Consider the following 56,094-nt stretch of genomic DNA (forward strand, 5'->3'; position numbering starts at 1 on the left):
ACCTGAACCGCCGTATACGGAACCGTACGTACGGTGGTGTGAGAGGACGGCAGATGTGAATCTGCCTCCTACTCGATGCTGTAATTTATCCCTCAAACGGCTCAGAGCACGGGTGCCGCTTGGGGGCTGCGGGCGGACTCGACCTGCAGGTAGCTGTCGAGTTTGGCTTGCTGCGACGCCGTGGTGAACAGGCCCAGCTTGCTGCGTCGCCAGAGAATATCCTCGGCCTGCACGGCCCATTCTTCTTGGCACAAATAATCGACTTCACGGGTGTAGAGGCTGCCGCCGAGGTGCTCACCTAGATCGTCGAGGCTGCTCACGCCCTTGAGCATTATCCAGCTGCGGCTGCCGTAGCTGCTGGCCCAGCGCCGCGCCAGCGAGGTGGGCAGCCAGTCAAAACGGGCGCACAGCGCTTCGATCAAACCGCTTTGGCTGTCCAGTTGTTCGGCTCCAGGCAGCAGGCTGCTGGCCGTCCAGCGTGGGCCCATCTTCGGGAAGAAGGGCGCCAGTTGCGCCAGTGCCGACTCAGCCAGCTTGCGGTAGGTGGTGAGCTTGCCGCCGAACACTGACAGCAGCGGCGCTTCGCCAGGGTGGCCGGAGAGTGACAAGGTGTAGTCGCGGGTGACCGCCGACGGGTCATCTGATTCGTCGTCACACAATGGGCGCACGCCAGCATAGGTGTGCAGGATGTCGTCGTGGGTTAACTGCTTTTTGAAGTGGGCGTTGACCACGTTCAACAGGTAATCGGTTTCTTCTGTGCTGATCGCCACCTTGGCTGGGTCGCCTTGGTATTCGCGGTCCGTGGTGCCGATCAGGGTGAAGCGCTCCTGATACGGAATGGCGAAGACAATACGGCGGTCTTCGTTCTGCAGGATGTACGCCTGCTCGCCCTCGAACAGGCGCGGCACGACGATATGGCTGCCCTGGATCAGGCGAATGCCGTACGGCGATTCCTGCTTGAGGTCTTCACGGATAAAGCGCGCCACCCAAGGGCCGGCGGCGTTGACCAGTGCGCGTGCGCGAATCGAAAACAGGCTGCCGTCGCTGCGCTCCAGGTGGATATGCCACAGGCCTTTGCTGCGTCGGGCGCTAACGCAACGGGTACGGCTATGCACATGCGCGCCTTTTTCGCGGGCGGCCATGGCATTGAGTACCACCAGGCGGGCATCGTCGACCCAGCAGTCGGAATATTCAAAACCGCGGCTAATCTCAGCTTTCAGTGGGCTGCCCGCGCCGAAGCGCAAGCTACGTGATCCTGCCAGTTGCTCGCGTTTGCCCAGGTGGTCGTAGAGGAACAGCCCTGCACGGATCATCCAGGCCGGCCGCAAGTGGGGGCGATGCGGCAGGATAAAGCGCATGGGTTTGACGATGTGTGGCGCCATGTTCAGCAGTACTTCGCGCTCGGCCAATGCTTCGCGTACCAGGCGAAACTCGTAGTGTTCAAGGTAGCGCAGGCCGCCATGGATCAGCTTGCTGCTGGCCGATGAGGTGTGCTGCGCCAGGTCGTCTTTTTCACAAAGGAACACGGACAAACCGCGCCCAGCTGCATCGGCGGCGATCCCGACACCATTGATGCCTCCGCCGATCACGGCAAGGTCATAGACTTCAGCGAGTGGCGTGTGGCTGGCGAGACGAGTAGGCATAAGGGCACCGAAAGTCAGTATTGAACTTTTAATGTTCACTTTCGAAAATATGCTAGTCGAATATGCACAGCTTCGCCACCCCGCAATGCGCTTTCGCGCCCAGTGGTCGTCGATGTTCAACGTAGGAGTGTTGGCTTACACCAGGTCGAGCTGCACCTTGTGTTCGGCCAGCAGACGGTTGACTGCAATAGAGGGGGCTGCATCGGTGAACAGCCGATCGACCAGCGCGATTGAGCCTAAACGCACCACAGCATTACGGCCGAACTTGCTCGAGTCGACGGCTAAAAACACCTGGCGGGCGTTACTGATGATGGCCTGGGAGACCCTCACCTCCTGATAGTCGAAGTCGAGCAGGCTACCGTCTTCATCGATGCCGCTGATGCCGACCAGAGCGAAGTCGACCTTGAATTGCTGGATAAAATCCACCGCCGCCTGGCCCACTACACCACCATCGCTGCGCACCGTGCCGCCGGCCAGTAGCACTTCGAAGTCGGCTTTGGTGCTGAGCTGAGCCGCCACGTGCAGGTTGTTGGTGATGATTTTCAGGCCTTTGTGCCCCAGCAACTCACGGGCAATCGCCTCTGTGGTGGTGCCGATGTTGATAAACAGCGAGGCGTGGTCGGGGATCTGCGCGGCGACGGCGGCGGCGATGCGCTGCTTCTCATCGCGCATCAGACCGGCCCGCATGCTGTAAGCGGTGTTCTGGATGCTTGAGCTTTCACTCGCAGCGCCGCCGTGGGTGCGGCGCAGTAAACCCTGCTCGGCGAGCTGGTTGATGTCGCGACGAATGGTTTGCGGCGTCACAGCAAAGGCCTGAGCCAACTCGTCAATGCTGACATAGCCGCGCTCGCGGGCAAGCTCGAGAATATCGTGTTGGCGGGGCGGCAGGGTCATAAGGGCTCCTTGAGAGTGCGCGGCATTATAGACTGGCTCGGGTGAATGTTATGGCCACCATCCATGGCGGCCACCCTACGGGTCGTCGCTGCGCGACGTTAAAAATGATTCCTGATCATTTTTAACGGCCATGCATCCACAGCGGTTACCTTGCAGGCCTTTGCTGTGCGACGTTAATAACTGCCATAGACCGCTTTTTCGGCTAAGGTACGCCAAATTTTTCAGATTGTTTTCACATTCGAACATGACCCCAGCCATTGATCTGCTGAAAAAAGCCAAAGCGGTGCATCAGGTGCACAGTTACCACCACGACCCCAAGGCCGCTTCCTACGGGTTGGAAGCGGCGGAAAAGCTCAATCTGCCACCTGCTCAGGTGTTCAAAACCTTGCTGGCCGCCAGTGAGAAGGGTGAGTTGTTGGTCGCGGTGGTGCCCGTAGTGGGCACGCTAGACTTGAAAGCGCTGGCTCAGGCTGCAGGCGTTAAGAAAGCCGATATGGCAGACCCGGTTGCGGCGCAACGGGCCACCGGTTACTTGCTCGGCGGTATCAGCCCGCTGGGGCAGAAGAAGCGGCTGCGTACCTTTATCGACGAGTCTGCTCAACAGCTGCCCAGCCTCTACGTCAGTGCCGGGCGGCGCGGGCTGGAAGTGCAGCTCGAGCCCGCTGTGCTGGCGCAACTGACGCAGGCGCAGTTTGCGCCCATTGGCCGCGCCTAGCATCCCGCTCTACCACCTAATAAGAACAAGGAAACTCGCATGTCTCATTACCTGCTTGCTATCGACCAAGGCACTACCAGCAGTCGTGCCATTGTGTTCAGTGCCCAGGGGCTACCCGTGGCGCGCGCGCAGCAGGAGTTCAAACAGTATTTTCCTCAGGATGGCTGGGTTGAACATGACGGTGAAGAGCTGTGGCTGAGCACCCTCAAGGTTTGCCGTGAGGCGCTTAAGCAGTGCGGTTTGCGTGCCAGTGATGTGGCGGCGATCGGTATCACCAATCAGCGTGAAACCACGTTGGTGTGGGATGCGCAGACCGGTACGCCGATCCACCCGGCGATTGTCTGGCAGGATCGACGCACCGCTGATTACTGCGCTGAGCTTAAGGACGCCGGCCATGAAGCGGCGGTGGCGGCCAAAACCGGCCTGTTGATCGACCCGTATTTCTCCGCCACCAAGCTGCGCTGGATCCTGCACAAAGTCCCCGGTGCCCGTGAGCGGGCCGAGCGCGGTGAGCTGCGTTTCGGCACCGTGGATTCTTTCCTGCTGTGGCGTTTGACCGGTGGTAAGTCGCACAAGACCGATGCCAGCAACGCCTCGCGCACCTTGCTGTTCAACATCCATACCCAACAGTGGGATGAAGAGCTGCTCAAGCTGTTTGAAATTCCCGCCAGTCTGTTGCCTGAAGTGCTCGACTGCGCCGCTGATTTCGGCACTACCGACGCCAGCCTGCTCGGCGCCTCTATTCCGGTGTTAGGCATGGCCGGTGATCAGCAGGCCGCGTTGATCGGTCAGGCCTGCTTTGAGCCAGGCATGGTGAAAAGCACCTATGGCACGGGTTGTTTCATGATCCAGAACACCGGCAGCACGCCGGTAACCTCGAAGAATCGCCTGCTCACCACGGTTGGCTATCGCTTGAATGGCCAGGTCACCTATGCAGTGGAGGGCAGTATCTTCGTCGCCGGTGCCGCCGTGCAGTGGCTGCGTGATGGCATCAAGCTAATCAGTCACGCCCGCGATACTGAAGCGCTGGCCGAGCAGACTGGCGATGCCTGCGGGGTGTACCTGGTGCCAGCCTTTACCGGCCTCGGTGCGCCGTACTGGGACCCGAAAGCCCGTGGCGCGATATTCGGCCTGACCCGCGATACTGGGATTAAGGAGATCGTCACTGCTGGGCTGCAATCGGTGTGCTACCAGACCCGGGACCTGCTCGAAGCCATGCGCCAGGACGGCGCTGTAGAGCCCAGCGCACTGCGGGTGGATGGCGGCATGGTGGAGAACAATTGGGTTATGCAGTTCTTGGCCGACATCCTGGGTGTGCCAGTTGAGCGCCCTGAAGTCACTGAAACCACCGCGCTGGGCGTCGCCTATTTGGCCGGCCTGCAGGCCGGGATCTATACGGACCTGGCAAGCATCGCCCGACACTGGCACCGTCAGCAGCGTTTCGAGCCGCGCATGGCCGATAGCCATCGCAGCAAGCTGTATGACGGTTGGCTGGATGCAGTGACCCGGGTGCGCAGCGAGAGCTAACTCCCCTTATGCAGGCCCGGTTCGCCGCCGGGCCTGTGTCGAAACGATTGACCCCTTGGTTGTGCTGTACGGCCCATTTCATGTCCGGCTGTAGCGGCGTTCGCGTGGCTGTTTGCGGCATGCTTGGGCATGACTAAATGATGGGGGTGGTTTTATGCAGCTCGACTTTTACCAGATTGATGCCTTCGCCCAGCGCGCCTTCAGTGGCAACCCGGCGATGGTCTATCGCTTAGACAGTTGGCTTGATGATGCCCTGATGCAGCAGATTGCCGCCGAGCATAACCTGGCGGAAACCGCGTTTGTGGTGAAGGAGGGCGCGGCCTGGCATATCCGCTGGTTTACCCCGTCTGCTGAAGTGCCGCTGTGCGGTCATGCCACCCTGGCGGCGGCCCATGTGCTATTTGAGCAATATGACGAGCCGGGTGAGGTGATCAACTTCACCTGCTTGTCCGGCGCGCTGCGAGTCAGTCGCGCAGGCGCCAGGCTGGTGCTGGATTTCCCTGTGCGTCGGGCCCAGTCCTGTGAGCTGCGCGCAGAGGTGGAACAGGCCCTGGGTCTACCCGTGCAGCGTGTGCTGGCGTTGCATGAAGGGCCGGGTATTCAGGAACTCCTGGCGATATTGCCCAGTGAGGCGGCTGTGCGGGCCTGTCAGCCCGACATGGCCGTGCTGGCGAAATTGCCGGGGCTGGGCCTGTTGATCAGCGCGCCCGGTGAGCTGCACGATTTTGTCTCGCGCTACTTTGCGCCTGCCATCGGCATCAATGAAGACCCGGTCACCGGCTCGACCCACTGCATTCTCACGCCTTATTGGGCCGAGCAACTCGGCAAGAATGCCCTGAGTGCTTACCAATGTTCTGCGCGCGGTGGCGAGTTGCATTGTGAGCTGGCGGGGGAGCGGGTAAAGATTGCCGGCCAGGCGGTTATGGTCGCCAGTGGCCGGCTCTTGCTGCCGTGCGCTGATTAGCTGTCGCTGCTGTAGCGGCGTACACCCGATTCGCCCAGGCTGGCCTGCGTGGCAATACTGCCGGGCACCGCAAACGCCACCAGGTGATCAGCTTCCACGCGAATACCAACCTGCTGCCCAGGTTGGTGGTCGGCGTGGCTGGGGAAAATCGCTTCCAGCTGACTGCCTGTTGGCAGTTGCAGGCGATACAGGGTGGCTGCGCCGAGGAAGGTTTTGCCGACAATTAACGCTTTTTGCGTGCTATCTGGGTCGTAAATGATGTCATCCGGGCGCAGCAAAACATCCACGGCGCTACCGACGGGCCAGGTGTAGGCACGGTTACCACGAATTAACCCCAGTTCGGTTTGCACGGCTTCTGGGCTGAGCATCTGCCCGCGAATGAAATAGCCCTGGCCGATGAAGCTGGCGACAAAGGGGGTGAGCGGTTCGTGGTAAAGGTTGAACGGGGTGTCCCACTGCTCCAGTTTGCCTTCCTTGAATACGCCCACCTGATCGCTAACGGCAAAGGCCTCTTCCTGATCATGGGTGACCAGAATCGCGCTTGTGCCGCGGGCCTTGAGGATGTCGCGCACTTCATGGCTCAAGCGCCGACGCAATTCACCGTCAAGGTTGGAGAAGGGCTCGTCGAGCAGCAGTAGCTGCGGCTCCGGTGCCAGCGCACGGGCCAGGGCGACGCGCTGTTGCTGGCCGCCTGAGAGTTCATGTGGATAGCGTTTCGCCAGATGACTGAGCTTGACCATCTCCAGTAGCTCACCGGTAATGCGCTCACAGTTCGGCTGCTTACGGATGCCGAAGGTGATGTTCTCCGCCACGCTGAGGTGCGGGAACAAGGCGTAATCCTGGAAGACCATGCCTATCCGACGTTTTTCCGGCGCTAGGGTGTAGCCCGTTTTGGAGATGATTTGATCGGCCAGCTGGATCTCGCCTTCCAGCACGGGTTCAAAACCGGCAATAGCGCGCAGCGTGGTGGTCTTACCGCAGCCAGAAGGGCCGAGTAAGCAGCCGATATCCCCCGCATTCAGGTGCAGGTTAAGGTGCTGCACCACTTTATGATCAGGGTAGCCGCAGCTCAGTTCGCGCAGGGTTAGCAGGGCTGGATTCATGCGTGGTGGTACGCCGGCTCAACCAAAAATTCGAGCAGCGCTTTTTGCGCATGCAGGCGGTTCTCTGCCTGATCCCAGGCCGCTGAGCGTGGGTCATCGAGCAAATCTTCGCTGATTTCTTCGCCGCGGTGCGCTGGCAGGCAGTGCAGGAACAGCACGTCATCGGCCGCAGCATCGAGCAGGGCGCGTGTGACCTGGTAGGGTTTGAACTGGCGCATGCGTTCGGCGGCTTCTTCTTCCTGGCCCATGGAGGCCCAGACATCGGTGCTGACCAAGTGGGCGCCGACAACCGCCAGTGCAGGGTCACGCAGCACTTGTACGCGCTCGCCAGCCAGTGCCAACAAGCTGGCGCTCGGTTCGTAACCTGCAGGGCACGCTACGCGCAATTGGAAATCGAATTGCATGGCTGCTTCTATATAGGAGTTGCACATGTTGTTGCCGTCGCCGATCCACACCACAGTTTTGCCTTTGATGCTGCCGCGCTGCTCCTGGTAGGTTTGCATGTCGGCCAGCAACTGGCAGGGGTGTAGGTCATCGGACAGGCCGTTGATCACGGGTACCCGCGAGTTGGCCGCAAATTCGGTCAGGGTGCTGTGGGCAAAGGTGCGGATCATCACCGCATCGAGCATGCGCGACATGACAATAGCCGCGTCGCCAATCGGCTCACCGCGACCCAGTTGGGTGTCGCGCGGCGACAGAAAAATCGCCTGGCCGCCGAGCTGAATCATCCCGGCTTCGAACGACAGGCGGGTACGGGTCGAAGCCTTCTCAAAAATCATACCCAGCACGCGATTTTTCAGCGGCTCGAACAGCACGCCGCGGTTACGCAAGTCCTTGAGCTCCATGCCTCGGCGGATCAGCCCCACCAGCTCATCGGGGGTGCAATCCATCAGCGAGAGAAAGTGTCTTGCGCTCATCGTTAACTACCTTTTGACAGCGAGGCGCAGGTTCAAGGGCCGAGTGAAATAGAAGAAACGGCAGAACCTACGGCTTAGGGCCGCACCATGCGACGAAACGGGGAAGGCGCGATCTTATAAGTAAATGGCGAGCAGGCGCAAACCACTCGCGGTTACACCAGCGTTATTCGATTTGTAAGCCTGAACCCATAATCGTTGTGAGAGATGTCATAAAAACGACATCTGTGGTTGAACTCGAAATGCCTGGAAATTAGGATGCGCCCGCCTTTCCGAGGCAATGCATTGCCCCGCAACGGGGTGTCCATGGAACGTTTATGAAACGGAGTTTCATATGAAACATTTTGCATCTATCGCCGCTATCTCTGCTTTTGCCCTGCTGACCGGCTGTGCCAGCCAGAACGTCAGCCAACCAACTCTGCCGCTGGGCGGCGCAGTTGAAACAGGCCTGAAAGCAGACGTGAAAGTGGGTGAAACCATCTCGGGTGAGTCTTCGGTGAACATTCTGTTCAGCGTGATCAAGTTCGGTGGTGATACCCAGTTCGCCGACGGCGTAACCTACGGTGGTGGCGAAGGTGGTTTTGCGCTGGGTCTTGACCCGGTTGCTTCCGCCAAATCCGCAGCTGCATACAAAGCGGTCAAGGCTTCGGGTGCTGACGTGATCGTCGCCCCGCGTTACGAAGTTAATGTGCAGGACTACTTCGTATACAAAACCGTTAACGTCAAAGTGACTGGTAACAAAGGTACTGTCACTTCGATCCGTTAAGGTCTCGACGCTTTAGTGAATCGGTGGGCATGATGCCCGCCGATTCATAAGACAAAGCCTACTGGTGCCTTTCTTTGGCCGGCACCATAGTTCGATTCTGGCGACCTGTGCGGTCGTTTCGAATCAGAACAAGAGGCCAGGCCATGAGCAAGTCCCTCCACCACCGTGCATGTCATCTCTGCGAGGCCATTTGCGGCCTGACCATTGAAACTGAAACCCAGCTTGATGGCTCCACGCAGATCCGCTCGATCAAGGGCGACCCTCAAGACACCTTCAGTCGCGGTCATATCTGCCCCAAAGCGGTGGCCCTACAAGATATTCAGAGTGATCCCGACCGCCTGCGTCAGCCGATGCGTCGCGTGGGTAGCGAGTGGCAGGCAATTGACTGGGACGCAGCCTTCGAGCTGGTAGCCGAACGCTTCAGCGCGGTCCAGGCCGCATACGGGAAAAACGCTGTAGCGGTGTATCAGGGCAACCCGAGCGTGCATAACTACGGCCTGATGACCCACAGCAATTATTTCCTCGGCTTGTTGAAAACCCGCAACCGCTACTCCGCCACCTCGGTTGATCAACTGCCGCATCACCTGACCAGTCATTTGATGTATGGCCATGGCTTGCTGATTCCGATTCCGGACATCGACCACACCGATTTTATGCTGATCCTGGGCGGTAACCCGCTGGCCTCTAATGGCAGCATCATGACCGTGCCCGATGTGGAAAAACGCCTGAAAGCCATTCAGAAGCGGGGTGGCAAATTGGTTGTGGTCGATCCGCGACGCAGTGAAACTGCCGCGATTGCCGACCAGCACGTATTCGTGCGTCCTGGGCAGGATGCCGCGCTGTTGTTCGGCCTGCTCAATACCTTGTTTGAGGAAAACCTGGGGCGCAGTAGCCACTTGGCCGTCAGCGGATTAGAAGAGGTGCGTCAGGCCATTGCCGGCTTTAGCGCCGAAGCCATGAGCGCACGCTGCGGCGTGCCTGCGGCGACGATTCGCCAGTTAGCCCGCGACTTTGCCGCCGCTGAGTCGGCGGTGTGCTACGGCCGTATGGGCGTATCGACCCAAGCCTTTGGCACCTTGTGTCAGTGGCTGGTGCAGTTGATCAACCTTGTGACAGGCAACGTCGACCGGGTGGGCGGGGTGCTCTGTACTGAACCGGCTGTGGACCTGGTGGCCTCGACTTCGGGCGGGCATTTCAACCGCTGGCAGAGCCGGGTATCTGGTTTGCCGGAGTACGGCGGTGAATTACCGGTGTCTGCCCTCGCTGAGGAAATGCTTACCGCCGGCGAAGGGCAGGTCCGCGCACTGGTGACGGTGGCCGGTAATCCGGTGCTGTCCACGCCCAATGGTCGCCAGTTGGAGCAAGCGCTGGAGGGCTTGGAGTTTATGCTCAGCATCGACTTCTATATCAACGAAACCACCCGCTATGCCGATTTGATCCTGCCGCCGACCGGGCCGTTGGAGCACGACCACTACGACACCACCTTTAATATGTTCGCCGTGCGCAACGTCACTCGGTTTAACGAGGCTGTTCTGGCCAAACCCACCAATGCATTGCATGACTGGGAAATTTTCATTGGCCTGGCTAAGGCGTTTGCCGGCAAGAATGGCCTGGAGCTCAAGCCGACCCTGGCGCCTGAGCAGATGATCGACATGGGCCTGCGTATGGGGGCTTACGGTGACCAGTCAGCCCATAAACTGTCCCTGGCGAGATTGCGTGAGCATCCGCATGGCCTCGACCTGGGTGCACTCAAGCCAAACCTGGGCGCACGGCTGAAAACCGGCAATCAGCAGGTGCAGGCCGCGCCGGCGGTGATCATGGCCGACCTGCTACGTTTTGCCGCGCAGCCGGTGGCCAAGACTGATGAGTTGCTGTTGATAGGCCGTCGTCATGTGCGCAGCAATAACTCCTGGATGCACAACTACCACCGGTTGGTGAAAGGTAAGCCGCGCCATCAGCTGTTGATGCACCCCGCGGACTTGCAACAGCGCGGGCTAAGCGATGGCCAGCGGGTGCGGGTGCGCTCGCGGGTTGGAGAGATTGAGGTCGAAGTCGCCGCCAGCGACGAAATGATGGCCGGCGTGGTCAGCCTGCCACATGGCTGGGGACATGCGCGGCCTGGCGTGCAGATGGCAATTGCCAGCGCACAACTGGGCGCCAGTGCCAACGACCTGACCGATGAACGGCAGCTCGACAGCCTGTCCGGTAATGCCGCGCTCAACGGCGTACCGGTGCAGGTGGAAGCCGCCTGATAGGGTTTAGTCGGCCATGGGCGCGGTAGGGAAGGCCGAGCATTGCGCTCGGCTTTTCGCTACAATGCGCCACCGCGCCGACCCGAGAGTCGGAAAGTTAAGTCCTGAGGTGCCCAATGGATATCATCGAAACCATCAAAGAGCAGATCGCCGCCAACACCGTTCTGCTGTACATGAAAGGCTCGCCGAACGCTCCGCAGTGCGGCTTTTCCTCCAAGGCTGCACAGGCTGTAATGGCGTGTGGTGAAAAATTCGCCTACGTCGACATCCTGCAAAACCCGGAAATTCGCGCCAACCTGCCGAAATACGCTAACTGGCCAACTTTCCCGCAACTGTGGGTCGGCGGTGAGCTGGTCGGCGGTAGCGACATCATGGCGGAAATGTTCGACAAGGGTGAGCTGCAGACCCTGATCAAAGATGCTGTGCAAAAAGCCGACGCGTAAGCAGGCATTGCATAAACAACAAACCCCGCACTTGGCGGGGTTTTTTGTTTATTGCGCGGATGTTTATTCGTCCATTTGCGACTGCAGGTAGTTCTGCAGGCCTACCGACTGGATCAGGCTGAGTTGAGTTTCTAGCCAGTCGATGTGCTCTTCTTCGGAGCAGAGGATGTCTTCCAGTAATTCGCGGCTGGCGTAGTCGCCGATGCTTTCGCAGTAGGCAATCGCCGCTTTCAGGTCGACGTGTGCCTTGTGTTCGATCTTCAGGTCACACTCGAGCATTTCCTGAGTATTCTCGCCGATCAGGATTTTGCCGAGGTCTTGCAGATTAGGCAGGCCTTCGAGGAAGAGGATGCGCTTGATCAGCTTGTCCGCATGCTTCATCTCGTCGATAGACTCGTGGTACTCATGCTCGCCGAGTTTCTTCAGGCCCCAGTCCTCATACATGCGTGCATGCAGGAAGTACTGATTGATCGCGACCAGCTCGTTGCCGAGGATCTTGTTCAGATGCTGAATGACTTTCTTGTCGCCTTTCATGTCTGCGTCTGCCTTGCAGGGGAGTTAGCGCTTGATTCTGGGCTGAGGGTTTTAGGCTGTCAAACCTAAGTGCCTGAATTCAAAGTTAAATCCAATCTGAGTAAGAATGCTTAAGTTCTGCATCTTGCTGCTAAGGCATTGAATTACAGCCATAAAAAAACCGGACGCAAGGTCCGGTTCTTTTTCACGCGGTCGATCAGGCGGCGCTAAAGCTGGCTGGGTAGGCCATGACTGCCTGACTGCTTTGCACATCACTTAACGTTTCGCGTACCACTTGCTTGGCTAGGCAGGCGCACTTGCCACACTGGCTGGCAACGCCGAGTGCCGCACGGACATCACGGTAGCTGCAGCAGCCCTCATAGATGGCTTCGCGGATCTGACCGTCAGTTACACCTTCGCAGAGACAGACGTACATAGTTAAGGCTCGTGGTTGGGCAGTGGTTCGTGTGGAGGATACTAATGATAATGAGAATGCTTGTCAAAAATGTGTGTAATTGGCTGACAAACGGTGGTCGTCGACAGGCCTGCTTCACTTCTCGCGCTGTACGGACCTTGCTCGGCTGAGGGGGCTGAGCCTTTAAGATCGCTGCATCGTGGCATTGGTCTGGGGAAAGCTCTGTCCGAGATCTATCGATCAAACATCGTTCCTGGCGTTTATCGGCCTGCGCCGTTTGTATTTGCCGGGTGGGGGCAAAGGGCGGGGCGTGATTGCCGCTGGCATGCCTATGGGCGGAAAGCCTTTGCCGCTTTGCCGCCTGTAACGACCGGTTTCTTGATTAAATCATTGATAAATAAGTGAAAGGTTAAGTGGCACAGCCTTTGCTTATGCTCATGCACGGAAAACAACTACGCCAATTGGCAAAGGTTTCTGACCATGAGCATCAGTTTCGATCGGGCACTCGGCATACACGAAAAGGCACTCGGCTTTCGCACCCAGCGTGCCGAGGTGCTGGCCAATAACATCGCCAACGCCGACACGCCTAACTTCAAGGCGCGTGATCTGCAATTCGCTAGCGTGTTGGCGGAGCAAAGTTCCCAGAGCCAGCGCGGCGCGACCAGCCTGAATCGAACCAATAGTCAGCATATCCCTGCTGACGGCGTGACGCTCAGCGATGCCAGCCTGGCGTACCGCATGCCGATGCAGGCCTCGATTGATCAGAACACCGTCGACCTGCAAATCGAGCAATCCAATTACGCAGAGAACTCGGTGCAGTTCCAAGCCAGTTTCACTCTGCTCAACAGCAAATTCAAAGGGCTGGTCAGCGCCCTGCGCGGCGATTAATAGGAGCCTGAAGCTATGTCACTTACCAGTGTTTTCAACATCGCCGGAATGGGTATGAGCGCTCAGAGCACTCGCCTGAACACCATTTCCAGCAACATCGCCAACGCTGAGACGGTCTCTTCAAGTATTGATCAGACGTATCGCGCGCGGCATCCGGTGTTCGCCACCGTGTATCAGTCAGCGCAAGGCGGTGATCGGGGTTCGTTGTTTGCAGAGCAGGACAATGCCGGCGCTGGCGTACAGGTGCTGGGTGTGGTCGAGGATCAAAGCAGTCTGATGCCGCGCTATGAGCCGAACCATCCGGCGGCCGATGAGGGCGGCTACGTGTACTACCCCAACGTCAACGTGGTGGAAGAAATGGCCGACATGATTTCCGCCAGCCGGGCCTTTCAGACCAACACTGAAATGATGAACACCGCCAAGCAGATGATGCAGCGCGTATTGACCTTGGGTCAGTAAGCCACCGGATTAGGAGCACGAACTTATGAGTACTGTTGGTGGCGTTAGCGCGAGTGGGCTGGATCAATACCAGATCAAAGCTGAAACGGGCGGCAAAAAAGAACTTGGTAAAAATGAGTTCCTCAACTTGCTCGTTGCGCAATTGAACAACCAGAACCCGCTTGAGCCACAAGGTAATGGCGAGTTTATCGCCCAGTTGGCGCAGTTCAGTCAGGTTGAGGGGATCGAGAAGCTCAACACCAGTATGGGCTCCTTGGTCAGTGGCTATCAGTCATCCCAGGCCCTGCAGGCGTCTTCGCTGGTCGGGCGCAAGGTCATCGTGCCTACGGATAAGGCAGTGGTTGATACCAGTGAAAGCTTTAAGGCAAGCCTTGTTCTGCCTGTCAGCAGCAGCAACGTCTACGTGAATGTATACGACGCTTCCGGCTCGGTGGTTTCGCGGGTCAACCTGGGCGAACAGCAGGCCGGTAATGTCAGCTTTATTTGGGATGGCAAGGACAGCAGCGGCAATCTGATGCCGCCCGGCACCTACAAGTTCGAAGCGCAGGCTACCTATGACGGCGAGGCAAAGGGGCTTTACACCATGCTGCCGGCCAACGTTGATAGCGTAGTCCTTGGCGGCAGCGAGTTGATGTTGAACCTGGCGGGACTCGGCAGTGTGCCGTTGTCGCAAGTGCAGGTTATCGGTCAGTAATTAACAGGTTTATGCGGCCGGCTGTCCGGCAAAGGAGTCTTCCATGAGTTTCAACATAGGCCTTAGCGGCCTGCGTGCTGCCACCAGCGACCTCAATGTGACCGGTAACAACATTGCCAACGCCGGCACTGCAGGCTTCAAACAGTCGCGTGCCGAGTTTGCTGATGTCTATGCCTCATCGGTATTGGGCACTGGTAAGAACCCTCAGGGTAGTGGTGTGCTGCTGGGTGATGTGTCGCAGCTGTTCAATCAGGGCAACATCAATTACACGCAGAACGCGCTGGACCTGGCGATCAATGGCAATGGTTTTTTCCAGGTAAACAACAATGGTGCCTTGAGTTATACCCGTGCCGGTTATTTTGGTACGGACCGCGAGGGTTTTATCGTCGACAACTTCGGCTATAACCTGCAGGGCTATACCACTGATGCCAATGGCGTGCTGCAGCAGGGTGTGGTCGGCAACCTGCAAGTGCAGACTGCAAGCCAGGAGCCCAAGGCCACCACCAGTATTTCTCAGGGTTTCAACCTTAACTCAACCCTCGCGAGCCCAACCAATACGCCGTTCGACCCGGGCGATCCGACTACCTATAACTCGTCGACCTCGACCAATATCTATGACACTCAGGGTAACGCCCACGTACTGACGCAGTATTTCGTCAAGGACGCTTCGAACCAGTGGCAGATGAATATTCTGATCGACGGTCGCAGTCCGTCCAACCCGGCTGCCGCAGTACCAGCGGGCACTGAGCCGGACCGCTATCAGTTGAATTTCGATGCGGCCGGGCAGATCAGTGCATTGGCGCAAATTACTGATATCACAGCGGTCCCTCCGACCACAGGGCCCGCGATAACTCCAGCAGGGCAATTTACTATTGGTACCTGGAACCCGGCTGCGCCGGATACAGGCTCACCCACAGGCTGGTCGCTCAATGGAGCGCAAAGTAATCCAGGTGGTTTTACCTTTGACATGCGTGGTTCTACCCAGTTTTCCAGCGCTTTCGCGGTCAACCGCGTCAGTCAGGATGGTTACACCACTGGCGAGCTGGCAGGGCTGGAAATCGATGAAACCGGAGTGATTTTTGCGCGCTACACCAATGGTCAGTCCAAGGTGCAGGGGCAGGTGATTCTGGCCAACTTCGCCAACGTGCAGGGTTTGACGCCGGTCGGTAAAACCCAGTGGGTACAGTCATTCGAATCAGGTGAACCGGTGCGAAACCCACCAGGCAGCGGTACTTTGGGCTCGCTGCAGGCTGGCGCCCTAGAAGACTCCAACGTCGAGCTGTCCGACCAGCTGGTCAACCTGATCGTCGCTCAGCGCAACTACCAGGCCAACGCTAAAACCATCGAAACCGAGAGCGCGATTACTCAGACCATTATCAACCTGCGTTGATAAGCCTTGCCTGCGCCAGGCAAATGTCTGGCACGGGCGGCAAAAATACGCCGCTGCGGTTTTTAAAAGGCTCCTTTATGGAGCCTTTTTATTTTTAAAGTCTATATTTATCAATGGTTTATAAATATTTTTTGGATGCTGGCATAGGCATTGCTTTATACCTTGTATAGAGCAGCGGGCGACACGCCCAACTCGGAGAATAACCATGGACAAGATGCTGTACGTTTCCATGACTGGTGCCCACAACAACACTCTGGCCCAGCGTGCCCACGCCAACAATCTGGCAAACATCACCACCAATGGTTTTCGCCGGGATTTTGAACAGGCGCGTTCCATGCCGATCTTTGGTGACGGTTTACCGTCGCGTGTCTATGCCATGAGTGAGCGTCCCGGCACCGACTTCACCCCAGGCTCGTTGCAGGAAACCGGGCGTGATCTGGATGTGGCCGTGGGCGGCAAAGGCTGGCTAGCAGTGCAGGCCCCCGATGGCACTGAAGCCTACGTGCGTACGGCCAGCTTGAACGTCGATGCCCTCGGTGTGCTGCGCACCGGCAACGGTTTGCCGGTGATGGGCAACGCCGGGCCGATTGCAGTTCCGCCTGAGCAGAAAATCGAAATCGGTAAAGACGGCACCATCAGTATTCGTGCCCTCGGTGAAGCGCCCAATGTGCTGGCTGAGGTCGATCGCTTAAAACTGGTCAACCCAGATCTTAAGCAGATGGAAAAGGGCACTGACGGCCTGATCCGCTTCAAGGGCCAAGGCCCGGTGCTGGCCGACGCCACCACGGAAATTACCTCGGGCTTTCTCGAATCAAGCAACGTCAATGCCGTGGAGGAGATGACGGCGATCCTCTCGTTGTCCCGCCAATTCGAGCTGCAAGTGAAGATGATGCGCACCGCCGAAGACAATTCGTCGGCCATGGCGCGCGTCTTGCAGATGACCTAATTACCAGCACGTGGCGTCGGTAAATCGACGCCCGAGGAGAATCGATATGCTTCCGGCACTGTGGGTAAGTAAGACGGGTTTGTCCGCTCAGGACATGAACCTGACCACCATTTCCAACAACTTGGCTAACGTCTCGACCACCGGCTTTAAACGTGATCGCGCCGAGTTTGAAGACCTGCTGTATCAGATCCGCCGTCAACCCGGCGGCCAGTCCAGCCAGGACAGCCAGTTGCCCTCTGGTTTGCAGCTGGGTACCGGTGTTCGCGTGGTCGGCACGCAGAAAATCTTTACCGCCGGCAGCCTGCAAACCACCGAGCAGCCGTTGGACATGGCGATTAACGGCCGTGGCTTCTTCCAGGTGTTGCTGCCCGACGGCACCGTCTCCTATAGCCGCGACGGTAGTTTTCACCTCAACTCCGATGGCCAAGTGGTGACCTCCAACGGTTATGCGCTGGAGCCCGCCATCGTACTGCCCAACGAGGTGCGCACCTTTACCGTGGGCGAAGATGGCACCGTGTCGGTGACAACTTCTGGCAATCCGCAACCACAGATTGTTGGCAACCTGCAGACCGCCGACTTTATCAACCCAGCGGGTCTGGAAGCGATCGGCAACAACCTGTTCCTGGAAACCGCTTCCAGCGGCGCGCCGCAGGTCGGTACCCCGGGCTTGAACGGCTTGGGCACCACGCTGCAGAACACCCTGGAAAATTCCAACGTCAGCGTGGTCGAGGAGCTGGTGAACATGATCACCACCCAGCGCGCCTATGAAATGAACTCAAAAGTCATTTCCACTGCGGACCAGATGCTCGGCTTTATTTCGCAAAATCTTTAATGGCGTAGGGCGGGTTAGACGCGTAGCGGCGTAATTCACCAAGATCTTCACCCAGCAGAATGCAACATCTGAGGTAATCGATATGAACCGGCTGATCATCATAAGTGCACTGCTTGGCCCTCTGGCTTTGAGCGGCTGCATGGCGCCCGCGCCTAAGCCGGACGATCCCTATTACGCGCCGGTCATGCCACGCACTCCGCTGCCCGCCGCGCAGAACAATGGCTCGATTTATCAGGCCGGGTTTGAGAATGGTCTGTTCAGTGACCGCAAGGCTTATCGGGTCGGCGACATCATCACCATCACCTTGAATGAGCGCACCCAGGCCAGCAAGAACAGCAGCAGTCAGATCAGCAAAGACAGCTCGGCTAATTTGGGCGTGCCTAATCTGTTCGGTATGGCCGTGTCGCCAAAAAACCCATTGGCCGGTATTGGTGCCTTGGGCATGACCAATGACAACCTGGGGCTGGATGCCAGCTTTGATGCCACGCGTTCGGCTGACGGTTCAGGGGCTGCGGGGCAGAGCAACAGCCTGACCGGCTCGATCACCGTCTCGGTGGCCGAAGTGATGCCCAACGGCATCCTGCTGGTACGCGGTGAAAAGTGGATGACCCTCAATACCGGCGATGAGTTGGTGCGGATTGCCGGCCTGGTGCGCGCCGATGATATTGCCACTGACAACACCGTGTCTTCGACCCGGATTGCCGACGCGCGTATTACCTACTCGGGCACCGGTGCCTTTGCCGATGCCTCGCAACCGGGCTGGATGAGCCGTTTCTTCCTTAGCCCAATGTGGCCGTTCTGAGGATGGTCAACATGACGCTGAGCAAATACCTGATTGCCGCCGCTGCGCTGTTGCTGGCTTCACTGGCTCAGGCCGAACGGCTTAAAGACCTGGCCAGCATCCAGGGCGTGCGCACCAACCAATTGATTGGCTACGGCCTGGTGGTGGGGCTTAATGGCAGCGGCGACCAAACCACCCAGACGCCCTTCACCGTGCAGACCTTCAACAACATGATGGCGCAGTTCGGTATCAAGGTGCCGCAAGGCGGCAACGTACAGCTGAAGAACGTCGCGGCGGTATCGATCCATGCTGACCTGCCGGCGTTCGCCAAGCCTGGGCAGACCATCGACATCACCGTGTCCTCCATTGGTAACGCCAAGAGCCTGCGCGGTGGCAGCCTGCTGATGACCCCGCTTAAAGGTATCGACGGTAACGTATATGCCATCGCCCAGGGCAACCTGGTGGTCGGTGGTTTTGATGCCGAAGGCGGCGACGGCTCGCGTATCACCGTCAACGTGCCGTCCGCGGGGCGCATTCCCGGTGGTGCGACGGTCGAGCGGCCGGTGCCGAGCGGTTTTGATCAGGGCAACACGCTTACGCTTAACCTCAATCGTCCAGACTTCACCACCGCTAAGAATATTGTTGATCACATCAACGAATTGCTCGGCCCAGGCGTAGCCCAAGCCGTCGACGGTGGCTCGATTCGCGTCAGCGCGCCGCTCGATCCCGGTCAGCGGGTGGACTACCTGTCGATTCTGGAAAACCTTGAAGTCGAGGTCGGCCAGGCGGTGGCCAAGGTCATCATCAACTCGCGCACGGGCACCATCGTCATTGGTCAGAATGTTCGAGTGCAGCCTGCCGCCGTGACCCACGGCAGCCTCACCGTGACCATTACTGAAGACCCGATTGTCAGCCAGCCCGAAGCCCTTTCCGGTGGTCAGACGGCCGTGGTGCCTCGCTCCAAGGTCAATGCTGATCAGGAACTAAAACCCATGTTCAAGTTCGGTCCTGGGACCACGCTGGATGAAATCGTCCGCGCGGTGAATCAGGTTGGCGCTTCGCCTTCCGACCTTATGGCCATCCTGGAGGCGCTCAAGCAAGCCGGCGCTCTACAGGCTGACCTGATTGTGATTTAAGAGGAGGGCAGGCGATGGACTCTCGACTCTCAGCGGGCTTGCTTGGCGGCCAAAGCGCCGTAGACAGCGGTGCCTATAACGACTTGGGCCGTTTGCAGCAGTTCAAGGTTGGTGGCGACAGCGAAAAGAACATCAAAAAAGTCGCTCAAGAATTTGAGTCGCTGTTTCTCAATGAAATGCTCAAAGCCATGCGCTCGGCTAACGAGGCGTTCGGTGAAGGCAACTTCATGAACAGCAACGAGAGCAAAACCTACCAGGACATGCACGACCAGCAGCTGTCGGTCACCTTGTCCAACCACCAGAACGGTATTGGCCTGGCCGATGTGCTGGTGCGCCAGATGTCGCAAATTAAAGCTGCCGACACCCGCCCCAACCCCTTTGCCCAGGTCAATGAGCCGGTGCCAAGCGCCCCGAGCAAACCACTGGCTAACGTCGAGAGCAGCCGCGATGACAGCTCGCTGCTCAACCAGCGGCGCTTGTCGCTGCCGGGCAAACTTACCGACCGTTTGCTCGCCGGCATCGTGCCGCCAACGGCGGCTGCCGATAGCCAGCCGCTGGCGCAGAACAACTGGATCCCGGCTAAAGCTTTCGCCGCGCCCGCCGATACTGCGCAGGGCTTGAGCGGTACGGACGCCATCACCGGTCGCCGCATTGCCCAGCCGCCACTGGCACCGAGCAAGGCCGCGTTTGGTTCGAAAGATGAATTTATTGCGGCCATGTTGCCGATGGCCGAACAGGCCGCTGACAAGATTGGCGTCGATCCGCGCTATCTCGTGGCTCAGGCCGCGTTGGAAACCGGTTGGGGTAAGTCAATTATTCGTCAGCAGGACGGTTCCAGCAGCCACAACCTGTTTGGCATCAAAACCCACAACACCTGGGAAGGCGACTCGGCGCGCGTGTTGACCACTGAATTCAAGGGCGGCAAGGCGGTTAAAGAAGCGGCGACCTTCCGCGCCTACGAGTCCTATGCCCACAGTTTTGAAGATTACGTGAGCTTCCTGCAGGGCAACGGCCGTTACGAGAAGGCCCTGGCCACCACCGACAAGCCTGAGCAATTCGCCCGCGAGTTGCAAAAAGCCGGCTACGCCACAGACCCGCAATACGCCCGCAAGATCGCCCAGATAGCGCGGCAGATGCAGACCTATCAAACAGTTGCGGCCGTTAGCACGCCGTCCACCAGCGGATGATGAATCATGGCTGACCTCCTCAATATTGGCCTGTCCGGCCTGTCCGCGAACAAAACCTCGCTGGCAGTCACGGGCCATAACATCACCAACGTCAACACGCCCGGCTTCTCGCGCCAAGACACCGTACAGGCTACGCGTAACCCTCAGTTCAGTGGTGCTGGCTTTATCGGCTCAGGCACCACCTTGGTGGATGTGCGTCGTAGTTACAGCGAATTTCTGAGCGCCCAGGTTCGTAGCAGCACTGCGCTGAGCAGCGACGTGAGTGCCTATAAAAGCCAGATCGAACAACTTGACTCGCTGCTTGCAGGTTCTACCACGGGCATTACGCCGGCACTGCAAAAGCTCTTTTCGGCGTTGCAGACAGCTGCCGAAGACCCTGCGAATATCCCCGCGCGCCAACTTGTACTGTCTGAAGCGGAAGGCCTGTCTAAGCGGTTTAATACGGTCTACGACCGCATCAACGATCAAAATCAGTTCATCAATAAACAGATGTCGGCGGTCACCGATCAGGTCAACCGCTTGGCTACATCGATTGCCAGCTATAACGACGCCATCGCCATTGCCGGCGCTAACGGTGCACAGCCCAATGACCTGCTGGACGGCCGTGATGAAGCCATCCGCCAACTCTCCACCTTTATTGGTGTGACGGCTGTGCCGCAGGATGACAACACCATCAACCTGTTCGTTGGCTCCGGCCAGCCGCTGGTGGTCGGTAGCAAGAGCAACAGTCTGCAAGTGGTGCCAGGGCAGGGCGACCCGACCCGTTCTGAGGTGGAATTTGTCAGCGGTGGCTCGCGCCAAGGCGTCACGTCGTTGCTAACCGGTGGTGAGTTGGGCGGTTTGATCCGTTACCGCGCCGATAGCCTTGACCCAACGCTCAACTCACTCGGGCGTTTGGCCTTGGCTGTGACGGATCAGGTCAACACTCAGTTGGGGCAGGGCTTGGACCTAAAAGGGCAAGTAGGCACGGCGCTGTTTGGCGACTTCAATGATTCAGCGCTGGCCAGCTTGCGCGCCCGCGCGTTCTCGACCAATACCAGTAGCGTGCAGCCCGCGTTGAATATCACCGACACCAGCGTGCTGACCACCAGCGACTATCGGCTTGAGTACGTTGGCGGCAGCTACAGCGCACGTCGCTTAAGTGATGGCGAGCTGATGAGTATTAACCCCACGCCCAGCCCCAACCCGTTGACAGACTATCCGGTGACGCTGACTTTTACGGATCAAAAAGGCCGCGTTCAAGGGTTTGAAGTGGTGCTAAACGATGTGCCGAACTCAGACGATAAATACCTGTTACAACCCACCCGGCGAGGCGCCACCAGCATCAGTACCACGCTGGATCAGCCTGATCAGTTGGCCTTTGCCGCACCCGTGCGTAGCGAGGCAAACTTACAAAACGTTGGTACCGGCGTCATTGGTCAGCCTAATCTGGTAAGCGGCCCTAAACCGATCATTTTTAATGATTTGAGCGGCCTCGACCTCAATCTTGAGGCCACGTTCGATAGTGTGACTGGGACTTATACCCTGGCCCAAGATGGCGGCGCTGCCTGGCAGTTTGTGGATGCAGATGGCAACGCAATTGCCAGTCCAACCATAGCCTCGGGCACCAATAACACGATTCACCTGGCCTATACCGGTGCATCTGGTGAAACCTATCGTTTTGAGGTGGGGGTCAGTGGGCGGCCGGCCACTGGTGACGATTTCAATTTGTCATTTAACCAAAATGGCGTTTCCGACAACCGCAACGCCCTAAAGCTTGCCGACCTGCAGAACAAGCAAACCGTCGGCGTTGACCCAACGGTTACGGGTATCGGTACGGGCGTCAGCTTTACCGACGGTTATGGTGACATGGTCGAGCGTGTCGGCACCCTGACCGCCCAAGCGCGGCAAGACAGCGAGGCCACCGGGGCGATCCTTAAGCAAGCCACCGATAACCGTGACTCGCTGTCAGGGGTCAACCTCGACGAAGAGGCCGCCAACTTGATCAAATTCGAGCAGTACTACAACGCGTCGGCCCAGGTCATTCAAGTTGCGCGCTCTTTGTTCGATACCCTGATCAATACATTCAGATAAACGCGCGCCGCTTTACGGCGCGTGCAGAACAATCCTCTAACCCCGGCAGAGAGTTAGGGTATATGGCGGCTAGCAGCGGCCAAACACCGGATTGCTACACGAGGCTCCAACATGCGCATCTCCACCATTCAGGCATTTAACAACGGTGTGCAAGGCCTGCAAAAAAACTACGCCAACGCCATCCGCACGCAGGAGCAGATCAGCACCGGCAATCGTATTTTGACTCCTGCGGATGACCCGGTTGCTTCGGTGCGCCTGCTGCAATTGGAGCAACAGCAAAACGTCCTAGGCCAATACAAAGAGAACCTCACAGCGGCAAAAAACGGCCTGGCGCAGGAGGAAGTCACCCTCAACTCGGTCAACACCGTATTGCAACGTGTGCGCGAACTGGCGGTGCAGGCCGGAAACGGCGCCTTGAGTCAAGCCGATCGCGAATCCATCGCGGCCGAACTGGGCGAGCGTGAAGACGAATTACTAGGGTTGATGAACACCCGCAACGCACGGGGCGAATATTTGTTTGCAGGCTTTCAGGGCAAAACCCAGCCCTTCGTTCGTGAGGCCGATGGCAGTTACAGTTACCAAGGCGACGAAGGCCAGCGCAAATTGCAAATTGCCAGCTCATTGAGCGTACCGATTAGTGATAACGGCAAGAAAACCTTTGAAAACGTAATTAACGCGGGGCGCCTGCAGCTGAATCCTGCTGCGCCGCCCTTTCCAGCAGGTTCTACCCTGGAAGTCTCCAAGCCCTTGGTGCAGGACGAAGTGGCCTTTACCGGAGCCAACCCATTTCCGAATGGCGGTGTTGTAGTGGTCTTCGCCGGTGCGCCTAACCAGAACAACTATGCGGTCTACGGGGCGCCCTATACGGTAGGTGATACACCCTTTCCCGATGGCGGCGGTACCCTGGATGCTGATCCGGACAAAGCCGATACTCTGGTATTTCGTGGCGTCACGCTGAAATTCTCGGGTGTACCAGTGGGGGGGGAAACCGTGCAGCTCACTGTCGACGCCACTCAGCAAAAACGAGGCATCCTCGACACCATTGCTCAGCTAAAGACCAGTTTGCAGGGGCCAGCCAGTGGCTTTCAGGTTGGTGATGCGGTAGCGGTTGCGATTACTAACCTTGATCATGGGATGACCACCGTGGACAGCGTGCGTGGTGAAATTGGCGCCCGCTTGAACGTGGTGGAAACTACCCAGACGGATAACGATGACGTCGGCCTGGTCAATAAATCGGTACAAGCCGAGCTGCGTGAGCTGGATTACGCTGAAGCCTTGTCGCGGCTGGCCTTTCAAACCGTAATCCTCGAAGCCGCGCAGCAAAGCTACGTGAAAGTCAGCGGCCTTAACCTGTTTAACAAGCTGTAGCGCCGGGGCAGGGTCCCGTAGGGTGGGTTAGCCGCGCAGCGGCGTAACCCACCGTGTGTTCTTAGCGTTAGTCATTGTTGGTGGGTTACGTGGCGCGCAGTCACCATCGGTGTATGTAAATGCGCTGGCCAGCGCCACTAACCCACCCTACAAAGGCCAATACCCACGACGGTTCCTTGGCAGCTCCTTGGGTTTATGCTGATCAAACGCCGCAACAAGCTGTTTTCAAAAGCCAAAAATACAGCAAGCGTTTTTTCACAAAAAAAGCCTAAAGCTCCCGTAGCAAGCGCCGATACAAAGTACGAATGCGAACTTTATGGGTGCCTGGGCATTGCCCACCCAAGGTCGCACGCTCAGGCAAACACGCTAGTCCTTGGAGGACACCATCATGGCTCTTACCGTCAATACCAACATCGCGTCGCTCAATACCCAGCGCAACCTCAGCTCCTCTTCCAACGCGCTGAATACTTCGTTGCAGCGTCTTTCCACCGGTTCGCGCATCAATAGCGCCAAGGACGATGCTGCCGGTCTGCAGATTTCTAACCGTCTGACCAGTCAGGTCAATGGCCTGGGTGTGGCTGTACGTAATGCCAACGACGGTATTTCCTTGGCGCAGACCGCTGAAGGTGCGTTGCAGCAGTCGACTAACATCCTGCAGCGTATGCGTGACCTTTCGTTGCAATCAGCAAATGGTTCTAACAGTTCTGCTGATCGTAACTCCGTTCAAAAAGAGATTGGCGCACTTAAAAATGAGCTAAGCCGAATTGCAGAAACTACTACCTTTGGTGGGCGTAAGTTGCTAGATGGATCGTTTGGCTCTTCGGCATTCCAAGTAGGTGCTAATGCTAATGAAACTATTAACGTAGCTTTAGGTGGGGCGACTTCAGGTAAAATCGGTGCGTTTACCGCTGTGGGTGGTGGTTCGGAGTTTGGCAGTGCTAAGGCCGCTGCTGCGGCTGCAGGTACCTCTCAAGTTACTATTTCTCAGGGCGGTTCTGTTTATAAGTCTGAAGCGCTGAAAGCGACCGATACTGCGTACGAGGTTGCTAGGAAAGTTAATGAGGCTGGCTCTTCAGTCAAAGCTACTGCAACTACCTCCGCCAACATAAATGTTCAAACTGCCGTTACTGCATTTGATTTGAAAATTGACGTTTTACGTACTAATTCAGGGTCAACTACTCCCGATGCCACTGTTGATCTTAAAGGTATGACATCGGTCGCTGATACGGCTCAGGCAATTAACAGCGCGGGTGTGGGCTTATCTGCAAGTGTTAATCGAGATGGTAGTCTCGAAATTACCGCTAATGATGGTTCAACCCTAAAAACTGCAATGACTACTACTGGCGGTACAGCCACAATTAAGGCGCGTGGTCTAGACTTTGATTCGGCTACGAAAGAATACAAGCTTGAAGCTACAGGGGTTACTACTACTGCAGGTGCGGCACTTACCACTTTTGTTAATGGTGATATAAAGCTTACCTCGGGAGATAACTTTGCGCTGGCTAACTCAGCTATCTTTACGAATGATACTTCCGGTACTCTCGACAAAGTCTCAGATATTGATGTAAGTACACAAATTCAAGCGCAAAAGGCAATTGAGGTAATTGATTCGGCATTGTCTTTTATCGATTCTCAACGTTCTGCCTTAGGTGCAGTGCAGAACCGTTTCGAAAATACTATTTCTAACCTGCAAAATATCGGCGAAAACGTCTCGGCTGCCCGTGGCCGAATCCAAGATACCGACTTCGCTGCCGAAACTGCGAATCTGAGCAAAAACCAGATTCTGCAGCAGGCCGGTACGGCGATTCTGGCGCAGGCTAACCAGTTGCCGCAGGCGGTGCTTAGCCTCCTGCGTTAAGCCGCACAGCAAGTTGGTTTTAACCTCGGGGGGTAGTGCGAAGCGCTACTCCCCGCTTTGCCATTTGAGGTGAGGTCATGGATATCAATGCAATTAATGGATTACAGCAGCCGGCCATAGTCCTTCGGACATCAAGCTCAGGCAGTACATCGCCAGCGGTTAACGCAGAGCAGTCGGTGGCGGCTAAGGCGGAAGAGTCAGTTGCGACCAGTACGACAGCCGAGCAAGCACGCCAACCCGTGGAGGAAGCCATCTCCAGCATCAAACAGTTCGCCCAGAGTATTCAGCGCAACCTAAACTTTTCTCTGGATGACACCAGCGGACGGGTAGTGGTCAAGGTCACAGATGCCATGTCTGGCGATGTGATTCGGCAGATCCCCTCCGAAGATGCTCTGCGTTTGGCGGAAAGTCTGGAAGAGGCCCGCAGCTTGTTGTTCAAGGCAGAGGCATAAAACGGTACGCTTCTTGATTGGCTCTGGTTCAACGAGGGCAAGCGTCAATTTCACGACGAGGTGGTTAACATGGCAGGCGTATCAGGTATTGGATCAGGCATCGACATCAACAGCATTGTGGGTGCCATGGTCAATGCAGAGAAAGCCCCTAAAGAGGCGCAGCTAGCGCGTCTAGAGAAAGCCTCTACCACCAAGTTTTCTGCGCTGGGTACGCTGAAAGGTGCATTAAGCGAATTCCAGACGGCGATGAAGGACCTCAACAGCCTGGCGCTATTTGAGAAGCGCACGGCCACTTCGTCAAATGCCACGGCGGTCAGCGCTTCGGCAGAGAAAACTGCACTGGCGGGTACCTACCAACTGGCAGTCAAGCAATTGGCGACCAGCAGTCGGGTGGCTACAGGAGCAATTGCCAGCGCTTACACTGCACCTGCCGATGGCCAGCTAACCGTCAAGCTCGGCGCTGCTGACACGGCAGGGGTAAGCGTCGACATTGCAGCTGGCGATTCGCTTGAGCAAATCCGCGACAAGCTCAATACCACCCTCAAAGACAAGGGCGTCACTGCCAACATCGTCAATAACCCCGCCGATGGCACCTCGCGCTTGGTGCTCAACGCCAAAGACACCGGTGCAGGTAAGGATATTGTGGTAACTGCCGATGCTGGGCTGGAAGCGTATGCCGTGGACGGTGCGGTCAAAGCCGGCGCAAGTACGGCCGGTTACTTAGGTGATCCGGCGCAAAGCGCGATATTCACTATCGATGGACTGGAGCAAACCAGCGTCACTAATAGCCTTAAAGATGTAATACCTGGCGTCACGTTCAACTTGTTGAGCAAGACTGAGGCGGATAAACCGCTGACGCTGACAGTGGGGCAGGACAAGGCCGGGGTCACCGCCAGCATCAAGAAGTTTGTCGATGCCTACAACAAGCTGATCAAAACCAGCAGCGAATTAACTAACGTTACCCAAGTAGGAGAGGGCAAACCGCCGGTCGTAGGCGGTCTAGTCGGTGACGCTACTGTGCGCACCTTGCTTTCAGGTGTGCGTAATGAATTGGTTAATCCCGCCGGTCAAGAAGGTATTCGTGTACTGGCTGATTTGGGTATCACCACGCAAAAAGATGGCACTCTGAAAGTTGACGATGAAAAACTAAGTACAGCGATTACCGACAACTTTGACGCGCTGGGTAGCTTTTTTACCGGTGATAGCGGGTTGATGAGCCGGGTTGACAAGCGCATTGACGGCTATATCCAGACCGGCGGTGTGCTAGAGCAGCGTATGAAAGGCATTCAGACCACCCTTACTGATATCGACAAGCAGAAGGAAACACTGACTCGCCGCGTTAGCCAGCTGCAAACCCGACTGTTCGCACAATTCAACGCCATGGATGCGTTAGTAGGAAATTTAAACGCGACCAGCGACCGCCTGACCCAAGCCCTTGGCAGTTTGCCGGGTGTGGTTAAACAGAGTAATTAAGCCGTGAACAACCCGATTGATACGTATAAAAGCGTCAAAACCAGCCAAGACGTAACGCCCTACCAGGCGGTGCAGCTGTTGCTCGATGGCGCGCTAGATCGTATTTCTCTCGCTCTGCATGCCCAGCGTGAAAACAGCCCAGATGTACGCGGCGAAGCGGTCGGCGCTACGTTATCAATCATCGGTATTTTGCAGGCCGGCCTGGATAAAACCCTTGGTGGTGAGTTGGCGGAAAACCTGGATGGTCTTTACGACTACATGACCCGTCGCTTAGCGGGCGTAGCGGTGGATAAAACCCCGCGCCGGCTCGAAGAAGTGCAAGCGCTGTTGATGCAAATTCGTGATGCATGGGCGGCGATTGGCCCGGAAGTTGAACCGGCTGCCAGCTGAGTACTTAGCGCATTTTTTCTAGATTAAGGCTCAAGCTGGCGGGTTGGCCGCCGATAACTGAAGTATTCCCGGCAAACACTGGAGTACATTCAGCATGAACGCGATGGTAGCCATGCGGCAGTATCAGTCCGTTAACACCCAGGCTCAGGCAGTTGATGCCTCACCTCACCGTTTGATCCAAATGTTGATGGAAGGTGGTCTTACCCGCATCGCCCAAGCAACAGGCGCGATGGAGCGTCAGCAAACTGCGTTGAAGGGTGATCTCATCGGCAAGGCAATTGGTATTGTCGGTGGCCTTCGCGATGGCTTGGATTTTACCCAGGGTGGTGAGTTGGCCAGCAACCTGGATAATCTCTATCAATACATGATTACCCGCTTGCTACAGGCGAACGCTCAGAATGACGCAGCTGCCCTTGAAGAAGTTGCCAACCTGCTGCGTGATGTGAAGGCGGGTTGGGATGCCATCGGTCAGTAATGCAGTTTGATGTTTAAAGGAATGTACCCATGACTTCTACAGTCCAGCGTCTAGAAAAAACCGGCAGTGCGCTGCGTAGCGCTTTGGCCAATCAAGACTGGGCCGCTATTGGTGAGTTGGATTTGCAGTGCCGTCAGGCTGTGGATGAAGCCATGGTTGAATCCGCCGGTGACGAAGATACGCTGCGTGCTCGCATGCAAGAGTTACTGGAGCTCTATCGTGAGCTAGTCAGTGTTTGCCAGGCCGAGCAAAAGCGTTTGGCCCATGAGTTGGTTCAACTCAATCAGTCGCAACAAGGCGCAAAAGTTTATCAGCTGTTTGGCTGACCCTCCCCGAGCGTGCAGCTGCGCGCTCGCATGATCTTCCGCTTTACCCCTCATGTATCTGTATGCTTTTCGAGCAAATTTCAGGCGGTTTGCTGAGAAATTGGAAAGCGTACGCCATAAAATTGACATTGAACAATAAATTGACTTTACTACCGGCCAAATACCGGCGCTAGGGCGAGTTGTATTGGGCGGCGGGTGTGTTTTTCACTCCAGGATCAGAAATTAATTATGTGGCGTGAAACAAAAATCCTCCTGATTGACGATAACTGTGAACGCCGGCGTGACTTGGCGGTCATTCTGAATTTTCTGGGTGAAGACCACATAGCCTGTGACAGCCAGAGCTTTCAGCAGGTTGTTGCAGGCCTGGAGTCGAGCCGTGAAGTGCTCAGCGTGTTGCTGGGCGACATTACCGCCAAGGGCGGTGTGTTGGGCATGCTTAAGCAGTTGGCCGAGTGGGATGAGTTCTTGCCAACGCTATTGCTTGACGAGCAAGTGGCTGCCGAGTGGCCAGAAGAGCAGCGCCGCAGTGTGCTGGCCTGCCTAGAAATGCCGCTGAGCTACAACAAGCTGCTCGACTCGTTGCACCGCGCCCAGGTGTACCGCGAAATGTATGACCAGGCCCGTGAGCGTGGCCGTCAGCGTGAGACCAATTTGTTCCGCAGCCTGGTCGGCACCAGTCGGGCCATTCAGCATGTCCGGCAGATGATGCAACAGGTGGCCGATACTGAGGCCAGCGTGCTGATTTTGGGGGAGTCGGGCACCGGCAAAGAAGTGGTCGCGCGCAACCTGCACTACCACTCCAAGCGCCGTGAAGGCCCTTTTGTGCCAGTCAACTGTGGTGCGATTCCTGCCGAGTTGCTGGAGAGCGAGTTGTTCGGTCACGAGAAGGGCGCGTTTACCGGCGCAATCACCACCCGTGCTGGGCGTTTCGAGCTGGCCAGTGGCGGCACCCTGTTTCTCGATGAAATTGGCGACATGCCGCTGCCCATGCAGGTGAAGCTGCTGCGCGTATTGCAGGAGCGTACCTTTGAGCGAGTGGGCAGCAACAAAACCCAGAATGCAGATGTGCGGATCATTGCTGCTACGCACAAGAACCTTGAGCAGATGATTGAGGCCGGCAGCTTCCGCGAAGACCTGTATTACCGCCTCAACGTATTCCCGATCGAAATGGCCCCGTTGCGTGAGCGCATCGAGGACATTCCCTTGCTGATGAATGAGTTGATTTCACGCATGGAGTTCGAGAAGCGCGGCTCCATTCGCTTTAACTCGGCGGCCATTATGTCGCTGTGTCAGCATGACTGGGCGGGCAACGTGCGCGAACTGGCCAACCTAGTCGAGCGCATGGCGATCATGCATCCCTACGGCGTGATTGGCGTGGGTGAGCTGCCGAAGAAGTTCCGTCATGTCGATGATGAAGACGAGCACATGGTTGCCAGCCTGCGCGATGACATTGATGAGCGCGCCGGGCTGATCTCAGGTCAACCGGGTGTGAGTTCGACGGCGATGCTGCCGCCAGAAGGCCTGGACCTAAAGGATTACTTGGGCAACCTGGAGCAGGGCTTGATCCAGCAGGCGTTGGATGATGCCAATGGAGTGGTTGCACGTGCCGCAGAGCGCTTGCGTATTCGCCGCACCACCCTGGTCGAGAAGATGCGCAAATACGGCATGAGTCGGCGTGATGACGAGGGGCAGGACGACTGAGGGTTTTTACCCGCGTTCGTCAGTGACTTGGCGTTTGCTCAACCAATAGAGCCGAAGGTTTGACACAACCTTCGGCTTTTTTTTTAAATAATTGATTTTAAAGAATATTTTTTTCCGGCACGGGTATTGCTATCTCTCTTGCAACTGACTGTCTTATGACGGCTCGCTGCGCGAGAGAGACCCATGAACGCCAACCTGCAACGCCCCCAAAACTCTGACGAGCCCGCCGCACCTGTTGAGCAGGCCAGCCGTGCCGGTCTCGAACAGACGTTTGCCTTGTTTAACCAGATGTCGACCCAACTCAACGCCTCTTACAGCATGTTGGAAGCGCGGGTAACCGAGCTTAAAGGTCAGCTGGCGTTGGTCAGTGCCCAGCGCATGCAGGAGCTGGCTGAGAAAGAGCGACTGGCTAACCGTTTGCAGAGCTTGCTGGATCTATTGCCCGGTGGCGTGATCGTGATTGATGGGCAGGGCGTGGTGCGTGAGGCCAATCCGGTGGCGCGTAACCTGTTGGGCCGGCCGTTGGTTGGCATGTTGTGGCGCGAAGTCATCGCCCGCAACTTTGCCCCGCGTAAAGACGATGGCCATGAAATCTCCCTTAAAGATGGCCGGCGCTTGTCGATTGCCACCCGCTCATTGCACGCCGAACCGGGCCAGCTGGTGTTGCTCACCGACCTGACAGAAACCCGGCGCTTGCAGGATCAACTGTCCCGCCATGAGCGCTTGTCTGCCTTGGGGCGCATGGTGGCATCGCTGGCCCATCAGATTCGTACGCCGCTTTCCGCCGCCTTGCTTTATGCCAGCCATCTGACTGAGCAGGTGCTGCCGGCTGAACAGCAACAGCGTTTTGCCGGGCGCCTGAAAGAGCGCCTGCACGAGCTGGAACATCAGGTGCGTGACATGCTGGTCTTCGCCCGTGGCGAATTACCCTTACCGGATCGCTTGGCTCCCCCCGCGCTGTTTGATGCGCTGCGTCGCGCCGCTGAGCCGCATGTGTTGGGTATGCAGGTGCGCTGGCAGTGCGATAGTCGTGTCGGTGAGTTGCTGTGTAACCGCGACACTTTGGTCGGCACGGTGCTCAACCTGATCGAGAACGCGATTCAAGCGGGCGGCCGTGAAGCACAGTTGAAAGTTCACCTGTATCAGCGCGGTGAGACTGTGCGGCTGTGCATCAGCGACAACGGCCCAGGCATCGACAGCGCGACGCTGGCCCGGCTTGGCGAGCCCTTCTTCACCACTAAAACCACCGGTACCGGGCTTGGCTTGGCTGTGGTCAAGGCCGTGGCGCGTGCCCATCAGGGCGACGTACAGCTGCGTTCGCGGCCGGGGCGTGGTACCTGCGCCATTATTACCTTGCCGCTACTCGGTGCTGTGCACCCTTTGATTCAGGAGTAATCCCCCCATGGCGAGCAAAATTCTGTTGGTCGAGGATGACCGCTCATTGCGCGAGGCATTGGCCGATACCCTGGCGTTGGGCGGGCATGATTACCGCGCGGTCGATTGCGCCGAAACAGCGCTGCTGGCGATTGCCGAGGAGTCCTTTGGCCTGGTAGTGAGTGACGTCAATATGCCCGGCATGGATGGCCACCAGCTGCTGGCGCAGATTCGTCAGCGTCAGCCGCAATTGCCGGTGCTGCTGATGACTGCGTTCGGCGCGGTTGAACGCGCGGTGGATGCCATGCGCCAAGGCGCGGCGGATTATCTGGTCAAGCCGTTTGAGCCCAAAGCTTTGTTGAGCTTGGTGGACCGACATGCGTTGGGGCGAGTTGCAGCCAGCGAGCAGGATGGACCGGTCGCCGAAGAACCGGCCAGCGTGCAATTGCTTGCGTTGGCCACGCGGGTGGCGCAAAGCGATTCCACGGTGTTGATCACGGGCGAGTCCGGCACGGGTAAAGAAGTGTTGGCGCGTTTTATCCACCAGCAGTCGCCACGTGCGAGCAAACCCTTTATCGCCATCAACTGCGCGGCAATCCCGGACAACATGCTCGAAGCCACGCTGTTTGGGCATGAAAAGGGCGCGTTTACCGGGGCGATTGCCAGTGCACCGGGTAAGTTCGAGTTGGCCGAGGGCGGCACCATTTTGCTCGACGAAATTTCGGAAATGCCGCTGGGCTTGCAAGCCAAACTGTTACGCGTGCTGCAGGAGCGCGAGGTAGAGCGGGTGGGCGCGCGTAAGCCGATCACCTTGGATATCCGGGTGCTGGCCACCAGCAACCGTGACCTGGCCGCAGAAGTGGCGGCGGGGCGCTTCCGTGAAGACCTTTACTATCGCTTGTCGGTGTTCCCACTGGCTTGGCAGCCGCTGCGTGAGCGCCCGGCGGACATCGTGCCGCTGGCCGAGCGTCTGCTGGCCAAGTACGTGAAAAAAATGAATCACGCGCCGATTCGTCTTTCCCCGCAAGCGCAGATGAGCCTGACCAGTTACGGCTGGCCGGGTAACGTGCGTGAACTGGATAACGCCATTCAGCGCGCGTTGATCCTGCAACAAGGTGGCTTGATTCAGCCGCAGGATCTCTGCCTGCAGGCGTCGATCGGTTCTGCACCAGTAGCAAGTGCGCCGCCGTTACTTGCCGTGCCAAGTGAACACACGCCGGTGTCGTTTGAGGCGCCAGCGGCAGATTCCGGTGCCTTGGGTGATGACCTGCGGCGTCATGAATTTCAGATGATCATCGACACCCTGCGTGCCGAGCGTGGCCGGCGTAAAGAGGCGGCTGAGCGCCTGGGCATCAGCCCACGGACGCTGCGCTACAAGCTGGCGCAGATGCGCGATGCGGGGATGGATGTGGAAGGCTATCTGTTTGCCAGTTAGGTCAGCTGAAACCTATACGCCTGAGTAGTCCGGCTACCGCCCGTAGCCCGGATTACATCCGGGCTACGACTCTGATTAATCCTTCCACGGCATCGGTGCGCCAAGTAGGCGGCCCATGGCGCCGTACAGCCCCAGCTCCTTGAGCACCGCAAGCTCGCCTTCGGTTTCCACCATCTCGGCAATCAACGGCAGGTCGATGCTGTTGGTGGCGCGAAATACCGCTTCGATAAACATGCGCTTGTCGCTTTCTTGGTCGATCGCGCGGATATAGGTGCCATCCAGTTTCAGGTAGGCCAGGCCCAGGTGGGTGAGGTTGCCGATCAGGCTGAAGCGCCCCCCGAAATGCTGCAGACCCAAGCTGAAACCGCTGTCGCGGATGGCCTGGCTGAGGGCTTCCAGTTCGGCTGCCGGCGGCAGGTGGCGTTCGTCCACTTCAAAGGTCAGTAGGTTGGCTTGCTGCGGATGCTGCTTGAGAATTTCAACGATGCGCTTGAGTGTGGCGCTGTCGTGTAGGGTGGCTGCTGACAGGCTCAGCGCCAGGGGCGCGGCATGCTGGCTCAGGTGCGCGAGGCTGTGTTCAAGCATCGCCAAGTCAAAGCGTGCGGTCCAGCCGAGGCGTTCAATCCAAGGCAGAAAACGCCCAGCGGCAATCGCCTCTCCCTGCGGGTCAAGCAGGCGCGCCAGCACCTTGTGGTGCAGCAACTGGTTACGGTCAGCGCATTGCACGACGGGTTGGAAATACAGCTGCAACTTACGCTGGTTCAACGCATCGTCGATCCAGGTGCGCCAGTCATGCAGGCCCTGAGTTGCTTGGGCCTGGTAATCGTCCAGGCGCACCCAGTGAAGGCTTGGGTCGTTTTGTGTTTGCGCCAGGGCCTGGTCGGCACGGCTGATGACTTGGTTGGCTTCTTCACCTGGACGAAATGCGCCAATGCCAATGTGCGCCACCGGTGTGCAGTCACTGGCGCCAGTCTGGCGTAGGTTCTCCAGGCCGCTGTGCAGTTCGCCGGCGAGCAGTTCGGCTTCTTCACTGCCAATTCCTGGGATCAGCAGGCTGAATTCGCCGCCTCGGCTGCGCGAGGCCAGCCAGTCTGCACGGCTGTTTTGCTCAAGCAGGCGCTTGAGCAACTCGCCGATGGCGGCAATCAGCGCGTCGGTTTTCTGACCGCCTAAGCGCTGATTGAGCCCGGCCAGGTCGTTGACCCGCAGCAGGAACAAATAGCCTTCAGCATTTTGTTCGTGGAGCGCCAGTTGGTTGGCCAGGCGGATGTCGAATAAGCGGCGGTTGGCCAAGCCGGTGATGCTGTCTTGGTAGGCTTCTGTGCGTAGTTTTTCGCTGCGTGCGGCTTCTTCGGCGAACAGGGTTTTGAGTTTCTCCACCATCTGGTTCATCGCCGTGACCACACGCTTGAGTTCCGGCGTGCGCGGTATGGTGGGCAGGGTAAGGAACTCGCGGCGAGTGATGGCTTGGGCTTGTTGCACCATGTTGTCCAGCGGGCGCAATTGCGTGCGCAACAGCCAGCCGCCGAGCACCGCGCTGACCAGGCCGCAAATCAGCAGCCAGATCAGGCTGCCGATGGCGCTGTCCCAGAGTTTGGCGAGGGCGAATTGTGGATTACTGAGCACTTCAACCCGTGCGGCCTGTTCCCAGCCGCGCATGATCAAGGCGTCGCCGCCCTGGGGCTGCAGGTCGACCAGTTGGCTGAACCAGGCCGGCACGCTCTCAGCGCTGGAGTCGCTGCTGCGCCGCTCAACAATCACTTCGTCACCCGGGATGCGCACCACGCGGATGCTGTTGAAGTAGCCGCTGTCGAAAATCGAACTGACCATCAGTTCGATCATCGCCGGGTCGTCCGCGTGCGGCGTCATCGACAGCCCCAGCGCCGTCGCAGCGTCCTGGGCATGCGAGCGCAACTGGCTGAGCAGTTGCTCGCGCGAGCTTTCCACGCTGGCGATAAAGCTGCCTGTAAAGGCCACCACCAGAAACAGGCAGATGGCAAGAAACAGCTGCTTGAGTAGAGACATAAGGTTCCTCCTAGCCTTCGCCGATGGCGAAGCCCTCCGTGCGCATTTTTTTCAACAGATCCTGCCAGCGCGAGAGTCTTTTGGAATCGCTCTTCTTGCTGTTAGAACCAGGGAGATAGAGCCCTTCGGCATTGAATGCATAGACCGGCAGTAGGTCTTTGCGCTGCGAGGCGGGCTTTATTTGGTTGATCAAGTTGTCCAGTACCAGCGGCTCGGCGCCGGGGCTGGCGTAGTACGTCAACACCATGTGCGCCTGGTTGTAGTTGAGCGCTTTGACGTAGGTGATACGCAGTTTTTCGCTGGGGATGCCGAGGCGGCGCAGGGTGAAATACTTGGCGATGGAATAGTCTTCGCAGTCCCCCTCACCCTTGACCAGCATCTCCACGGGGGTGGCCCAGTAGTCGTTCTGTTTCCAGACTCTTATGTCATCGGTAAAGCGAATCTGCCGATTGAAGAAGCGGTTGACCTCGTTGAGCTTATCAGCCTCGCTGCTGGTGCTGCTGGCCTTGATTTGCGCCTCCCAGGCCAGGATGCGCGGTTTGGCTGGCCCGAGATTGCCGTAGCGGCTTTCAGCTTTTTGCAGAATTACGCCGAAGTCCCAGTTGGCCAGAGCGCTGGCCAGGCTGATCAGCAGGATGCAGCCGCCCAGCAACGCTCGGTTGAGGCGCTTGGACCATCCATAAGTAAGCTGACGGTGAGGCATGTGCCACGCCTTGGCCGGGGATTGGGGGGAGTTTAGGTGCTGCTGTTGATAATTGCCGCGCTGAATATACTCAATGTAGCCGGGTTTGACCGCTTGCTAGCGCGTGCTCAGGGTTTTCTGCCTGAGGATATACAGGCTCACCAGCACCGCACTGGTGAGCATAAAAGCCCTGGCCCAGAACAGCGGTACCAGGTAACACGACAGGCCAATGCTCAGCCACATCAGGCTGATGGCGTAGACCTTGCCCTTGAGCGGAATGCCCTGGCCTTCAAGGTAATCAACAATCCAGGGGCCCAGCTGGCGGTGGTTGACCAGCCACAGGTAAAAGCGCTTCGAGCTGCGCATAAAGCAGGCCGCCGCCAGCAGCAGAAACGGCGTGGTGGGCAGCACTGGGAGAAAGATGCCAATCACCCCCAGTGCCACGCTCAGCCAGCCGATGGCCAGCAACGCGTAGCGGATGGCAGGGTTGCGTTGCAGCTGAATATCACGCGCCATCGCGCGTGCTTAGTGCTGGCGGGGCTTCAGTAGGGCAGGTTTTTCTTCCGGTGCATTGCACAGCAGGAAGAGGGCGGTCAGTAGCTCGGGGATTTGCTCGACCATGCTGTCAACCAGGTCGCGATCGCTGGCGATTTCTTCGAACTCGGGCTGTTCGTCGAACAGGCCGGAGGCGACCATGATCGGCAGTAGCAGTTCACTGACTTCATCTTCAGCGTCGTCAAACCACACGGCTTCACGCAGGAATACCCCTTCCATAAAGCCAATGCACCAGCCGCGCAGGTCGGAGTCGTCCGGCTCATCGCCGAGGTCCAATTCGCACGGTACGTCTGGCTCATCATCACTGGCCAGCTGGCGGGCGATATGGCTTTGCAGTTGGATCAGGGTGGCTTCGATCTCTTCGCGCTCGGCATCACTGCGGTAATGCGGCGGCTCGGAGAACAGCGCGTCAATCCATTCGCGCTCAGGCACTTTTTCCGGGCAAATCGACAGGGCTGTCAGGTAGCCGTGGGCGGCGATGTAGTCCAGGGCCTCATCATGCAGCTCATCAGCATCGAGGAAGGCTTGCAGGCGGGAGAGTTGCTCGGCGAAGGACATCGGGGGCTACCTTGAAAGAGTAAACGAGGCTGGATTCTAGTCTAGAGCGACCCTAGCGGCCATAGCCGCAGGCCGCGGGCAGTGAAAATCAGATCAAACTCCGCCACGGCTGCGCGTGTGTATCCGGCACTTGCGTATAATGCACAGCTCGTTTCGGAGACCCTTCATGCTCGAGCACGCACAACGCATCCTTAAAGACGTATTCGGTTACGACAGCTTCCGTGGCCGCCAGGGTGCGATTATAGAGCGCGTGGCCAGTGGCGGCGATGCTTTGGTGCTGATGCCTACTGGCGGTGGCAAGTCGCTGTGCTTTCAGGTGCCGGCATTGCTGCGTGAGGGGTTGGCGGTGGTGGTGTCGCCACTGATTGCTTTGATGGACGATCAGGTCGCGACCCTCGACGAGCTGGGCGTGGCCGCGGTGGCGCTGAATTCGACTTTGAGCAACGACGAGCAGCGCGAGATTGCCGAGCGGATCAAGCGCGGCGAAATCAAGATGCTCTACCTCGCGCCGGAGCGGCTGGTGCAGCCGCGCATGTTGAGTTTCTTGCAGAACCTTGAGATTGCTCTGTTCGCCATCGATGAGGCGCATTGCGTGTCGCAGTGGGGGCATGACTTCCGCCCGGAATACCTGCAATTGGGCCAGCTGGCCGAACTCTTCCCCAATGTGCCGCGCATTGCGCTGACTGCAACGGCAGATATGCGCACCCGTGAGGAAATCGTCCAGCGTTTGCACCTGCAGAATGCCGAGCGTTTTCTGTCGAGCTTCGACCGGCCGAATATCTTCTATCGCATCGTGCCCAAAGAGCAGCCGCGCAAGCAGTTGCTGAACTTCCTCGCGGCGCGCAAGGGCGATGCCGGCATCGTCTATTGCCTGTCGCGTAAGAAGGTCGAGGAGGTCGCCTCTTTCCTGTCTGAGCAGGGCTACCCGGCGCTGCCGTACCACGCCGGCCTGGCTAACGAGCTGCGTGCCTATCACCAGAAGCGCTTTCTCAACGAGGAAGGGCTGATCATGGTGGCGACCATTGCTTTCGGCATGGGTATCGACAAACCCAACGTGCGTTTTGTCGCTCACCTGGATCTGCCGAAATCCCTGGAAGCCTACTACCAAGAAACTGGCCGCGCTGGCCGCGACGGTTTGCCGGCGGATGCCTGGATGGCTTACGGCTTGCAGGATGTGATTTTCCTCAAGCAGATGCTCAACAATTCCGAGGGTGACGAGCGGCATAAGCGCGTCGAGCAGCACAAACTCGACGCCATGTTGGCGCTGTGCGAAGAAACCCGCTGCCGCCGTCAGTCGCTGCTGGCCTACTTCGATGAAGACATGCCGCAACCGTGCGGGCACTGCGACAACTGCATGGACGGCGTACAGACCTGGGATGCCACCGAGCCGGCGCGTCAGGCGCTGTCGGCGATTTACCGCACTGGTCAACGTTATGGCGTGGGGCATCTTGTTGATGTGTTGCTCGGCCGTGACAACGATAAAATCCGCACGGTCGGCCATCAGCATCTGGCAGTGTTTGGCATCGGTAAAGCATTTGCCGAAGGCGAGTGGCGTTCGTTGTTCCGCCAATTGGTGGCGCGCGGGTTGGCGGATGTCGACCTTGAGGGTTTCGGCGGCCTGCGTCTTTCTGACAGTTGCCGGCCTTTGCTCAAAGGCGAGGTCAGCCTGCAGCTGCGCCGCGATCTGAAACCGCAACAAAGCGCCAAGGCGTCCAGCAGTGCCGCCAGCCAGTTGGTGCGTGGTGAGGAGCGCGGTCAGTGGGACGCCCTGCGTGCCCTGCGGCGCAAGTTGGCGGAAGAACATGGCGTGCCGCCGTATGTGATCTTCCCCGACGCCACTTTGTTGGAGATGCTGCGCAGCCAGCCCAGCACCCTGGCCGAGATGGCGCGGGTCAGTGGCGTCGGTGCGCGCAAGCTGGAGCGTTACGGCGAGGCCTTCTTGGCCGTGCTCGGTGCGGGTGATGACGCGCCGCGTGCGGTGGTCGATCTGCGTCACGAATTGGTCAGCCTGGCGCGTGCCGGCATGACCCCGGCGCAGATCGCCAGCCAGCTCAGTTGCAGCGAAAAGAATGTCTACGGCCTGCTGGCTGAAGCGATTGGCCGTCAGCAGTTGTCGCTGGAGCAGGCGCTGGATGTGCCCGAGGCCTTGCTTGGCGAGATTCAGGACGCCTTTCTCGACGGCGAGGGCGAGTTACCGCCGGTAGCCGCCATCAGCGAGCAGTTTGCCGGGCGTGTTGAGCTGGGCATCCTGCACTGCGTGCGTGCGGCCTTGCAGGCAGAATTCGAAGCCTAAAACGCGCGCATAATCGCGCGCTCTGCGCGAATGACCGATTTTGCCGCTGTGCTTGGCGCGTGGGGTGAATGTGTGTGCAGCGGTTCCGGTGCTAGCATCGCCGGGTCTCCCTTGCATGAATTGCCCCATGGACCGACTGATTCAGGCCAACGGCCAGCCGCACTACGGCATCTTTCCCGCTGCGCCGGGGCTGATCAATTACCGCGACTTCGACTTTCGCTCGCCCATGGGTCGCAAGCTCGGTGCTTTAGCCAAGTGGCGGCGCTTCCATCAATTCCAGTATTTCGGCCTGATCAGTGATGAGCTGATTGGTGGTTGCGCCTTGGCCAATCTCAGTCTGCTGGGCGTGGGTTTTGTTTACCTGTTTCACCCGGCCAGCGGGCGGATGATTGAGCGTCAGTTCAAGCTGCCGCTGGGGTTTGGCAGCCAGTTCTCGCAGAGACCTGATCAGGGTGTTTGCGAGTTGCGCAGCGGCGGCAACCGACTCCGTTTGGAGAACACCTCGACACCCAGAGAAAAGCGCCTGCTGGTGGAGCTGGATGACGGCACGCATATCGACGCCTGCTTTTCCGATGCGCCGCCAGCGTTTCAGCCGTTGTGCATCAATACGCCAGCGGGTGTGAATGGCTGGGTCTATGCGCAGAAGGTCGCCGGGGTACGCTGCACGGGGCAGGTGCGCAGCGCTTTGGGTGATTTTGACCTGGCGCAGATTGGCGCATTTGCTCATCACGACTGGTCAGCCGGTTATATGCGCCCTGAAACCCACTGGAACTGGGCCTGTTTATCCGCTCAGGCGGGCGAGCAGCGGGTGGGGCTGAATCTGTCCTGCGGGGTTAATGAAACCAGCTTTACCGAAAATTGTTTTTGGCTCGACGGTGAATTGCACAAGGTGGATACAGTGCGTTTTGCCTTTGATCGCGAGCAGCCATTGCAGCCCTGGTTGATCCACTCCTATGACGGTCAGGTAGAACTAAGGTTCGAGGGCCGTGGTTTGCACAAAGAGCGGCTGAACGTGGGGCTGCTGGCGAGTAACTTCAAACAGATTTTCGGTCAGTTCAGCGGCGTATTACGTCCGCCCGGAAAGCCCGAAGTGCGCATCGATAAGCGTTGGGGGTTTGTCGAGGATCAGTACGTAAAGTGGTGAAACCCTTTGCAGGCTTGCCTCGTCAAAAGGGTTATGGTTAGCTGGCTAATAATTAGTTTTTTATAGTTAAGAGCCGTTAACCATGTCACTTACCGATCAACACCGCTTTGCCATGCAAGTTGCTCAACTCTCCCGCGCCTGGCGCGCTGAACTGGATCGCCGCTTGGTCGGCCTGGGGCTTTCTCAGGCTCGTTGGTTGGTCCTGCTGCATCTGGGGCGCTTTGCTGAATTGCCGACCCAGCGTGAATTGGCGCAGAGCGTTGGCGTCGAAGGGCCCACCCTGGCGCGTCTGCTTGACAGCCTAGAAGCCCAAGGCTTGGTCAGCCGCCTGGCCGTGCCTGAAGACCGGCGGGCGAAGAAAATTGCCCTGATGCCAGAAGCCCGTCCGTTGATTGAAAAGATCGAGGCGATCTCCTCACAACTGCGTGAGGAAGCCTTCGCCGGCATTGATGAAGAAGAATTACGGCGCTGCCAGAAGGTCTATGCCCAGGTGTTGAGTAACTTGGAAAAGCGCTAATGCGTGATGACCTGCAGGCGCTGCAGCAACGTTTCGGGCCGCGTTACCCGCAGTGGCTGCTGGCGTTGTTGATGGTCGGCAGCATGGCCATGGTGCTGGCCTCCACCAGTATCAACGTCGCCTTGCCGGCTATCATGACGGACTTTTCTATAGGCCGGCCGCTGGCGCAGTGGCTGTCCACCGGCTTTCTCGCGGCCATGACCGCTGGCCTGTTGTTGGCTGCCTGGGCCCAGGCGCGTTTTGGCGCACGGCGTACGGCGCAGTTCGGTCTGCTGCTGTTTATCATCAGCTCGTTGTTGGCCCTGGTGGCTCACGCCGCGTGGCAACTGATCGCCCTGCGCATTGTGCAGGGGCTGTGCGCCGGGATTGTGCAGCCGTTGGCCATGGTGCTGATCTTTCGTGTATTTGCCGACGGCGGCCGCGGTATGGCATTGGGCCTGTATGGCCTGGGGGTCATGCTGGCGCCGTCATTGGGGCCGGGGATTGGCGGTTACTTGGTCGATCATTTTGGCTGGGCGGCGATCTTCTGGATGCCTTTGCCGCTGTGTCTGCTGGTCATGCTGGCCGGCCAGTGGTTGTTGCCCAGTGTGCGTGAGCGCAGCACGCCGCGCCTGGATATCCAAGCCTTTGCCTGGTTGAGTGTGGCGATATTCGCCGCGCTGTTTTTCTTTGCTGAAGCGCAGCGTTTTGCCTGGGACGCTCCTCGCGTCTGGTTACCCGGCACTCTGGCGCTGCTGGCCGGCCTGGTGTTTATCCAGCGCAGCCGGCGTGCCGCTCAGCCTTTACTGCCGCTGACGTTGTGGCGGCATGCGGGTTTCCGAAGCGCCAGTTGGGTCGCGCTGACCCTGGGCTTGGGGTTGTATGGGTCGACTTACCTAATCCCGCTGTACCTGCAAACCGTTGAAGGTTTCAGCGCCGGCCGGGCGGGCATGTTGCTGTTGCCGGCCGGTTTATTAATGGGCATGGCGTCCTTTCTCGGTGGTTGGCTCAGTGATCGACTGTCTGCGGCGCTGCTGCTGAGTGCTGGCCTGCTGATTTTTGCCCTATCGGCGGCAGGGTTGGCTTGGATCGAGCAGGGCGCGTCATTTCTTGTGCTGTGCTTCTGGGCCAGCGTGGGGCGTGTCGGCCTGGGGATATTGCTGCCGGCGTTGAGCACTGGCTCGCTGGATATCCTCAGCCCTGCAGAACTGGCTCAGGGCGCAGGGGCCATTACCTTCGTCCGTCAATTGGGTGGCGCGTTTGGGGTGAATCTGCTGACGTTCTTTCTGGAGTGGCGGCACAGCGCTGAAGGCGGCGATCAATTGGCCGAGATGCTGGCTTTTAAACAGAGCTTCTGGCTGGTGGCCGGGGTGTTCGCCGTCACGGTACTGGCGGCCTGGGGCGTCAAGTCGAGCAGGCGCTGAGCGCTAGGCATCAGTGTGACGGAGTTGTCGTTTTCTTGACCGTTAGCCTATGCTTGCGCCTGTGCTGGCTTTTTGCCAAATAACTGTTGGCTTTTCAGCAGTCAGTCCTTCGTTATTGCCGCCATGCACCAGCCGGGTTAAACACGGAATGTATCTCTCCGCGCAGCATTTGCCGGCTTCTGTACGTTCGTAAGCGCTGGACGCGCACGCCTTCAATGGGAAGCGGCGAGGGCACAGAGACGGATTCACCAGGAGCGTTTTTTATGGCAAAGGTTCGTCAGTTACTGATTGGTTTGGCCTCCGGCTCAGCCCTCTATTCGGGACTGGTCCCAGCACTGGGGTTGGGTGAAATTACTCTGCATTCGGCGCTTAGTCAGCCGTTGGATGCTGAAATCGAATTGTTCGATGTGGGCGATCTGAGTGACGCCGACATGCGCGTGCGCCTGGCACCCGCTGATGTGTTCAGCCGTTCCGGTGTTGAACGCTTGTATTTCTTCAATAGCCTGCGCTTCACCCCACTGCTGCGAGGCGGTAAAAGTGTGATTCGCGTGGTGTCGACCCAGGTGGTGCGCGAGCCCTACCTGAACTTTATCGTTGAGGTGGCGCGCCCCAGCGGCAAGTTATACCGCGAGTACACCGTATTACTCGACCCCCCCAGCTCTGCTGCCTATAACCGTTTGCCCGAACCCTCTGCGGTGCCTGCCACACCGCGTTCTGCGGTTAGCGAGCGCGCCCAGCCGAAGGTTTTGCCGGCTGCGCAACAGGGCAACAGTTACAGCGTGGTCAGTGGCGATAGCTTGTGGAAGATTGCCACGCGCTTGACCGCTGATACTGGCCAGGCGCCTCAGGCGCTGATGGACGATATCCAGGCCCTGAATCCTCAGGCCTTTATCGAGGGCGATGTCAGCCGCCTGCGTGCCGGTGCGAAATTGTTATTGCCCGACCGCATCGCCAGTGCGCCGTCCAGCGCAGCCAAGCCGGCTGTTGCAGAAGGCTTTTTACAAGTTGTTGAGGACGCCGAGGCTGTCCCCGCCCCCGCCGTCAGCGCTGATTTGCCGGCTGAGGTGCTGATCCAGGAGCAGGCCCGCGTCGAGCAGGAGCTGGCCATCCAAACCGCTGAAACCTTGCAATTGCAGCAGAGCCTGGCGCAGCTGAGCCAGCAGGTGCAGCAGTTGCAGGAGCAGATGAGCACCCGTGATCAGCAGATTGCCGATCTTCAGGCTGAGTTGGCTGCCAGTCGTGCGAGTGCCGCTGCTGCGGTTACACCTGTCGCGGTTGCGGTCAATCCACCGGTGGCGCCTGAGTCAGGCAGCAACTGGCTGGGAATCATCGCCGGGCTGCTGGTGCTGCTGCTCGCCGCTGTTGCAGGTCTGTTCTGGCGTGCTAGAAAGCCGCTAGATCCCGCGCCTCTGCCTGTTATGCCTGCGGTCATACCTAACCCACCCAAGGCGCAGCGTGTTGTGCCGGCCGAACCCGCTGTTGCGGTTTCAACAAGCCCTCGCGACGCTACGCGTGCCGGCCCGGTATGGCCTGCGGCGGGTGAGGATGCCTTGCAAAGCGCCAATGTCTACATCGCCTATGGCCGCTTAAATGAGGCTGCCAGTACCTTGGAGCGGGCCTGGGAAGCTCAGCCGCAACGCAGTGATATTGGCTTTCGTCTGCTCGAAGTGCTGGCGTTGTTGGGCGATGCCCAAGGCTTTAATGCGCAGGAGTTACGGCTGCGTGAATCTGGCTTTAATCCGGTTCGTATCGACGAGTTGAAAGCGCGGCATGCTGAGCTGCTCGATGTGCCTTCGCCCAGCCAGATTGATGACATGGTGCTGCAACTCGATGAAGTTGAAACCGCCCCCGCTGAGCCGGTCGCGAATGACGTTCAGCTCAATCTCGATGAGATGTCCCTGGATGCCGATTGGGACCTGGTCAGCCCCTTTGCCCCCGCAGCGAAGAGTAAGGCGCTGGACAAGCCAGGGCGTGCTGCCGAGCAGCGCAAGGGTTCGGATATTTTTGAGCCCTCAGCGCGGGATGCGCGTAGCCCGTTTGCCGAGTCGATGCTGGTGGAGGAGAGCTCGCACGACAGTTGGGATGCCGACGAGCTGAACGTGGCCTTTTTGGATGATATCGATGAGCTGGCGGACAGCAACGATAACGTCTCAAAACTGAACACGGCGTTGGCTTATATCGAGCAGGGTAGCTTGGACAGTGCCTGCCAAATCCTCAATGAAGTGATCAACGAGGGCGATGAGCAGCAGAAGCAGGAAGCCCGTCAGCTATTGGCTAAGATCGCCTGATTCAAGGCGCTGCTGACTAACGCCTGCTTGCCCCTGGTACGCGGGCGTTTTGTTATGTCGAGCTTGAGTAGGCGCGCGCTATCATCCGCGTTTCATCCGTTGTGAGCCTGCCAATGTCTACCCCAAAAGCCGAAGTAGTGATCACCTATTGCAGTCAGTGCCAGTGGCTATTGCGCGCGGCCTGGTTAGCCCAAGAGTTGCTTTCGAGCTTTACCGATGATTTGTCCCGGGTCAGTCTCGAACCGGGTACTGGCGGCGTGTTCCGTATTACCTGTGATGGCGTGCAGATATGGGAACGCAAGGCCGATGGCGGCTTTCCCGAGGCCAAGGTGCTCAAGCAGCGCCTGCGTGACCAGATCGACCCCGCGCGTGATCTGGGGCATAACGACCGTTGAGCGCCGCCAGTCTGTCTTGAGATTACTTGGCCATGCGCGCCGAGAGAAAGATGGCACTGACAATCAGCAGGCCGCCGGCAAGCATGCGCAGGGTGGGTTGTTCGTTGAACAACAGCCAGGCGAAGGTAATTCCATAGACCGGCTCAAGGGCGAAAATAACCGCGGTGGTGCGTGCTTTGAGCACCCTCAGGCTGGCCACGAACAAGCTATGCGCCAGACCGGTACAGAAGATCCCGAGCATGGCCATCCACAGCCAATCCTGTGTCTGAACGCTGGGTAGGCTTGGCCAGGCCAGCGGCATAAAGAGCAGTAATACCGTCAGGTTCTGGTATAGCGCCGCCTGCACCGGGTCGATACCGCGCGTGCTGGCGCGATTGAGCAGCGACAGCAGGGCGAACAGCAAACCCGACAGGACTGCCCAGAGCAGTCCGGTGGTGGCCTGGCTGGCCAGATTGAAGTTTGGCGTAACCAGCACCAAGCCCAGGCAGACCAGCGCCACCATGGTGTATTCGACTCGCTGCGTGCGCTCACGGAACAGCAGCCCTTCGAGCAGCACGGTGAACGCTGGGAAGCTGGCAAAACCCAGGGTGGCGATGGCCACGCCAGATATCTGCACCGCCTCAAAGAAGCTCCACCAATGCCCACCGAGTAACGCACCGCCAAGGGCCAGTTGGCTCAGCTGTTTTAGGCTGAGGCGCACCAGCCGTGCATTGCTGATCAGCTTGGCAAAGAGCAGCAGCGCCACCACGGCGAAGAACGCACGGCCGGCAGAGATCATCTGTGGGGTGGTATTAGCCAGCTTGCCAAAAATGCCTGAGAGGCCGAATAGCAGGGCGCCAAGATGGATGGCCCACAGCGCGTTACGTGGGTTCATAGCAGGCGTGCACCGTTTGCTACAGGCTTGTCGAAGCTGGCCAGCACCACCTTGTTGTCGGCGTCATATACGCCGGTCACCAGCACTTCGGAGCGCACGCCGGCAATCCGTTTGGCGGCAAAGTTGCACACGCAGAGCACTTGGCGGCCGAGCAACTGTGCGCATTGATAGTGGTCCGTCAGCTGGGCGCTGGATTGTTTGACGCCTAACTCGCCGAGGTCGACCTGCAATACATAGGCGGGCTTCAGGGCTTTTTCATTGCGCGTCGCAGATAGCACGGTGCCGACGCGCAGTTCTACCCGTTGAAATTCGTCCCACTCGATCTGTTGCATGCCGCGGCTCCTCAGACTAAGCAGCGGAGTCTAGGGGGCTGCCGGGCAAAAGTCTGTCGCAGGACTTGCGGCGTTTGTCGCATTACTCGCGCTGTACACGTAAGGCGCGTGCTGACAGGCCAAATTGCCGGCAGAGGGCCGCGGTAAAGGCGCTTTGTGAGGTGTAACCCACGCGTGCGGCGATGTCACCAATGGCCAGGTTGCTGCTTTGCAAGAGTTGACGCGCCAGCTGCAGGCGCCGACTGCGCACATAATCCATAGGCGTTTGCCCGGTCTCACTGAGAAAGCGCACATGAAAGCGTGCCGCTGAGAGGCCTGCCAGGCGCGCCAGATCCGCCACCTGCAGCGGGTGTGCGGCATGCTGATCGATATGTGCATCCAGCGCGGCCAGTGGCAGGGCATTACTTTCGTGGGCCGGCGTATCGCCATGGGTCAGGCTGGCCAGCAGCAGTGCGGCGCCTTGCTGGGCAATCACTGGGTCATTGATCGCGCTGGCCGCCAGCCAATTGACCAATTGGCTTTGCGCGGGAGTGAGGCTGACCGCCGCCGGTTTTTCCAGCAGCCGGCGAGTGGCATCCAGGTGGCTGCCCAGTTGCTGCTGCAACCAGCGCTCGCAAGGCACATCGAGTACCAAGCAATGGCTGCCACGTTCGCTACCGCAGGCGTGCAGGGCAGCGCTGGGCACCACGGCCAGGGTCTGCCTGTTTACTTGGCTGCCATGCCCGGCAACTTCGAACTCCAGTATGCCGCTCAGGCCAAAAACCAACTGCGCGTGGTCATGGCTGTGGCTGAGTAGTTCATGGCTGTAATGACGCAACGACAGCGGCGTGGGCATGCAGGGCTCCTTTTCAGGCGCCAAGTTTACCCATAGATCTGCCTGGCGGTCTGTCATTCAACTGCCATGCGCTTGTCATGGCAGCTTCACTGGCGCTTAGCAGACTCGAGCAAACCCAGCCGGAGGTCGTCTATGACCAGCGCTCAGCTCGCCAAGCCCAGCCGCAAGCAATGTGTCCGCACCCTGTGGATTTCCGATGTTCACCTGGGGACTCGGGACTGCCAAGCCGAACACCTGGCCGCGTTTCTCAAGGGCTATCAAACCGACAAGATCTACCTGGTCGGCGACATTATCGACGGTTGGAAACTGCGCCGCGGTGTGTACTGGCCACAGGCACATAGCAACGTCATCCGCCGTCTGTTGACCATGAGCAAGCGTGGCACCGAGGTGATTTATGTCACGGGCAACCATGACGAATTTCTGCGGCGCTATTCGAGCCTGATGCTCGGCAATCTGCAGCTGGTCGACGAGGCCGAGCACATCACCGCCGATGGTCGCCGGCTGTTGGTGATTCACGGCGATCAATTTGATGTGATCACCCGTTATCACCGCTGGCTGGCCTTTCTCGGTGACTCGGCCTATGAGTTCACCCTGACCCTCAACCGCTGGCTGAATTACTGGCGCTGCCGCTATGGCTACGGCTACTGGTCGCTGTCGGCTTACCTCAAGCACAAGGTTAAAACTGCGGTGAGCTTTATCAGCGATTTTGAACAAGCCATCGTTCATGAATGCGCCAAGCGTGGTTTTAATGGCGTGATCTGCGGGCACATTCACCATGCCGAAATTCGCTCGATGGGTGAGGTGGAGTACATGAATTGCGGGGATTGGGTGGAGTCCTGCACGGCGCTGATCGAGCATCTGGATGGCAGCATCGAGTTGTATCGTCTGGCGGATGATCAGGCGCGCCAGCTGCAAGCAGCCCCGGTTGTGGCCGCTGAGCCGGCCCTGTGAGGATTCTGATCGTCTCCGACGCCTGGTCACCGCAGGTCAATGGTGTGGTCACCAGTCTGCAGGCGCTGATCAGTGAACTGCGCGGACTCGGTCATCAGGTCAAACTGCTGTCTCCGGCGGATTTTCGTGCGCTGCCGTGCCCCAGCTACCCGGAAATTCCACTGGTATGGAACCTCTGGCGGGTTGGCCCGGCGATTCGCGCGTTTCAGCCGGACTGCGTGCACCTGGCCACTGAAGGTCCTTTGGGTTGGGCGGCGCGACGCTGGCTGAACAAGCGCGGTCTGGCGTACTCCAGTGCGATCCACACGCGTTTTCCCGAATACGTGCACACCCGCTGGCCCTGGATTCCACTGCGTTGGGGCTATGCCTTTCTGCGCGCGTTTCATCGGCCGAGCCAGGCGGTGCTGGTGACCACCGAGCGCATGCGCGAGGAGTTTGCCGGCTGGGGTTTAAAACGCCTGGTGCTGTGGCGCAAGGGTGTCGATACGCGGCTGTTTCGCCCTGCGCTAACGCCGAAAAGCCAGGCGGAACCGGTATTTCTGTATGTCGGGCGGATTGCCCCAGAGAAAAATATTGAGGCGTTTCTGGCCCTCGACCTGCCGGGAGAGCAGCGTGTGGTCGGTGACGGCCCGCAGCGTGAGGCGCTGCAGGCGGCTTATCCGCAGGTGCGCTTTCTCGGCTACCAACATGGTCAGGCGCTGGCCGAGGCTCTTCAGAGCACCAGCGTATTGGTGTTCCCCTCGCGCACCGATACCTATGGTTTGGTGATGCTTGAGGCCCTGGCCTGTGGCACACCGGTGGCAGCGTTTCCGGTGGCCGGGCCGTTGGATGTGTTGCAGGCGGGCGTCAGCGGAGTCATGGATGAGGATTTACGCGCGGCCTGTGTGGCGGCCTTGAGCCTGGATCGCGCGCGTTGCGCCGAGTTGGCCGCGCGGCAATCCTGGCGGGCCTCGGCGCTGGAATTTCTGGCGCAGCAGCCGCTGCTAGACGGTGAACTGTGCAGGCCGCTTGGTGCAGAACTTACACGCAGTAGGGCGTGATCAGGCGCTTACATGATCACCTTGTCACGCAGCTTATCGGCTGCCTGACTGAGGGCCTGGATGACCTTTTCCTTGTCAAAGTTCTGGATGCCGTTGGTGTCCAGATACATGGAAAAGCCCGGCAGCTCATGCTCGACGTAGCTGGAGGTGGCGCCTAGGTCGCGGCGGAAATCCACCACCTGATAAATCTGCACCGGGCGGGTAAAGCCCTTGACGCTGATCTGGCCCTTGTCGCGGCACATGATCACGTCCTTGACCAGCGAGTAGGTCTCGTGGGAAATCAGGATTTCACCCGAATCGGCGGCGCTTTCCAGGCGGCTGGCCAGGTTCACGTCGCGCCCGATGATGGTGTAGTCCATGCGCGTGTCCGCGCCGAAGTTGCCCACCGTGCAGTAGCCGGTGTTCAGCCCCATGCGGATTTCCAACGGCTTGGTGATGCCTTGGGCACGCCACTGCTGGCGTAGCACCTTCATGTGTTTGCGCATGGCGATGGCCATGGACACGGCATTCACCGCATCCTTCTTCGCACCTTTGCTGCTTGGGTCGCCGAAGAACACCATCACGCAGTCGCCGACAAACTTGTCGATGGTGCCGCCGTATTTCAGGCAGATCTTCGACATCTCGTTGAGGTAGGTGTTGAGCAGGTCAGTCAGGGCCTCGGCTTCCAGCTCTTCGGCCAGTTCGGTAAAGCCCTTGATGTCCGAGAAGAACACCGTGAGCTTCTTGCGCTGAGTTTCCAGGCGCACGCTCTTTTTGCCGGTAAAAATCGACTCCCACACTTGCGGCGAGAGGTATTTGGCCAGGTTACGCGCCAGCCGTGCGGCTTTTTCTTGCTCGCGGCTGATGTCGCTGCGTACCTGGGTCAGGCGTAGGCCCTGCTGGTGCACGAAGTAGGCCGTGATGCAGATATACAGGGTGGTAAAGGCAATGCTGACCAGCGCCACCAGTACCGGGGACTGGAAGTTCGCGGTGACGTCGGTTAGGGCAAAGATAAAAGTTGCGCTGCTAAAGGCAATTAGCGATGCCAGCCCAAGGTAGCGCAGGCCGCCGATGACTAAGGCGCTGAAGGCCATGATCAGCAGCGCCATCAGTGAGGGCACCACCGAAAAGCCCAGCAGCGTGAGTACGGCGCCACAGTGCAGTGCATCGATGAAAAGCAGGCTGAGGGTGGTGCGCTGAGGGTGCGCCCGCTTAAAACGCAGGCTCAGGTGGTGCGCCAAATGTGGGTAGAGCAGGGCGTAGGGCACCATCCAGAGAATGTCATAGCCGAAATGCTGGACATAAGTCCCGGCGGCAATACTGGCGGCAATGGCGATATAGGCCAGAACGCGTGAGTAATACTCGCGCAGCGGCGGTGACGGTAAGGTGGGAAGTCGAGGGGCGCTTTTGACATTCATGCGATAGAACAATCCCTGCTGCTCGTCTGGCGCCTCTGCCGGGCACCTGGGTGGCGCACCGAACGGGCTGCGCAAAATAGCCAAGGATCATAACCAAGCCTGTCGCCACCGCCAAGCGCACCTGTCGAAAGGCTGCGCGGGCTGTGACAGGCGTCTGCGTACGGGCAGTTAATGCGTCGCTAAGGCGCGGGCTTGAGCCGGGTGCGTCGGTCCGCGTGGCGAAGTCAGAGGGGCGTTCTGTGGCTTAAAAAGCCACTCGCCCGGTGAGCATGTCCTTGAACATGACAAAGTCGCCCATCAGCGACCAGCGCGGGTAGCGGAAGGTGGCGGGTTTGTTGTGTTCAAAGAAGAAGTGGCCGACCCAGGCGAATCCGTAGCCTACAAAGGGTAGGGCGATAAGCAGGCCGAGAGCGCCGGTGACCACTACATAGGCCAGAAGCGTGATCACTAGCGTGGTGCCGATGAAGTGCAGCCGTCTGCAGGTGCTGTTGCTGTGTTCTTGCAGGTAGTAGGGGTAGAACTCGGCGAAGCTGTTGAAGCGTTCGTGGGTTTCGCGGGTCATCCAGGGCTCCTTTTCTTGTTCGGGTAGCCGTCAGGGTTGCAACGGCAGCGGCTTGCTAGCAGTCTAGGTTGCCTGGCGTACCGGGCCACTGACATTCGGTGCCAGTTTAGTATCCTTCTGCGTCTTCCTGACCCTAATAAGAATAAGTGATGAGCGAACGAACCACTTCATCCAGCTGGGCCTCGGGCATTGTGGCGGCCTTGGAACTGGGCGGCGTTGATTGCCATAGCCTGTTTGCCCAGCTCGGTCTCGACTACGCCGCGTTGAGTGACCCCGACGCGCGTTTTGCTCAGGATACCATGACCCGTCTTTGGCACCTGGCGGTGCAGGCTTCCGGTAACCCAGCCATTGGCCTGAACATGGCGAAGATCCAGCGGCCTTCGGCGTTTAATGTGGTGGGTTATGCGGTGATGAGCAGCCGCAATCTGCAGGAAGGCTTTGCCCGTTTGGTGCGTTATCAGCGGATTATTGCTGAGGGTGCAGACCTCAGTTTTCACCCGACGCCTGAAGGTTATGAAATGCTCCTGGCGATCCACGGTGATCGCCTGCCGTCGGCCCGGCAGAGTGCGGAAGCCTCGCTGGCGCACTCATTGGCCTTCTGTCGGTGGCTTACAGGCAAAACGCTGCGTCCGCGGCGCGTCAGTTTGATGGGGCCGGCTCCGCAGAATCTGCTGCCCTATGAGGACGTGTTTCAGTGCCCACTGAAATTCAACGCGCAGCACTATGCGTTGCTGTTTGAACGGGCTGATCTGGATGCGCCGCTGCCCTCGGCCAATGAGGCATTGGCGCAGCTGCATGACCGATTTGCCGGTGATTACCTGGCGCGGTTTTCCGGCTCGCGGGTCACCCATCAAGTGCGCCAGGTGTTATGCCGCCTGCTGCCTCAGGGGGAGCCCAAGCGTGAGGCGGTGGCGCAGGCGCTGTTGTTGTCTGAGCGCACCTTGCAGCGGCGTTTGCAGGATGAAGGCACCAGCTACCAGCATCTGCTCGACGACACCCGCCGCGAGCTGGCCGAGCAGTACTTGGGGCAGGCCAATTTGACCCTGTTGGAGATTTCCTACCTGCTGGGTTTTTCTGACCCAAGTAACTTCTTCCGCGCCTTCCGCCGCTGGTTTGACACCACACCTGGCGAATACCGCGCGCGTCTTTAACTATGCATCGTGGTTTTCAGAATCTGTTTACGATCTTGCGAACTAGAGCCGTGCAAGGCAAAAACAGGCGAGAAACGCAGCGCAGCGAATCAAGCGGAGTGTACGAGCTGTACATGAGCATTACTCGTTTCACTCGCCCTTCGGGTCGCGCTAAAGCGCGTTAGCCGCAAGCGGCTTGCCGAGCCTGTTTTTAACGCAGCAGGGCCGACGCGCAGCAGATCGTAAATAGATTCTTAGTGTCGCCAGAAGGCCGGCAGCATCAGCACCAACACGGTGAGAATTTCCAAACGGCCAAGCAGCATGCCGAAGGTCAGCAGCCATTTGGCTACATCCGGCAGGCTGGAGAAGTTACCCGCCGGGCCGATGATCGGGCCCATGCCGGGGCCGACACCGGACACCGTACTGGCCGCGCCGCTAAGCGCGGTGATCCAGTCCAGGCCGCAGAGCGTCAAGCCCAGGGCTAGCACGGCAATCGTGATTGTGAAGAAGAACGAGAATGTCAGGATTGAACGGACGATGTCCTCATCCAGGTGATGGCGGTTGTACTGCTGCTTGATCACCGCGCGGGGGTGAATCAGCTGCAGCAGGTTGGCCCTGAGCAGTACATAGGCCACCTGGAAGCGGAAGATCTTCAAACCGCCGGCAGTCGAGCCCGAGCAGCCACCGATAAAGCCCAGGTAGAAGAACAACATGCCGGCAAAGCCGCCCCACAGCGTGTAATCACCGAGGGCAAAGCCGGTGGTGGTCATGATCGAGGTGGTGTTGAACGCCACATGGCGAATGGCTTCGAGCCAATGCAGTTCGGTGCTCAGGTAGTACCAGGTGCCCAGCAGCAGCCATGTACTGAGCAAAATCGCCAGGAAACCGCGCACCTGCTGGTCTCTGATCAAGGCTTTGTAGTTGCCGCGCAGCATCGAGGCAAACAGCACAAAGGGCAAACTGCCGAGAATCATCAGCACGATGGTGACCCAGTGCACGGCCGGTTCGGTCCATTTGCCAACCGACTGGTCGGAGGTGGAGAACCCGCCGGTGGCGATCGCCGACATGGTGTGGTTGATCGCATCGAACACGCCCATGCCGGCAATCCACAGCGCCAGGCAGCCGAGCAAGCTGATGCCGACGTAGGCGGCGACCATATATTTGGCGACCATGTGCGAGCGCGGCATGATTTTTTCTGAGCGGTCCGAGGACTCGGTCTGGAACAGGCGCATGCCACCGATACGTAGCATCGGCAGAATCGCCACGGCCATGGCGATAAAGCCGATACCGCCGAGCCAGTGCAGCAGTGAGCGCCAGATCAGAATCCCCGGCGACATGCTGTCCAGTCCGGTCAACACCGTGGCTCCGGTGGCAGTGATGCCCGACATGCTTTCAAACACCGCGTCGGTGATGCCCAAGCGCAGAGAAAACATAAAGGGCAGGGCAGCAAAGAGCCCCACGAGCACCCAGCTTGAGACCGTCAGCAGGTACATGTCGCGTGGGCGCAGCTGGATATCCTTGGGCCGTCCCTGGGCGATCATCGCGATGCCAACGACAAAGGTGATCAGGCTCGACCAGAGAAAGGCATTGAGTTCGTCAGGTCGCTCAAACAGCAGCAGCGTCAGCATGGGCACGGCCATGCCGATGGCCAGCGTCAGGAGAAAGATGCCATTGATAAACGCGATGATCCGTAAGGTCGGCCAAGCCATTTAAGCGTGTTCCATTGCAGTAATAGCGAGATTCTAGAGACTGTCGCCGCGCCTGGTCAGTTAATCATCCGGCAAGTGCCCATTTAATGCCGCCAGAATGCCTTAGTGACCAGCACCAGTACGGTCAGAATTTCCAGACGGCCCAGCAGCATGCCAATAGTTAACAGCCATTTGGCGGCATCTGGCAGGCTGGAGAAGTTGCCAGCAGGGCCAATGATCGGGCCCAAGCCAGGGCCTACGTTGCACACCGCCGTCGCGGCCCCGGTGAGGGCGGTGACCCAATCCAGGCCGAGTAGGGTCAGACCCAGGGCAATCACGCCAATGGTGATGGTGAAGAAAAAGGAAAATGTGATCAGCGAGCGGACAATCTCTTCGTCGAGGTTGTGGTTGTTGTATTGCTGCTTGATCACCGCGCGTGGATGCACCAACTGCTGCAAGTTGGCCCTAAGCAATACGTAGGCCACCTGAAAGCGGAAGATCTTCAGCCCGCCGGAGGTGGAGCCCGAACAACCACCAACAAAGGTCAGGTAGAAGAACAGCAGCACGGCGAAACTGCCCCAGGTGGTGTAATCGCCCAGCGCGAAGCCGGTGGTGGTGACCACTGAGGTGACATTCACCGCGACAATCCGAAAAGCATCCCACCAGCTGTTGTCCGAGTGCAGCCACAGCCAGGTGCCGAAAACCAGCCAGGTGGCCAGTAGGAAGCCGAGAAAACCGCGGACCTGATGGTCTTTAAACAGCGCTTTACGGTTACCGCGCAACGTCGCGACATACAGGGTAAAGGGCAGGCCGCCGCAAATCATCAGTAGCACCGCCACCCAGTGCACGGCGGGTTGGCTCCAGTTGGCCAGCGATGAGTCTGAAGTCGAATAGCCGCCAGTGGAAATGGAGGTCATCGCGTGGTTGATCGCATCAAACGGCGTCATGCCGGCCAGCCAGAAGCCAATGAAGCCGCCGAGAGTCAGCGTCAGGTAGATAAACAGGATGTATTTGGCGGCCATGTGCGAGCGCGGCATGACCTTTTCGCCCCAGTCCGATGACTCGGTCTGGAACAGGCGCATGCCACCGACGCGCAAGAGCGGCAAAATGGCCACGGCCATGCCGATAAAGCCGATGCCGCCCAGCCACTGCAGCATCGAGCGCCAAATCAGCAGCCCAGGTGAGGCGTGATCCAGGCCCGAGAGCACCGTCGAACCCGTAGTGGTAACGCCGGACATGGTCTCGAAGAAGGCATCGGTGTAGCTGATGTGATGGATCAGCACCATCGGCAGAGCGGCAAAGATGCACACCACCAGCCAGCTGCCAGTGGTCAGCAGGTACATGTCACGCGGGCGCAGCTGCGCATCCTTGGGCCGGCCGGGGATGACCATGGCAATGCCCGCAGCAGCCGTGACCAGGCTGGACCAGAGAAAGGCGCTGAGGTCATCGGAGCGTGAATACAGCAGCAGCGTCAGCATCGGGATCAGCATGCTGGCCGCTAGGGTGATCAGGAATATGCCGAGGATAAAAGCAATGATGCGCAGTGTCGGCAATGACATGGGGTCGGCTCGGTAACTGGGGGCAAAGGGGCGCTATTCTACGCGCGCTGTGGCGGCTGTACAGCGGTTGCATTAGGCGCTTTACAAGCGCTTGGCGCAGCATAGAATAGCCGCCCGGTGCCGGCCCTCTGCCGGTTTCTGAGTCCTCAAAATCATGTCTGATAGCAATCCTTGCTTGAGCTGTGGCGCGTGCTGCGCGCACTTTCGTGTGTCCTTTTTCTGGGGTGAGTGCCAGTCGGCCGGTGGTCTGATGCCGGACGATCAGGTGGTGTTGATCACCCCCCAGCGTGTTGCCATGCGCGGCACGGACAGTAAACCGACGCGTTGTAATGCCTTGATGGGGGATGTCGGCCAGGGCGTGCGCTGCACGCTCTATAAAGAACGCTCCAGCACCTGCCGTGAATTCGAGGCCTCCTGGGTTAACGGCGAGCACAACCCGCAGTGTGATGCGGCGCGCAGTGCACACGGTTTGCCGCCGT

At 58.5% G+C, this 56,094-nt stretch carries 53 protein-coding genes (1 of these 53 only partly in view); 36 read left to right on the forward strand and 17 right to left on the reverse strand.

Features of this window, described 5'->3' with window-relative positions; translation table 11 throughout:
• Nucleotides 1-101 precede the first annotated feature (101 nt).
• A complete protein-coding gene (glpD, locus tag N1078_RS11320) occupies nucleotides 102-1,643 on the reverse strand; it encodes a glycerol-3-phosphate dehydrogenase (protein WP_274088281.1) in 1,542 nt (513 codons plus the stop codon).
• Nucleotides 1,644-1,778: 135 nt separating this feature from the next.
• The gene (locus N1078_RS11325; RefSeq protein ID WP_274088282.1) at nucleotides 1,779-2,537 is read right to left on the reverse strand and encodes a DeoR/GlpR family DNA-binding transcription regulator; all 759 of its coding nucleotides are present in this window, start codon (nucleotides 2,535-2,537) and stop codon (nucleotides 1,779-1,781) included.
• 244 nt (nucleotides 2,538-2,781) lie between these two features.
• Here N1078_RS11325 and ybaK point away from each other — a divergent pair, with 244 nt between their 5' ends.
• The 3 genes from ybaK to N1078_RS11340 all read left to right on the forward strand — a co-directional run bounded on the left by ybaK (nucleotide 2,782) and on the right by N1078_RS11340 (nucleotide 5,743).
• Nucleotides 2,782-3,252, forward strand: coding sequence for a Cys-tRNA(Pro) deacylase (ybaK, locus tag N1078_RS11330; protein WP_274088283.1), 471 nt, complete (start codon nucleotides 2,782-2,784; stop codon nucleotides 3,250-3,252).
• Between the two features lie 39 nt (nucleotides 3,253-3,291).
• Entirely contained in the window at nucleotides 3,292-4,779 is a 1,488-nt protein-coding gene (gene glpK / locus N1078_RS11335; RefSeq protein ID WP_274088284.1) for a glycerol kinase GlpK, read from the forward strand.
• A 154-nt stretch (nucleotides 4,780-4,933) separates the two neighbouring features.
• A complete protein-coding gene (locus N1078_RS11340; RefSeq protein ID WP_274088285.1) occupies nucleotides 4,934-5,743 on the forward strand; it encodes a PhzF family phenazine biosynthesis protein in 810 nt (269 codons plus the stop codon).
• On the opposite strand, the gene N1078_RS11345 is transcribed toward N1078_RS11340, so the two are convergent.
• Nucleotides 5,740-6,846, reverse strand: a complete 1,107-nt coding sequence (locus N1078_RS11345; protein WP_274088286.1) for an ABC transporter ATP-binding protein — start codon at nucleotides 6,844-6,846, stop codon at nucleotides 5,740-5,742. The two genes, N1078_RS11340 and N1078_RS11345, sit on opposite strands and share 4 nt — an antisense overlap.
• Complete coding sequence (argF, locus tag N1078_RS11350; RefSeq protein ID WP_274088287.1) at nucleotides 6,843-7,763, reverse strand: ornithine carbamoyltransferase; 921 nt, start codon at nucleotides 7,761-7,763, stop codon at nucleotides 6,843-6,845. Before argF ends, N1078_RS11345 begins: the two co-directional genes overlap by 4 nt.
• Nucleotides 7,764-8,094: 331 nt before the next feature.
• Between argF and N1078_RS11355 the strand changes: the two genes are divergently transcribed.
• The 3 genes from N1078_RS11355 to grxD all read left to right on the forward strand — a co-directional run bounded on the left by N1078_RS11355 (nucleotide 8,095) and on the right by grxD (nucleotide 11,221).
• Nucleotides 8,095-8,526 carry a hypothetical protein gene (locus tag N1078_RS11355; RefSeq protein WP_274088288.1) on the forward strand — a complete coding sequence of 144 codons (432 nt, stop codon included), beginning with the start codon at nucleotides 8,095-8,097 and terminating at the stop codon, nucleotides 8,524-8,526.
• 143 nt (nucleotides 8,527-8,669) lie between these two features.
• Complete coding sequence (locus tag N1078_RS11360) at nucleotides 8,670-10,778, forward strand: molybdopterin oxidoreductase family protein (protein WP_274088289.1); 2,109 nt, start codon at nucleotides 8,670-8,672, stop codon at nucleotides 10,776-10,778.
• Nucleotides 10,779-10,894: 116 nt separating this feature from the next.
• Nucleotides 10,895-11,221 (forward strand): Grx4 family monothiol glutaredoxin, encoded by a 327-nt coding sequence (gene grxD, locus N1078_RS11365; RefSeq protein WP_274088290.1) that lies wholly within the window; start codon nucleotides 10,895-10,897, stop codon nucleotides 11,219-11,221.
• 63 nt (nucleotides 11,222-11,284) lie between these two features.
• On the opposite strand, the gene bfr is transcribed toward grxD, so the two are convergent.
• A complete protein-coding gene (gene bfr / locus N1078_RS11370) occupies nucleotides 11,285-11,755 on the reverse strand; it encodes a bacterioferritin (RefSeq protein ID WP_274088291.1) in 471 nt (156 codons plus the stop codon).
• 196 nt (nucleotides 11,756-11,951) lie between these two features.
• Nucleotides 11,952-12,170 (reverse strand): bacterioferritin-associated ferredoxin, encoded by a 219-nt coding sequence (locus N1078_RS11375; protein WP_274088292.1) that lies wholly within the window; start codon nucleotides 12,168-12,170, stop codon nucleotides 11,952-11,954.
• Between the two features lie 459 nt (nucleotides 12,171-12,629).
• Between N1078_RS11375 and flgB the strand changes: the two genes are divergently transcribed.
• The 20 genes from flgB to N1078_RS11475 all read left to right on the forward strand — a co-directional run bounded on the left by flgB (nucleotide 12,630) and on the right by N1078_RS11475 (nucleotide 33,387).
• A complete protein-coding gene (flgB, locus tag N1078_RS11380; RefSeq protein ID WP_274088293.1) occupies nucleotides 12,630-13,037 on the forward strand; it encodes a flagellar basal body rod protein FlgB in 408 nt (135 codons plus the stop codon).
• 15 nt (nucleotides 13,038-13,052) lie between these two features.
• Entirely contained in the window at nucleotides 13,053-13,496 is a 444-nt protein-coding gene (flgC, locus tag N1078_RS11385) for a flagellar basal body rod protein FlgC (protein WP_274088294.1), read from the forward strand.
• A 25-nt stretch (nucleotides 13,497-13,521) separates the two neighbouring features.
• The gene (flgD, locus tag N1078_RS11390; RefSeq protein ID WP_274088295.1) at nucleotides 13,522-14,190 is read left to right on the forward strand and encodes a flagellar hook assembly protein FlgD; all 669 of its coding nucleotides are present in this window, start codon (nucleotides 13,522-13,524) and stop codon (nucleotides 14,188-14,190) included.
• A gap of 43 nt (nucleotides 14,191-14,233) precedes the next feature.
• Nucleotides 14,234-15,580, forward strand: a complete 1,347-nt coding sequence (flgE, locus tag N1078_RS11395; protein WP_274088296.1) for a flagellar hook protein FlgE — start codon at nucleotides 14,234-14,236, stop codon at nucleotides 15,578-15,580.
• A gap of 205 nt (nucleotides 15,581-15,785) precedes the next feature.
• Nucleotides 15,786-16,526, forward strand: a complete 741-nt coding sequence (locus N1078_RS11400; RefSeq protein ID WP_274088297.1) for a flagellar basal body rod protein FlgF — start codon at nucleotides 15,786-15,788, stop codon at nucleotides 16,524-16,526.
• A 46-nt stretch (nucleotides 16,527-16,572) separates the two neighbouring features.
• Nucleotides 16,573-17,358 carry a flagellar basal-body rod protein FlgG gene (flgG, locus tag N1078_RS11405; RefSeq protein ID WP_274088298.1) on the forward strand — a complete coding sequence of 262 codons (786 nt, stop codon included), beginning with the start codon at nucleotides 16,573-16,575 and terminating at the stop codon, nucleotides 17,356-17,358.
• Between the two features lie 82 nt (nucleotides 17,359-17,440).
• The gene (gene flgH, locus N1078_RS11410) at nucleotides 17,441-18,160 is read left to right on the forward strand and encodes a flagellar basal body L-ring protein FlgH (protein ID WP_274088299.1); all 720 of its coding nucleotides are present in this window, start codon (nucleotides 17,441-17,443) and stop codon (nucleotides 18,158-18,160) included.
• An 11-nt stretch (nucleotides 18,161-18,171) separates the two neighbouring features.
• Nucleotides 18,172-19,275 (forward strand): flagellar basal body P-ring protein FlgI, encoded by a 1,104-nt coding sequence (locus N1078_RS11415; protein ID WP_274088300.1) that lies wholly within the window; start codon nucleotides 18,172-18,174, stop codon nucleotides 19,273-19,275.
• 14 nt (nucleotides 19,276-19,289) lie between these two features.
• Nucleotides 19,290-20,462 carry a flagellar assembly peptidoglycan hydrolase FlgJ gene (flgJ, locus tag N1078_RS11420; RefSeq protein ID WP_274088301.1) on the forward strand — a complete coding sequence of 391 codons (1,173 nt, stop codon included), beginning with the start codon at nucleotides 19,290-19,292 and terminating at the stop codon, nucleotides 20,460-20,462.
• A 6-nt stretch (nucleotides 20,463-20,468) separates the two neighbouring features.
• Nucleotides 20,469-22,535: a flagellar hook-associated protein FlgK gene (gene flgK, locus N1078_RS11425; protein WP_274088302.1), complete on the forward strand. Its 2,067-nt coding sequence runs from the start codon at nucleotides 20,469-20,471 to the stop codon at nucleotides 22,533-22,535.
• 111 nt (nucleotides 22,536-22,646) lie between these two features.
• Nucleotides 22,647-23,903, forward strand: coding sequence for a flagellar hook-associated protein FlgL (gene flgL / locus N1078_RS11430; RefSeq protein ID WP_274088303.1), 1,257 nt, complete (start codon nucleotides 22,647-22,649; stop codon nucleotides 23,901-23,903).
• Nucleotides 23,904-24,291: 388 nt separating this feature from the next.
• Nucleotides 24,292-25,761 carry a flagellin gene (locus tag N1078_RS11435; protein WP_274088304.1) on the forward strand — a complete coding sequence of 490 codons (1,470 nt, stop codon included), beginning with the start codon at nucleotides 24,292-24,294 and terminating at the stop codon, nucleotides 25,759-25,761.
• A gap of 77 nt (nucleotides 25,762-25,838) precedes the next feature.
• Nucleotides 25,839-26,213 carry a flagellar protein FlaG gene (locus N1078_RS11440; protein ID WP_274088305.1) on the forward strand — a complete coding sequence of 125 codons (375 nt, stop codon included), beginning with the start codon at nucleotides 25,839-25,841 and terminating at the stop codon, nucleotides 26,211-26,213.
• Between the two features lie 69 nt (nucleotides 26,214-26,282).
• A complete protein-coding gene (fliD, locus tag N1078_RS11445; protein ID WP_274088306.1) occupies nucleotides 26,283-27,686 on the forward strand; it encodes a flagellar filament capping protein FliD in 1,404 nt (467 codons plus the stop codon).
• A gap of 3 nt (nucleotides 27,687-27,689) precedes the next feature.
• Complete coding sequence (fliS, locus tag N1078_RS11450) at nucleotides 27,690-28,076, forward strand: flagellar export chaperone FliS (RefSeq protein ID WP_274088307.1); 387 nt, start codon at nucleotides 27,690-27,692, stop codon at nucleotides 28,074-28,076.
• Nucleotides 28,077-28,170: 94 nt separating this feature from the next.
• Nucleotides 28,171-28,551, forward strand: coding sequence for a flagellar export chaperone FliS (fliS, locus tag N1078_RS11455; RefSeq protein WP_274088308.1), 381 nt, complete (start codon nucleotides 28,171-28,173; stop codon nucleotides 28,549-28,551).
• Between the two features lie 29 nt (nucleotides 28,552-28,580).
• The gene (locus N1078_RS11460; protein ID WP_274088309.1) at nucleotides 28,581-28,877 is read left to right on the forward strand and encodes a flagellar protein FliT; all 297 of its coding nucleotides are present in this window, start codon (nucleotides 28,581-28,583) and stop codon (nucleotides 28,875-28,877) included.
• Between the two features lie 228 nt (nucleotides 28,878-29,105).
• Entirely contained in the window at nucleotides 29,106-30,578 is a 1,473-nt protein-coding gene (locus N1078_RS11465; RefSeq protein WP_274088310.1) for a sigma-54 dependent transcriptional regulator, read from the forward strand.
• A 183-nt stretch (nucleotides 30,579-30,761) separates the two neighbouring features.
• Complete coding sequence (locus N1078_RS11470) at nucleotides 30,762-31,973, forward strand: sensor histidine kinase (protein WP_274088311.1); 1,212 nt, start codon at nucleotides 30,762-30,764, stop codon at nucleotides 31,971-31,973.
• 7 nt (nucleotides 31,974-31,980) lie between these two features.
• Nucleotides 31,981-33,387, forward strand: a complete 1,407-nt coding sequence (locus N1078_RS11475; protein WP_274088312.1) for a sigma-54-dependent transcriptional regulator — start codon at nucleotides 31,981-31,983, stop codon at nucleotides 33,385-33,387.
• A gap of 75 nt (nucleotides 33,388-33,462) precedes the next feature.
• On the opposite strand, the gene lapD is transcribed toward N1078_RS11475, so the two are convergent.
• From lapD to N1078_RS11495, 4 genes are all read right to left on the reverse strand, one after another.
• Nucleotides 33,463-35,412, reverse strand: a complete 1,950-nt coding sequence (lapD, locus tag N1078_RS11480; RefSeq protein WP_274088313.1) for a cyclic di-GMP receptor LapD — start codon at nucleotides 35,410-35,412, stop codon at nucleotides 33,463-33,465.
• Nucleotides 35,413-35,422: 10 nt separating this feature from the next.
• A complete protein-coding gene (gene lapG, locus N1078_RS11485; RefSeq protein ID WP_274088314.1) occupies nucleotides 35,423-36,115 on the reverse strand; it encodes a cysteine protease LapG in 693 nt (230 codons plus the stop codon).
• Nucleotides 36,116-36,211: 96 nt separating this feature from the next.
• The gene (locus tag N1078_RS11490; protein WP_274088315.1) at nucleotides 36,212-36,610 is read right to left on the reverse strand and encodes a YbaN family protein; all 399 of its coding nucleotides are present in this window, start codon (nucleotides 36,608-36,610) and stop codon (nucleotides 36,212-36,214) included.
• 9 nt (nucleotides 36,611-36,619) lie between these two features.
• Nucleotides 36,620-37,207, reverse strand: coding sequence for a YecA family protein (locus N1078_RS11495; protein WP_274088316.1), 588 nt, complete (start codon nucleotides 37,205-37,207; stop codon nucleotides 36,620-36,622).
• Nucleotides 37,208-37,373: 166 nt separating this feature from the next.
• On the opposite strand from N1078_RS11495, the gene recQ reads away from it, so the two are divergent.
• The 6 genes from recQ to N1078_RS11525 all read left to right on the forward strand — a co-directional run bounded on the left by recQ (nucleotide 37,374) and on the right by N1078_RS11525 (nucleotide 45,247).
• A complete protein-coding gene (gene recQ / locus N1078_RS11500) occupies nucleotides 37,374-39,500 on the forward strand; it encodes a DNA helicase RecQ (RefSeq protein WP_274088317.1) in 2,127 nt (708 codons plus the stop codon).
• Between the two features lie 127 nt (nucleotides 39,501-39,627).
• Entirely contained in the window at nucleotides 39,628-40,644 is a 1,017-nt protein-coding gene (locus tag N1078_RS11505; RefSeq protein ID WP_274088318.1) for a DUF2804 domain-containing protein, read from the forward strand.
• Nucleotides 40,645-40,726: 82 nt separating this feature from the next.
• A complete protein-coding gene (locus tag N1078_RS11510) occupies nucleotides 40,727-41,161 on the forward strand; it encodes a MarR family transcriptional regulator (protein ID WP_274088319.1) in 435 nt (144 codons plus the stop codon).
• Nucleotides 41,161-42,564: a DHA2 family efflux MFS transporter permease subunit gene (locus tag N1078_RS11515; RefSeq protein ID WP_274088320.1), complete on the forward strand. Its 1,404-nt coding sequence runs from the start codon at nucleotides 41,161-41,163 to the stop codon at nucleotides 42,562-42,564. Before N1078_RS11510 ends, N1078_RS11515 begins: the two co-directional genes overlap by 1 nt.
• A gap of 263 nt (nucleotides 42,565-42,827) precedes the next feature.
• Nucleotides 42,828-44,852: a FimV/HubP family polar landmark protein gene (locus tag N1078_RS11520; RefSeq protein WP_274088321.1), complete on the forward strand. Its 2,025-nt coding sequence runs from the start codon at nucleotides 42,828-42,830 to the stop codon at nucleotides 44,850-44,852.
• Nucleotides 44,853-44,965: 113 nt separating this feature from the next.
• Nucleotides 44,966-45,247 carry a SelT/SelW/SelH family protein gene (locus tag N1078_RS11525; RefSeq protein WP_274088322.1) on the forward strand — a complete coding sequence of 94 codons (282 nt, stop codon included), beginning with the start codon at nucleotides 44,966-44,968 and terminating at the stop codon, nucleotides 45,245-45,247.
• A 22-nt stretch (nucleotides 45,248-45,269) separates the two neighbouring features.
• On the opposite strand, the gene N1078_RS11530 is transcribed toward N1078_RS11525, so the two are convergent.
• The 3 genes from N1078_RS11530 to N1078_RS11540 all read right to left on the reverse strand — a co-directional run bounded on the left by N1078_RS11530 (nucleotide 45,270) and on the right by N1078_RS11540 (nucleotide 47,288).
• Entirely contained in the window at nucleotides 45,270-46,121 is an 852-nt protein-coding gene (locus N1078_RS11530; protein ID WP_274088323.1) for a DMT family transporter, read from the reverse strand.
• Nucleotides 46,118-46,453 carry a tRNA-binding protein gene (locus N1078_RS11535; RefSeq protein WP_274088324.1) on the reverse strand — a complete coding sequence of 112 codons (336 nt, stop codon included), beginning with the start codon at nucleotides 46,451-46,453 and terminating at the stop codon, nucleotides 46,118-46,120. The genes N1078_RS11530 and N1078_RS11535 overlap by 4 nt, the downstream gene beginning before the upstream one ends.
• Nucleotides 46,454-46,535: 82 nt before the next feature.
• Nucleotides 46,536-47,288: an AraC family transcriptional regulator gene (locus N1078_RS11540; protein WP_274088325.1), complete on the reverse strand. Its 753-nt coding sequence runs from the start codon at nucleotides 47,286-47,288 to the stop codon at nucleotides 46,536-46,538.
• A 132-nt stretch (nucleotides 47,289-47,420) separates the two neighbouring features.
• Here N1078_RS11540 and N1078_RS11545 point away from each other — a divergent pair, with 132 nt between their 5' ends.
• Entirely contained in the window at nucleotides 47,421-48,239 is an 819-nt protein-coding gene (locus N1078_RS11545) for a UDP-2,3-diacylglucosamine diphosphatase (RefSeq protein ID WP_274088326.1), read from the forward strand.
• The gene (locus tag N1078_RS11550; protein WP_274088327.1) at nucleotides 48,236-49,279 is read left to right on the forward strand and encodes a glycosyltransferase family 4 protein; all 1,044 of its coding nucleotides are present in this window, start codon (nucleotides 48,236-48,238) and stop codon (nucleotides 49,277-49,279) included. The genes N1078_RS11545 and N1078_RS11550 overlap by 4 nt, the downstream gene beginning before the upstream one ends.
• An 8-nt stretch (nucleotides 49,280-49,287) precedes the next feature.
• On the opposite strand, the gene N1078_RS11555 is transcribed toward N1078_RS11550, so the two are convergent.
• On the reverse strand, nucleotides 49,288-50,676 hold the full coding sequence (locus tag N1078_RS11555) for an adenylate/guanylate cyclase domain-containing protein (RefSeq protein ID WP_274088328.1): 1,389 nt from the start codon (nucleotides 50,674-50,676) through the stop codon (nucleotides 49,288-49,290).
• 244 nt (nucleotides 50,677-50,920) lie between these two features.
• On the reverse strand, nucleotides 50,921-51,238 hold the full coding sequence (locus N1078_RS11560) for a DUF962 domain-containing protein (protein ID WP_274088329.1): 318 nt from the start codon (nucleotides 51,236-51,238) through the stop codon (nucleotides 50,921-50,923).
• A gap of 149 nt (nucleotides 51,239-51,387) precedes the next feature.
• Between N1078_RS11560 and N1078_RS11565 the strand changes: the two genes are divergently transcribed.
• Nucleotides 51,388-52,389, forward strand: a complete 1,002-nt coding sequence (locus N1078_RS11565; RefSeq protein ID WP_274088330.1) for an AraC family transcriptional regulator — start codon at nucleotides 51,388-51,390, stop codon at nucleotides 52,387-52,389.
• Nucleotides 52,390-52,622: 233 nt separating this feature from the next.
• On the opposite strand, the gene N1078_RS11570 is transcribed toward N1078_RS11565, so the two are convergent.
• The gene (locus N1078_RS11570; RefSeq protein WP_274088331.1) at nucleotides 52,623-54,077 is read right to left on the reverse strand and encodes a TrkH family potassium uptake protein; all 1,455 of its coding nucleotides are present in this window, start codon (nucleotides 54,075-54,077) and stop codon (nucleotides 52,623-52,625) included.
• Nucleotides 54,078-54,160: 83 nt separating this feature from the next.
• Complete coding sequence (locus N1078_RS11575) at nucleotides 54,161-55,615, reverse strand: TrkH family potassium uptake protein (RefSeq protein ID WP_274088332.1); 1,455 nt, start codon at nucleotides 55,613-55,615, stop codon at nucleotides 54,161-54,163.
• Between the two features lie 154 nt (nucleotides 55,616-55,769).
• Between N1078_RS11575 and N1078_RS11580 the strand changes: the two genes are divergently transcribed.
• Nucleotides 55,770-56,094, forward strand: the 5' portion of a protein-coding gene (locus N1078_RS11580; protein WP_274088333.1) for a YkgJ family cysteine cluster protein. It continues 47 nt past the right edge of the window; the window shows 325 of its 372 coding nt (coding positions 1-325); it begins with the start codon at nucleotides 55,770-55,772; the stop codon falls past the right edge of the window.

The organism is Pseudomonas sp. MIL19, from assembly GCF_028680365.1.
GTDB lineage: Bacteria > Pseudomonadota > Gammaproteobacteria > Pseudomonadales > Pseudomonadaceae > Aquipseudomonas > Aquipseudomonas spirodelae.

Excerpts from the sequence above, each read along its gene's own strand:
- glpD (WP_274088281.1), bottom strand. The coding sequence starts at position 1,643 with ATGCCTACTCGTCTCGCCAGCCACACGCCACTCGCTGAAGTCTATGAC.
- N1078_RS11325 (WP_274088282.1), bottom strand. The coding sequence starts at position 2,537 with ATGACCCTGCCGCCCCGCCAACACGATATTCTCGAGCTTGCCCGCGAG.
- ybaK (WP_274088283.1), top strand. The coding sequence starts at position 2,782 with ATGACCCCAGCCATTGATCTGCTGAAAAAAGCCAAAGCGGTGCATCAG.
- glpK (WP_274088284.1), top strand. The coding sequence starts at position 3,292 with ATGTCTCATTACCTGCTTGCTATCGACCAAGGCACTACCAGCAGTCGT.
- N1078_RS11340 (WP_274088285.1), top strand. The coding sequence starts at position 4,934 with ATGCAGCTCGACTTTTACCAGATTGATGCCTTCGCCCAGCGCGCCTTC.
- N1078_RS11345 (WP_274088286.1), bottom strand. The coding sequence starts at position 6,846 with ATGAATCCAGCCCTGCTAACCCTGCGCGAACTGAGCTGCGGCTACCCT.
- argF (WP_274088287.1), bottom strand. The coding sequence starts at position 7,763 with ATGAGCGCAAGACACTTTCTCTCGCTGATGGATTGCACCCCCGATGAG.
- N1078_RS11355 (WP_274088288.1), top strand. The coding sequence starts at position 8,095 with ATGAAACATTTTGCATCTATCGCCGCTATCTCTGCTTTTGCCCTGCTG.
- N1078_RS11360 (WP_274088289.1), top strand. The coding sequence starts at position 8,670 with ATGAGCAAGTCCCTCCACCACCGTGCATGTCATCTCTGCGAGGCCATT.
- grxD (WP_274088290.1), top strand. The coding sequence starts at position 10,895 with ATGGATATCATCGAAACCATCAAAGAGCAGATCGCCGCCAACACCGTT.
- bfr (WP_274088291.1), bottom strand. The coding sequence starts at position 11,755 with ATGAAAGGCGACAAGAAAGTCATTCAGCATCTGAACAAGATCCTCGGC.
- N1078_RS11375 (WP_274088292.1), bottom strand. The coding sequence starts at position 12,170 with ATGTACGTCTGTCTCTGCGAAGGTGTAACTGACGGTCAGATCCGCGAA.
- flgB (WP_274088293.1), top strand. The coding sequence starts at position 12,630 with ATGAGCATCAGTTTCGATCGGGCACTCGGCATACACGAAAAGGCACTC.
- flgC (WP_274088294.1), top strand. The coding sequence starts at position 13,053 with ATGTCACTTACCAGTGTTTTCAACATCGCCGGAATGGGTATGAGCGCT.
- flgD (WP_274088295.1), top strand. The coding sequence starts at position 13,522 with ATGAGTACTGTTGGTGGCGTTAGCGCGAGTGGGCTGGATCAATACCAG.
- flgE (WP_274088296.1), top strand. The coding sequence starts at position 14,234 with ATGAGTTTCAACATAGGCCTTAGCGGCCTGCGTGCTGCCACCAGCGAC.
- N1078_RS11400 (WP_274088297.1), top strand. The coding sequence starts at position 15,786 with ATGGACAAGATGCTGTACGTTTCCATGACTGGTGCCCACAACAACACT.
- flgG (WP_274088298.1), top strand. The coding sequence starts at position 16,573 with ATGCTTCCGGCACTGTGGGTAAGTAAGACGGGTTTGTCCGCTCAGGAC.
- flgH (WP_274088299.1), top strand. The coding sequence starts at position 17,441 with ATGAACCGGCTGATCATCATAAGTGCACTGCTTGGCCCTCTGGCTTTG.
- N1078_RS11415 (WP_274088300.1), top strand. The coding sequence starts at position 18,172 with ATGACGCTGAGCAAATACCTGATTGCCGCCGCTGCGCTGTTGCTGGCT.
- flgJ (WP_274088301.1), top strand. The coding sequence starts at position 19,290 with ATGGACTCTCGACTCTCAGCGGGCTTGCTTGGCGGCCAAAGCGCCGTA.
- flgK (WP_274088302.1), top strand. The coding sequence starts at position 20,469 with ATGGCTGACCTCCTCAATATTGGCCTGTCCGGCCTGTCCGCGAACAAA.
- flgL (WP_274088303.1), top strand. The coding sequence starts at position 22,647 with ATGCGCATCTCCACCATTCAGGCATTTAACAACGGTGTGCAAGGCCTG.
- N1078_RS11435 (WP_274088304.1), top strand. The coding sequence starts at position 24,292 with ATGGCTCTTACCGTCAATACCAACATCGCGTCGCTCAATACCCAGCGC.
- N1078_RS11440 (WP_274088305.1), top strand. The coding sequence starts at position 25,839 with ATGGATATCAATGCAATTAATGGATTACAGCAGCCGGCCATAGTCCTT.
- fliD (WP_274088306.1), top strand. The coding sequence starts at position 26,283 with ATGGCAGGCGTATCAGGTATTGGATCAGGCATCGACATCAACAGCATT.
- fliS (WP_274088308.1), top strand. The coding sequence starts at position 28,171 with ATGAACGCGATGGTAGCCATGCGGCAGTATCAGTCCGTTAACACCCAG.
- N1078_RS11460 (WP_274088309.1), top strand. The coding sequence starts at position 28,581 with ATGACTTCTACAGTCCAGCGTCTAGAAAAAACCGGCAGTGCGCTGCGT.
- N1078_RS11465 (WP_274088310.1), top strand. The coding sequence starts at position 29,106 with ATGTGGCGTGAAACAAAAATCCTCCTGATTGACGATAACTGTGAACGC.
- N1078_RS11470 (WP_274088311.1), top strand. The coding sequence starts at position 30,762 with ATGAACGCCAACCTGCAACGCCCCCAAAACTCTGACGAGCCCGCCGCA.
- N1078_RS11475 (WP_274088312.1), top strand. The coding sequence starts at position 31,981 with ATGGCGAGCAAAATTCTGTTGGTCGAGGATGACCGCTCATTGCGCGAG.
- lapD (WP_274088313.1), bottom strand. The coding sequence starts at position 35,412 with ATGTCTCTACTCAAGCAGCTGTTTCTTGCCATCTGCCTGTTTCTGGTG.
- lapG (WP_274088314.1), bottom strand. The coding sequence starts at position 36,115 with ATGCCTCACCGTCAGCTTACTTATGGATGGTCCAAGCGCCTCAACCGA.
- N1078_RS11490 (WP_274088315.1), bottom strand. The coding sequence starts at position 36,610 with ATGGCGCGTGATATTCAGCTGCAACGCAACCCTGCCATCCGCTACGCG.
- N1078_RS11495 (WP_274088316.1), bottom strand. The coding sequence starts at position 37,207 with ATGTCCTTCGCCGAGCAACTCTCCCGCCTGCAAGCCTTCCTCGATGCT.
- recQ (WP_274088317.1), top strand. The coding sequence starts at position 37,374 with ATGCTCGAGCACGCACAACGCATCCTTAAAGACGTATTCGGTTACGAC.
- N1078_RS11505 (WP_274088318.1), top strand. The coding sequence starts at position 39,628 with ATGGACCGACTGATTCAGGCCAACGGCCAGCCGCACTACGGCATCTTT.
- N1078_RS11510 (WP_274088319.1), top strand. The coding sequence starts at position 40,727 with ATGTCACTTACCGATCAACACCGCTTTGCCATGCAAGTTGCTCAACTC.
- N1078_RS11515 (WP_274088320.1), top strand. The coding sequence starts at position 41,161 with ATGCGTGATGACCTGCAGGCGCTGCAGCAACGTTTCGGGCCGCGTTAC.
- N1078_RS11520 (WP_274088321.1), top strand. The coding sequence starts at position 42,828 with ATGGCAAAGGTTCGTCAGTTACTGATTGGTTTGGCCTCCGGCTCAGCC.
- N1078_RS11525 (WP_274088322.1), top strand. The coding sequence starts at position 44,966 with ATGTCTACCCCAAAAGCCGAAGTAGTGATCACCTATTGCAGTCAGTGC.
- N1078_RS11530 (WP_274088323.1), bottom strand. The coding sequence starts at position 46,121 with ATGAACCCACGTAACGCGCTGTGGGCCATCCATCTTGGCGCCCTGCTA.
- N1078_RS11535 (WP_274088324.1), bottom strand. The coding sequence starts at position 46,453 with ATGCAACAGATCGAGTGGGACGAATTTCAACGGGTAGAACTGCGCGTC.
- N1078_RS11540 (WP_274088325.1), bottom strand. The coding sequence starts at position 47,288 with ATGCCCACGCCGCTGTCGTTGCGTCATTACAGCCATGAACTACTCAGC.
- N1078_RS11545 (WP_274088326.1), top strand. The coding sequence starts at position 47,421 with ATGACCAGCGCTCAGCTCGCCAAGCCCAGCCGCAAGCAATGTGTCCGC.
- N1078_RS11555 (WP_274088328.1), bottom strand. The coding sequence starts at position 50,676 with ATGAATGTCAAAAGCGCCCCTCGACTTCCCACCTTACCGTCACCGCCG.
- N1078_RS11560 (WP_274088329.1), bottom strand. The coding sequence starts at position 51,238 with ATGACCCGCGAAACCCACGAACGCTTCAACAGCTTCGCCGAGTTCTAC.
- N1078_RS11565 (WP_274088330.1), top strand. The coding sequence starts at position 51,388 with ATGAGCGAACGAACCACTTCATCCAGCTGGGCCTCGGGCATTGTGGCG.
- N1078_RS11570 (WP_274088331.1), bottom strand. The coding sequence starts at position 54,077 with ATGGCTTGGCCGACCTTACGGATCATCGCGTTTATCAATGGCATCTTT.
- N1078_RS11575 (WP_274088332.1), bottom strand. The coding sequence starts at position 55,615 with ATGTCATTGCCGACACTGCGCATCATTGCTTTTATCCTCGGCATATTC.